General features: G+C 73.9%; 46 protein-coding genes, 4 pseudogenes and 1 riboswitch. Of the genes and pseudogenes, 26 read left to right on the forward strand and 24 right to left on the reverse strand.

The window, feature by feature from the left end; genetic code table 11:
* Nucleotides 1-366: amidohydrolase family protein (locus tag ABT048_RS36950; protein WP_350526002.1), on the forward strand; the 366-nt coding region annotated here is incomplete at its 5' end.
* An 85-nt stretch (nt 367-451) separates the two neighbouring features.
* Here the strand turns inward: ABT048_RS36950 and ABT048_RS36955 are convergent.
* From ABT048_RS36955 to ABT048_RS36975, 5 genes are all read right to left on the reverse strand, one after another.
* Nucleotides 452-2,914 (reverse strand): RICIN domain-containing protein, encoded by a 2,463-nt coding sequence (locus ABT048_RS36955; protein WP_350526003.1) that lies wholly within the window; start codon nt 2,912-2,914, stop codon nt 452-454.
* Nucleotides 2,915-3,034: 120 nt separating this feature from the next.
* Complete coding sequence (locus ABT048_RS36960) at nt 3,035-4,921, reverse strand: DUF5107 domain-containing protein (RefSeq protein WP_350526004.1); 1,887 nt, start codon at nt 4,919-4,921, stop codon at nt 3,035-3,037.
* Nucleotides 4,918-5,763 (reverse strand): carbohydrate ABC transporter permease, encoded by an 846-nt coding sequence (locus tag ABT048_RS36965; RefSeq protein ID WP_350526005.1) that lies wholly within the window; start codon nt 5,761-5,763, stop codon nt 4,918-4,920. Before ABT048_RS36965 ends, ABT048_RS36960 begins: the two co-directional genes overlap by 4 nt.
* Nucleotides 5,764-5,825: 62 nt before the next feature.
* Nucleotides 5,826-6,791 (reverse strand): carbohydrate ABC transporter permease, encoded by a 966-nt coding sequence (locus ABT048_RS36970; RefSeq protein ID WP_350526006.1) that lies wholly within the window; start codon nt 6,789-6,791, stop codon nt 5,826-5,828.
* A 2-nt stretch (nt 6,792-6,793) separates the two neighbouring features.
* Nucleotides 6,794-8,077, reverse strand: coding sequence for an ABC transporter substrate-binding protein (locus ABT048_RS36975; protein WP_350526007.1), 1,284 nt, complete (start codon nt 8,075-8,077; stop codon nt 6,794-6,796).
* Nucleotides 8,078-8,438: 361 nt separating this feature from the next.
* Here ABT048_RS36975 and ABT048_RS36980 point away from each other — a divergent pair, with 361 nt between their 5' ends.
* The 7 genes from ABT048_RS36980 to ABT048_RS37010 all read left to right on the forward strand — a co-directional run bounded on the left by ABT048_RS36980 (nt 8,439) and on the right by ABT048_RS37010 (nt 17,410).
* Nucleotides 8,439-9,563 carry a LacI family DNA-binding transcriptional regulator gene (locus ABT048_RS36980; RefSeq protein WP_350526008.1) on the forward strand — a complete coding sequence of 375 codons (1,125 nt, stop codon included), beginning with the start codon at nt 8,439-8,441 and terminating at the stop codon, nt 9,561-9,563.
* The gene (locus ABT048_RS36985; protein ID WP_350526009.1) at nt 9,550-10,308 is read left to right on the forward strand and encodes a DeoR/GlpR family DNA-binding transcription regulator; all 759 of its coding nucleotides are present in this window, start codon (nt 9,550-9,552) and stop codon (nt 10,306-10,308) included. Before ABT048_RS36980 ends, ABT048_RS36985 begins: the two co-directional genes overlap by 14 nt.
* A 169-nt stretch (nt 10,309-10,477) precedes the next feature.
* The gene (locus tag ABT048_RS36990) at nt 10,478-11,755 is read left to right on the forward strand and encodes an extracellular solute-binding protein (protein ID WP_350526010.1); all 1,278 of its coding nucleotides are present in this window, start codon (nt 10,478-10,480) and stop codon (nt 11,753-11,755) included.
* A 79-nt stretch (nt 11,756-11,834) separates the two neighbouring features.
* Entirely contained in the window at nt 11,835-12,794 is a 960-nt protein-coding gene (locus ABT048_RS36995) for a carbohydrate ABC transporter permease (RefSeq protein ID WP_350526011.1), read from the forward strand.
* Nucleotides 12,791-13,630 carry a carbohydrate ABC transporter permease gene (locus ABT048_RS37000; RefSeq protein WP_350526012.1) on the forward strand — a complete coding sequence of 280 codons (840 nt, stop codon included), beginning with the start codon at nt 12,791-12,793 and terminating at the stop codon, nt 13,628-13,630. Before ABT048_RS36995 ends, ABT048_RS37000 begins: the two co-directional genes overlap by 4 nt.
* Nucleotides 13,631-13,682: 52 nt before the next feature.
* Nucleotides 13,683-14,663, forward strand: coding sequence for an SIS domain-containing protein (locus tag ABT048_RS37005; RefSeq protein ID WP_350526013.1), 981 nt, complete (start codon nt 13,683-13,685; stop codon nt 14,661-14,663).
* An 80-nt stretch (nt 14,664-14,743) separates the two neighbouring features.
* Nucleotides 14,744-17,410 carry a glycoside hydrolase family 31 protein gene (locus ABT048_RS37010; protein ID WP_350526014.1) on the forward strand — a complete coding sequence of 889 codons (2,667 nt, stop codon included), beginning with the start codon at nt 14,744-14,746 and terminating at the stop codon, nt 17,408-17,410.
* Between the two features lie 103 nt (nt 17,411-17,513).
* On the opposite strand, the gene ABT048_RS37015 is transcribed toward ABT048_RS37010, so the two are convergent.
* From ABT048_RS37015 to ABT048_RS37030, 4 genes are all read right to left on the reverse strand, one after another.
* The gene (locus tag ABT048_RS37015) at nt 17,514-18,974 is read right to left on the reverse strand and encodes an APC family permease (protein WP_350526015.1); all 1,461 of its coding nucleotides are present in this window, start codon (nt 18,972-18,974) and stop codon (nt 17,514-17,516) included.
* A 122-nt stretch (nt 18,975-19,096) separates the two neighbouring features.
* Nucleotides 19,097-20,101: a chitinase gene (locus ABT048_RS37020; RefSeq protein ID WP_350526016.1), complete on the reverse strand. Its 1,005-nt coding sequence runs from the start codon at nt 20,099-20,101 to the stop codon at nt 19,097-19,099.
* 195 nt (nt 20,102-20,296) lie between these two features.
* Complete coding sequence (locus tag ABT048_RS37025) at nt 20,297-20,860, reverse strand: TetR/AcrR family transcriptional regulator (RefSeq protein WP_350526017.1); 564 nt, start codon at nt 20,858-20,860, stop codon at nt 20,297-20,299.
* On the reverse strand, nt 20,857-21,219 hold the full coding sequence (locus ABT048_RS37030; RefSeq protein WP_350526018.1) for a DUF1304 domain-containing protein: 363 nt from the start codon (nt 21,217-21,219) through the stop codon (nt 20,857-20,859). Before ABT048_RS37030 ends, ABT048_RS37025 begins: the two co-directional genes overlap by 4 nt.
* Nucleotides 21,220-21,329: 110 nt before the next feature.
* Between ABT048_RS37030 and ABT048_RS37035 the strand changes: the two are divergent.
* From ABT048_RS37035 to ABT048_RS37045, 3 genes and pseudogenes are all read left to right on the forward strand, one after another.
* Nucleotides 21,330-21,461 (forward strand): annotated as a pseudogene (locus tag ABT048_RS37035) (hypothetical protein); the annotation flags it as partial.
* 815 nt (nt 21,462-22,276) lie between these two features.
* Nucleotides 22,277-22,360 (forward strand): annotated as a pseudogene (locus ABT048_RS37040) (hypothetical protein); the annotation flags it as partial.
* A 42-nt stretch (nt 22,361-22,402) separates the two neighbouring features.
* Nucleotides 22,403-22,693, forward strand: coding sequence for a hypothetical protein (locus tag ABT048_RS37045; RefSeq protein ID WP_350526019.1), 291 nt, complete (start codon nt 22,403-22,405; stop codon nt 22,691-22,693).
* A gap of 3 nt (nt 22,694-22,696) precedes the next feature.
* On the opposite strand, the gene ABT048_RS37050 is transcribed toward ABT048_RS37045, so the two are convergent.
* From ABT048_RS37050 to ABT048_RS37065, 4 genes and pseudogenes are all read right to left on the reverse strand, one after another.
* Nucleotides 22,697-23,305, reverse strand: coding sequence for a hypothetical protein (locus ABT048_RS37050; protein WP_350526020.1), 609 nt, complete (start codon nt 23,303-23,305; stop codon nt 22,697-22,699).
* A gap of 455 nt (nt 23,306-23,760) precedes the next feature.
* Nucleotides 23,761-24,219 carry a hypothetical protein gene (locus tag ABT048_RS37055; RefSeq protein ID WP_350526021.1) on the reverse strand — a complete coding sequence of 153 codons (459 nt, stop codon included), beginning with the start codon at nt 24,217-24,219 and terminating at the stop codon, nt 23,761-23,763.
* Nucleotides 24,220-24,430: 211 nt separating this feature from the next.
* On the reverse strand, nt 24,431-25,234 hold the full coding sequence (locus ABT048_RS37060) for a S8 family serine peptidase (RefSeq protein WP_502894116.1): 804 nt from the start codon (nt 25,232-25,234) through the stop codon (nt 24,431-24,433).
* 89 nt (nt 25,235-25,323) lie between these two features.
* A pseudogene (locus tag ABT048_RS37065) lies at nt 25,324-25,470 on the reverse strand (AAA family ATPase); the annotation flags it as partial.
* Here ABT048_RS37065 and ABT048_RS37070 point away from each other — a divergent pair.
* Nucleotides 25,469-25,855 (forward strand): annotated as a pseudogene (locus ABT048_RS37070) (chitosanase); the annotation flags it as partial. The pseudogenes ABT048_RS37065 and ABT048_RS37070 overlap by 2 nt on opposite strands.
* 105 nt (nt 25,856-25,960) lie before the next feature.
* Here the strand turns inward: ABT048_RS37070 and ABT048_RS37075 are convergent.
* The 6 genes from ABT048_RS37075 to ABT048_RS37100 form a co-directional block, all read right to left on the reverse strand.
* Nucleotides 25,961-26,482, reverse strand: coding sequence for a hypothetical protein (locus tag ABT048_RS37075; RefSeq protein WP_350526023.1), 522 nt, complete (start codon nt 26,480-26,482; stop codon nt 25,961-25,963).
* Nucleotides 26,483-26,593: 111 nt separating this feature from the next.
* Entirely contained in the window at nt 26,594-27,370 is a 777-nt protein-coding gene (locus ABT048_RS37080; RefSeq protein ID WP_350526024.1) for an LPXTG cell wall anchor domain-containing protein, read from the reverse strand.
* Nucleotides 27,371-27,700: 330 nt separating this feature from the next.
* Entirely contained in the window at nt 27,701-28,414 is a 714-nt protein-coding gene (locus ABT048_RS37085; protein ID WP_350526025.1) for an IclR family transcriptional regulator, read from the reverse strand.
* A 200-nt stretch (nt 28,415-28,614) separates the two neighbouring features.
* Nucleotides 28,615-28,757, reverse strand: a riboswitch (SAM riboswitch).
* A gap of 157 nt (nt 28,758-28,914) precedes the next feature.
* A complete protein-coding gene (locus ABT048_RS37090) occupies nt 28,915-29,343 on the reverse strand; it encodes a DUF7144 family membrane protein (RefSeq protein WP_350526026.1) in 429 nt (142 codons plus the stop codon).
* A 249-nt stretch (nt 29,344-29,592) separates the two neighbouring features.
* A complete protein-coding gene (locus tag ABT048_RS37095) occupies nt 29,593-31,215 on the reverse strand; it encodes a sulfatase family protein (protein WP_350526027.1) in 1,623 nt (540 codons plus the stop codon).
* Between the two features lie 57 nt (nt 31,216-31,272).
* Entirely contained in the window at nt 31,273-32,508 is a 1,236-nt protein-coding gene (locus ABT048_RS37100; protein WP_350526028.1) for a hypothetical protein, read from the reverse strand.
* Nucleotides 32,509-33,006: 498 nt separating this feature from the next.
* Here ABT048_RS37100 and ABT048_RS37105 point away from each other — a divergent pair, with 498 nt between their 5' ends.
* A complete protein-coding gene (locus ABT048_RS37105) occupies nt 33,007-33,495 on the forward strand; it encodes a DUF6325 family protein (protein WP_350526029.1) in 489 nt (162 codons plus the stop codon).
* Between the two features lie 24 nt (nt 33,496-33,519).
* On the forward strand, nt 33,520-33,819 hold the full coding sequence (locus tag ABT048_RS37110) for an SHOCT domain-containing protein (protein WP_350526030.1): 300 nt from the start codon (nt 33,520-33,522) through the stop codon (nt 33,817-33,819).
* A gap of 103 nt (nt 33,820-33,922) precedes the next feature.
* On the opposite strand, the gene ABT048_RS37115 is transcribed toward ABT048_RS37110, so the two are convergent.
* Nucleotides 33,923-34,444, reverse strand: a complete 522-nt coding sequence (locus ABT048_RS37115) for a hypothetical protein (protein ID WP_350526031.1) — start codon at nt 34,442-34,444, stop codon at nt 33,923-33,925.
* A gap of 288 nt (nt 34,445-34,732) precedes the next feature.
* Here ABT048_RS37115 and ABT048_RS37120 point away from each other — a divergent pair, with 288 nt between their 5' ends.
* The 3 genes from ABT048_RS37120 to ABT048_RS37130 all read left to right on the forward strand — a co-directional run bounded on the left by ABT048_RS37120 (nt 34,733) and on the right by ABT048_RS37130 (nt 38,444).
* Nucleotides 34,733-36,562: a glycoside hydrolase family 15 protein gene (locus ABT048_RS37120; protein ID WP_350526032.1), complete on the forward strand. Its 1,830-nt coding sequence runs from the start codon at nt 34,733-34,735 to the stop codon at nt 36,560-36,562.
* Nucleotides 36,563-36,592: 30 nt separating this feature from the next.
* Nucleotides 36,593-38,014, forward strand: coding sequence for an MFS transporter (locus tag ABT048_RS37125; protein ID WP_350526033.1), 1,422 nt, complete (start codon nt 36,593-36,595; stop codon nt 38,012-38,014).
* Nucleotides 38,015-38,090: 76 nt separating this feature from the next.
* Nucleotides 38,091-38,444, forward strand: a complete 354-nt coding sequence (locus tag ABT048_RS37130) for a hypothetical protein (protein ID WP_350526034.1) — start codon at nt 38,091-38,093, stop codon at nt 38,442-38,444.
* Nucleotides 38,445-38,502: 58 nt separating this feature from the next.
* On the opposite strand, the gene ABT048_RS37135 is transcribed toward ABT048_RS37130, so the two are convergent.
* Nucleotides 38,503-40,107 carry an MFS transporter gene (locus tag ABT048_RS37135; RefSeq protein WP_350526035.1) on the reverse strand — a complete coding sequence of 535 codons (1,605 nt, stop codon included), beginning with the start codon at nt 40,105-40,107 and terminating at the stop codon, nt 38,503-38,505.
* A 195-nt stretch (nt 40,108-40,302) separates the two neighbouring features.
* Between ABT048_RS37135 and ABT048_RS37140 the strand changes: the two genes are divergently transcribed.
* From ABT048_RS37140 to ABT048_RS37150, 3 genes are all read left to right on the forward strand, one after another.
* A complete protein-coding gene (locus ABT048_RS37140) occupies nt 40,303-40,545 on the forward strand; it encodes a DUF8691 family protein (RefSeq protein ID WP_350526036.1) in 243 nt (80 codons plus the stop codon).
* A gap of 170 nt (nt 40,546-40,715) precedes the next feature.
* On the forward strand, nt 40,716-41,627 hold the full coding sequence (locus tag ABT048_RS37145) for a YhjD/YihY/BrkB family envelope integrity protein (protein WP_350526037.1): 912 nt from the start codon (nt 40,716-40,718) through the stop codon (nt 41,625-41,627).
* 194 nt (nt 41,628-41,821) lie between these two features.
* Complete coding sequence (locus ABT048_RS37150) at nt 41,822-44,545, forward strand: winged helix-turn-helix domain-containing protein (protein ID WP_350526038.1); 2,724 nt, start codon at nt 41,822-41,824, stop codon at nt 44,543-44,545.
* A gap of 18 nt (nt 44,546-44,563) precedes the next feature.
* Here ABT048_RS37150 and ABT048_RS37155 read toward each other — a convergent pair whose 3' ends face one another.
* Entirely contained in the window at nt 44,564-45,529 is a 966-nt protein-coding gene (locus ABT048_RS37155) for a hypothetical protein (RefSeq protein ID WP_350526039.1), read from the reverse strand.
* A gap of 222 nt (nt 45,530-45,751) precedes the next feature.
* Here ABT048_RS37155 and ABT048_RS37160 point away from each other — a divergent pair, with 222 nt between their 5' ends.
* Nucleotides 45,752-46,147, forward strand: coding sequence for an SHOCT domain-containing protein (locus ABT048_RS37160; RefSeq protein WP_350526040.1), 396 nt, complete (start codon nt 45,752-45,754; stop codon nt 46,145-46,147).
* Between the two features lie 120 nt (nt 46,148-46,267).
* On the opposite strand, the gene ABT048_RS37165 is transcribed toward ABT048_RS37160, so the two are convergent.
* A complete protein-coding gene (locus tag ABT048_RS37165; protein WP_350526041.1) occupies nt 46,268-47,107 on the reverse strand; it encodes an SDR family oxidoreductase in 840 nt (279 codons plus the stop codon).
* A gap of 163 nt (nt 47,108-47,270) precedes the next feature.
* The gene (locus tag ABT048_RS37170) at nt 47,271-48,254 is read right to left on the reverse strand and encodes an aldo/keto reductase (protein ID WP_350526042.1); all 984 of its coding nucleotides are present in this window, start codon (nt 48,252-48,254) and stop codon (nt 47,271-47,273) included.
* Between the two features lie 128 nt (nt 48,255-48,382).
* Between ABT048_RS37170 and ABT048_RS37175 the strand changes: the two genes are divergently transcribed.
* From ABT048_RS37175 to ABT048_RS37195, 5 genes are all read left to right on the forward strand, one after another.
* Nucleotides 48,383-48,736 carry an ArsR/SmtB family transcription factor gene (locus ABT048_RS37175; RefSeq protein WP_350526043.1) on the forward strand — a complete coding sequence of 118 codons (354 nt, stop codon included), beginning with the start codon at nt 48,383-48,385 and terminating at the stop codon, nt 48,734-48,736.
* Between the two features lie 158 nt (nt 48,737-48,894).
* Nucleotides 48,895-50,286 (forward strand): MFS transporter, encoded by a 1,392-nt coding sequence (locus ABT048_RS37180; RefSeq protein WP_350526044.1) that lies wholly within the window; start codon nt 48,895-48,897, stop codon nt 50,284-50,286.
* A 105-nt stretch (nt 50,287-50,391) separates the two neighbouring features.
* A complete protein-coding gene (locus tag ABT048_RS37185; protein ID WP_350526045.1) occupies nt 50,392-50,970 on the forward strand; it encodes a TetR/AcrR family transcriptional regulator in 579 nt (192 codons plus the stop codon).
* Between the two features lie 262 nt (nt 50,971-51,232).
* Nucleotides 51,233-52,273 (forward strand): agmatine deiminase family protein, encoded by a 1,041-nt coding sequence (locus ABT048_RS37190; RefSeq protein ID WP_350526046.1) that lies wholly within the window; start codon nt 51,233-51,235, stop codon nt 52,271-52,273.
* Between the two features lie 109 nt (nt 52,274-52,382).
* Nucleotides 52,383-53,546: an agmatine deiminase family protein gene (locus ABT048_RS37195; RefSeq protein ID WP_350526047.1), complete on the forward strand. Its 1,164-nt coding sequence runs from the start codon at nt 52,383-52,385 to the stop codon at nt 53,544-53,546.
* Nucleotides 53,547-53,605 lie beyond the last annotated feature (59 nt).

Below are 53,605 nucleotides of genomic sequence, written 5' to 3' on the forward strand. Positions count from 1 at the left end.
GACGCCATGGCCGCCGCCGGCATGGGCGACGGCCTCTACCCCCTCGGCCCCCTCCAGGTCCGCGTCACCAACGGCATCGCCATGCTCCCCGACGGCAGCTCCATCGCCGGCTCCACCCTCACCCTCGACCAGGCCTTCCGAAGAGCCCTCACCATCGGCAAACTGACGCTCAACCAGGCCGTCCAATCGCTGTCCGCCACCCCCGCCCGCCTCCTCGGCCTCGACCACCGCACCGGCTCCCTGGAAACCGGCAAACTCGCCGACCTCGTCATCGTCGACACCGAGAGCTTCGACCTGGTCGCCGTCATGCGCCACGGCCACTGGGCCCGCGGCGCCGACCGCTTCCGAACCGTCCGAACCGCCTGAACGAGCCCCCTGGCAACGCCGACGGCCGCCCTCCCCGCTGTGGGGAGGGCGGCCGTGGTGCGTCCGGACGGCGGACGCGCCCGGGTCAGGCGAGCGACCACCGCTGCAGCGGTGAGCCGGTGTCCGGTTGCTGGGTCACCGAGGCACCGTCGGCCGTAGAGGCGGTGGTGAGCAGCAGTCCGCTGCGGGCCGAGGTGACGGTGTACGAGCCGTCGGCCGTCCGCCGGACCGTCCAGTGCTGGTTGGCGCCGCCGCTGCACGGCCACTGGATGATCCGGGCCCCGGCGGCGGTGGACCCGCCGTCGACGTCGGCGCACATCGACGAGCGCCCGTTGACCAGCTCGTAGCTGCCGTCGGGCTGCCGGCGGAACTGCCAGAGCTGGTTGGCGGCGCCGGACGCGGTCCAGGTGATGAGGGCGTTGCCGGCGGTGGTGCTGTTGTCGGCGTCGTCGAGCGCCTTGCCTCCCGTGGTCAGGGTGTGGTTCCCGCCGAGGTCCGGCTCGACCGTCCAGGTGAAGCCGGCCGAGGCGCTCGCGGTGCCGGAGGCGGCGGTGACGGTGACCGTGGAGGTCCCGGGGCCGGTCGGGGTGCCGGTGATCAGACCGGCGGGGCTGACGGAGAGCCCGGCGGGCAGGCCGGTCGCCGTGAAGGTGAGCGGCTTGCCGAAGCTGTCGGTGGCGTCGAACTGCACCGAGACGGCCTGGCCCACGGTGTCGGAGCGGTCGCCGGGGGCGGTGAGCACGACCGCCTCGACCGCCTTGCCGGTCGGGGTCAGTGTGAGGCTCTGCCGGGCCGCGGTCCGCCCGCCGCCGACCGCCGAGCCGGTGGTGTCGGTCCAGAACCGGGCGGGCGTGGTCTCGGCCGGGGTGCCGGCGGCGGTGAGGCCGAGGACCAGGCCGCTGTACCGGTTGACCAGGCGGTATCCGGTGCCGGCCGGCACGATGAACCACTGCTGTCCGACGCCGGTGCCACTGCCGACGGTCGGCGCGGCGCCCCAGGCCCGGCCGGCGGCGGTCGACGCGTCCACCCCGAGGGCCCCGCCGGTCGCGGCGTTGACGATCCGGTAGGAGCCGTCGCCGGTGCTCGCGAACGACCAGGACTCCAGCGCGGAGCCGGTGGGGCCCGCCAGCGAGGTGGTCGCCGGGCTGCCGCGGCGCTGGGCCAGGACCCGGCCGTCGCCGCTGCCGATCCGGTACCTCCTGGTGAGGTCGAAGGGCGCGGGCGCCGGCCGGGTGGAGCCGACGGTGATCTCGGCGTACTCGCCGTCCGAGGCGGAACAGGCGAAGGCGCAGTACGACCGGAAGGTCTTGCCGATGATCGTGGAGCCGGTCAGGCTGGCGCTGTCGAGGAACCAGCGGTACCAGGAGGCGGTGTGGTAGCCGCCGGTGTCGCCGAGCAGGGTCCACTTCTGGGTGGTGAGGTCCTTGGTGGCGTAGATCTGCTGCGGGGCGTTGCCGCTCTGGTCGACGGCCTGCGGCGTGCCGAGGTAGAGGCCCAGGTAGGCGTCGTAGGCGACGTTCAGGACGAACAGCGGCGTGCTCGGGGCGAGCGTGCCGGCGGCGATCTGCTGACTGACGGTGCCGGGATTGGCCGGGTCGTACTCCTCGGCGGGCGGCAGGTAGCCGGTGGGCTGGGAGCCGTCGGCGGGCACCATGTCGCTCTCCAGGCCGCCCGCGCCGGGCTGGGACCACGCGCCGTCGTACCACTTGCGCCAGCTACCGGGCGCCATCTTGGCGGAGATCGGGGCCCGCGCGACGTGTTCCTGGAAGGCGCCCCAGCTGCCGCCCTTGTCGACGATCCGGGAGCCGTAGAAGACGTAGAAGTAGCCGGAGGCGGTGTCCACGAACAGCCGCTGGTCGCCGTCGCCGTAGGAGAAGGTCTGCTGCGGGAAGGCCGCGGTGTCACCCCGTGCGGTGCTGTGGGGGGAGGTGATCGCGTGGTCCCTGATGGTCCAGGTCCGGCCCTGGTCGGTGGAGACGGCGTAGTCGATCGCGTCGTAGTGCAGACCGTCGCCGAAGGGCTGCGGGGTGAACTCGTTGTGCACCAGCCCGTACCAGTCGCCGGTGTCCGGGTCGACCCAGACTCCCGACAGGTCGCAGTAGTTCCGCTGGGAGTAGCGGGAGCCCTGCGGGGCGTCGGTGGCCTCCAGGCCGGTGGGGCTGTTGTTGCAGCGCGCGGTGGTGTCGTCGTTCCGGTCGGTCGGGTCGGCGGGGTTGACGGCGTCGCTGATCTCGGCCGACCTGGTGGCGCCGTCGAAGTCCGCGCCGGTGTAGAAGTCCCACTGCCGGGAGTCCTTCGCGCCGTACAGCGCGTGGGACTGCTGGAAGTAGAACGTGCCGTCCTTGTCGGTGTAGACACTGGCGGGCGTGTCGTCGGGGGAGGCGTACGAGCCGGTCCGGCCGATCGAGACGGTGTACGTGGCGGGGGCCGGTTTGCCGGGGGCGGGCCTGTCGGCGGCCGCGGGGGCGGCGGTCAGGGTGGCGGCGCCGAGCGCCGCCAGGACGGTGGCGGTGAGGGCCCGGGCCCGTCCGGTACGTCGTGGTGACAACTGCTGCTCCTCTTCCGTGGTGGGGCGCACCGTTGCGCCCCTGCTGTGGGGGGTGCGGAACGGGAGAGTGGTCCGAGGGGACGTCGATCGGCCGTCGGTGAGCCGGTGATCGGCGGGTGATCAGCCGTCGGCCATCCGGAAGTCGTACTGCGGCGGCACCGGCGTGCCGGGGTGGACGGCGAGCCAGAGGGTGTCCAGGGAGAGCTCGCCCTCGCGCATGGTGTCGACCCGGATGCCCTCGGCCAGCAGGCGCCGGACGAGGTCGTCGTCGCCGGAGGCGTGCGCGGCCTCCGCCTCGGCCAGCCGGATCCGCCCGTGCGCCCGGTCGGCCGGGGAGAGGTCCGCGATCAGCGCGAGCGCGTCGGCGGGGCGCCCGGCGCGCCGCAGCGACTCCAGTGTCTCGATCGTCAGCTCCCGCAGTTCGGGCCGGAGCCGGTGGGCCGAGTGCAGGAGGTCGGCGGCCTCCTGCGGGTCCGGGGTGAGGAGGGCGAGCGAGCGCAGCGCCCAGGGCGAGGCCTGCGCGGCGACGGAGCGCTCGAAGGCGTCGCGGGCGGACTCCCGCTCCCCGGCCGCCAGGCGCAGCAGCCCGAGCTGGTACAGCGCGTGCCAGTCGGTGGCGCTGTCCTCCAGCAGCAGCCGCCAGTGCGCCCCGGTGACCGGCTCGGCCGGCGGGTCGCAGACCGGGAGCGTGCCGGTCCCGAGGAGTCGGCGCCAGGGTTCCTGGGCGGCCGTCGGCGCGCCGAAGGGCAGGAGGGGCGAGAGGGGCAGGGCGCCGGCCTCGATCTCCAGCGCGGCCCAGCCGTCGCCCGGGGACAACACCTCCTCGGGCTCGCCGAACCGCTCGGCGAACGCGTCGGCCCGTTCCAGCTCCAGCGGCGGGACCAGCCGGTCCAGCGCCTCGCCGGCGGCCTGCCGGGCGCCTTCCCAACTCCCGTGCACCGCAACGGGATCGACCTGCAGCAGCCCGTACGCCTCGGTCCAGGACCAGGTGGCGCCGGCCGGCATCGGCAGGTGTTCCAGCTGGGTGCGGGCGAGGCCCGCCTGGATCTCCAGGTAGCCGGCGCCCGGGCCGGAGAGCCACTCCTGCCAGTGCCTGCCACCGGTGCCGGTGCCCCAGCAGAACAGCTTGCGGCCGCGCAGCCGGGCGGTGGAGGTCTGGACGAGCCCGGTGCCGGCGCGGTCCAGTGCGGCGATCCAGGGGCGGCGGCCGGCGGGGAGGTCGAGGAAGTAGTCGGCGGCGCGCAGGGCCCGGCCGGGGTAGCTGCGGTCGGCGCCGTCGACCTGCGGGAAGGGCACCCGGCGCAGGTCGCTGACGTAGTCGCAGTGGAAGGCGTGGTCGGCCGGGCCGAGGACGCGGACGTCCCGGTCCTCGGGCACGGCGATGTTGGACCACCAGTACACCGGCGTCTCGGCCGGCGAGGGGTTGTGCACGGCGATGCGGACGTACAGCACCGGGGAGCCGGCGGGCAGCCAGGCGTCCATCCGCAGGACCAGGCGCCGCAGCCGCTCGAAGGCGTACATCCGCAGGCCGGGGGTGCCGTCGGGCGCGGTCACCCGGGCGGCGTGCAGCGGCTCGCAGGTCAGCGGCCAGTGCCCGGTGGTGCCGAGGTTCCACTCCACGCCGCCGGCCAGCCAGGCGTCCCGCAGGGCGAGGTTGGCGGGCTGGAGGATCGGGTTGCGGTGCAGCAGCTCCCGTCCGCCCGGCCGGTGGACCAGCGACCACAGCCGCCCGCCGAGGGAGGGCAGGAAGGTGGCGGTGACGTGCTCGTTCTCCAGGACCACGCACGGGAGTTCGCGCTCGGCGCGGACGCGGTCGTACCCGCCCTGCCGGGTGTAGGGGAGCAGGGTGTCCGGTACGCCGTACGCCAGGTTGCGGCGCATCTCGTCGTCGACCCCGGCGCCCGCGCCGGTCTGGCGGGGCAGGCCGTGCAGGATCGGCAGGGTGCCGCCGACCGGATCGGGGGTGCCGTCGATGCGGAGCAGGTCGGTGCGCAGGGTCGAGGTCACTTGCCGATCCCAACTGTCATGCCCTGGATGATCCGCGAGCCCATCCAGGAGAAGAGCGCGATCATCGGGGCGAGGATGATGCAGACCCCGGCGAACATGGTGCCGAAGTCCAGGCCGTTGAACTGCTGTGCCGCGACGAACGAGGAGAGCGCCACCGGGAGGGTGACCGTCCCCTGGCTGTTCGTCAGGACCAGGGCGAACAGGGTCTCGTTCCAGGCGGTGACGAACTGCAGCAGGAAGGCGGTGACCAGCCCGCCGCGGGCGACCGGGAGCACCACCAGGACGAAGGTGCGCAGCGGGCCGGCGCCGTCCAGGACGGCGGCCTCCTCCAGCACGCCGGGGATGCCGCGGAAGAAGCCGGTCAGCAGGAAGACCGTGAACGGCATCGCCAGGCCGACGTAGACCAGCCCCAGGCCGAGGTCGCTGTCGGTCAGGCCGACCCGGGACAGGCCGACGAACAGCGGCACCACCAGCACCTGGCCGGGCACGCCGAGGCCCATCGCGAAGGCCGTCGTCAGCGCCGAGGCGGTCCGCGAGCGGCGCCGGGCGAGGGCGTACGCGCAGGGGGCGGCGAGGGACACGGCGACCACGGAGGAGAGTCCGGCGGTGAGCACGCTGTTGAGGGCCGCCCGCGCGAAGCCGCCCTCGTCGAGCGCGGTGGTGTAGTTCGAGGTCTGCGGGCTGGTCGGCAGGCCGAAGCCGTGGCGCAGGATGTCGGGGCCGCTGCGCAGCGAGGTCAGGAGGATCCACAGGACCAGCAGCAGGTCGGCGGCGACGACGGTCCAGACGGCGGCCGTGCCGATCCTGCTCGCGAGTCCGGTGGGTCGGTTGGTGCGTCGCACGGGTGGTGACCTTTCCGGTTGCGGGGTGGGGGCCGGGAGGCGACCGGCCGGGACGCGGCGGGTCAGTACTCGATCGGCTCGCGGCGCAGCAGGCGGCGCAGCACCACGGTGATCAGCGTGACCATGGCCAGGCTGACGATCGCGGCGGCGGTGGCCGTGCCCAGCCGGGGGACGGTGCCCTGCGGGAAGGCCTCGGTGTACACGTACACGGCGGTGTTCCAACTGCTCACCGGCGGATAGGCGTTGGTGCTGCCGCCGTAGAGCAGGATCAGTTCGAAGATCTTCACCGAGCTGACGGTCCAGAGCACCGCGCAGACCGCGATGACGTCCCAGGCGCACGGCAGGGTGACGTGCCGGAAGCGCTGGAAGGGGCCGGCGCCGTCGAGTTCGGCCGCCTCGTAGAGGTGGTCGGGGATCTGGTCGACGGCCGCCATGATGATCGAGGTGTAGTAGCCGGTCGCCGTCCAGACCAGGGTGCCCAGGACCATCGGGAGCAGGTTGTCCGTCGCCAGCCACTTGGGCGGCGTGGTCACCCCGAACAGCTCCAGCGCCCGGTTCACCGGGCCGGTGGGCGAGAACAGGAACCCGGCGGCGATGCCGAAGACCATGCCGTTGACCAGCGACGGGAAGAACAGCACCGAGCGGGCGAAGAGCCTGGCCCGCATCTCGCGCAGCACCAGGGTCAGCGCGAAGCTCAGCACGAAGGTGATCGTGCCGCCGACGACCATCAGTTCGAGGGTGTTGAACAGGGAGGTGCGGAACCGCGGGTCGCGGAACAGCAGGGTGTAGTTCTGCAGGCCGCGCCAGTCCATCCCGCCCATGCCGTCCCACCGGTGCAGGCTGGTCCACAGGGCGTAGCCGACCGGGGCGACGAACAGCACCGCGTACACGAGCAGTGCGGGCGCGGCGAACGGCCAGAACACCCGGCGGCGTTGGCGCTCCAGCGGGCCGACGCCGGCCCGGGCGGCGCGCTCCGAGCGGCCGCGGGCGGCGCCCGTCCGGAGCGGGTCCTCGATCGTCGTCGCCACCGTCAGCCCTGGGTCTGCCAGTAGGTGACCTGGTCGGCCCTGCACGTGGCGACGAACCGGGCGGCCGTGCTCTTGCCGTGCCAGAGGTCCAGGTAGTTCTCGTTCAGGACCTTGGGCAGCCAGCTGCCTCCCACCCCGTCGAAGCTCAGGCGCAGGCTCGGGGCCTCCAGGGTCTTCTGGACGTCGGCCAGTTCGGCCGGGGCGGGGATGTCGCTGCGCGGGGTGATGTTCAGCGCGGTGGTGGAGATCCCGGACAGGTGCTTCTTCTGCAGGAAGAACGCGATGAACCTCTGCGCGGCGGCCGCGTTCCTGGCCCGCTTGGGGATCGCGAAGCCGAACAGGCCGGCGTCCGGGGTCTTCGCGGTGGGCGGCAGGATCGAGGCCATCTTCCAGCCGGCCGGGACCTGCCGGGCGACCTCGGAGGTGACGTAGTTGCCGTCCATGTAGAAGGCGGCCTTGCCGGCCGTCCAATTGGTCTCCTGCGCGGGGAACTTGGTGGCGTCGTAGCCCTCGATCAGGTGACCGCCCCTGACCAGCTGCTCCACCTGCTGGGCGGCGGCGAGGACCGCCGGGTTGTCCCAGGCCGCGCCGGACCTGTCGGCGGAGAGCTCGGCGACGTTCACCCCGGCGCCGTTGAGCAGGTAGTCGAGGAACAGCCCGTTGGTCCACGGGTCCTCGCCCTCGGAGGCGATGCAGGCCTTGCCGGCCGCCTTCAGGGCGTCGCAGACCCCGAGCAGGCCAGCCCAGTCGGTGGGCGGGGTCGGCATGGCCGCGGCGACCGCCGGGTCGGCCGCGTTGTAGAACATCGCGTTGGTGACCACCTCGTACGGGATCACGTAGTGGTTCGAGCCGGACGGGTCCTTCGGCAGCATGTCGAAGTACTTGGCCGGGATGACGTGGGAGACCGGGACGTCCTCCCCCGGCACCGGCAGCTGCAGGACCGGCGAGAGGTCCAGGGCCTGGCCCGCCGCGGCGGTGGTGCCGTAGACCTTGTCGTCGGACTCGTCCCACAGGTCCGGCGCCTGGTTGGCGGCGATCGCCGGGCCGATCTTCTTGGCGATGTCCCGGCCCGCCCAGGTGACGCTCACCTTGGCGCCGGTGGTGGCGGTGAAGTCGTCGATCGCGGCCTTGATCACCTTGGCCTGCGGCTCGTCCGCGCGCCACATCGACCAGTAGGTGAAGCCGCCGGAGGCCTTGGCGTCGCTCCCCGATCCGCTGCCGCAGGCGCTCACGCCGAGCACGAGCGCGGCGGCGGTGGCCGCGCCGACGATGCGGGCAGCGGACATCGTTGTTCTCCCCATGGGTGGTTCCTCTCGGAGGCGCGAGATGCCGCGCGGACGTTTTCGTTGCTGCGCGGACGTTTTGTTGCTGCGCGGACGTTTTGTTGCTGCGCGGACGTTTCGTCAGCCGGGGCCCGACGGACGGCGGGGAGCGGCTGGTTGGCTGGGACGATACGGTCGGGTTGACCGGTAAATCAAGAGTGCTTGCAGAATCGGCTTCCGGCCCGCTGCACTCCCGGCCGGGCCCTGCCGACAGAACCTCACGTCACGGTCGGGACAAGGGTTCGGGTCGGTATTGACGGTCCTTCAGTCGTGCCCTACGTTTCACCGAAAGCAAAGTTGACCGGTCAATGCGAGGTATCCATCCATGGTGACGATGCAGGACGTGGCCGAGCGTGCCGGGGTCACGAAGCAGACCGTCTCCAACGTCATCCGGGGGCGGGGGGCCGTGGGCCCGGCGACCGCGGCCCGGGTGCGCGCCGCGATCGAGGAGCTGGGGTACACCCCCAACCTGGTCGCGCGCTCCCTCGCCACCGGCGCCACCCGGACGGTCGGCCTGTTCGTCCCCACCGTGACGGGCTCCTTCTACCCCGCCATCGTCGAGGAGGTCGAGGACGTCCTCGACGCGAACGGCTACCACCTGCTGCTCTGCACCACCCGGCTCGACGGCGAGCGCGCCAAGCGGCACCTGGCCGGGCTGACCAGCCGCTCGGTCGACGCGCTGCTGATCGCCGGCGACCGGGACCTGATCGACCACCTGCCGCTCCTCGCCGAGGCGTCCTTCCCGGTCGCCCTGTGCGCCTGGGAGACCGACGCCCCCGACCGCTTCCCGGTGGTCACCATCGACTACGAGCGGGCCGGCTTCCTCGCCGGGCGCCACCTGCGCGAGCTCGGACACGAACGCGTCGCCGTGCTCGCCAGCCCCGACCACGGCCCACGGGTGGCCGGCTTCCGGCGCGCCTTCGCCGCCGACGGCCTGACCGTCCCCGACGAGGCCGTCCACACGGCGCCCGAGCCCACCCCCGCGGGCGGCTTCGCGGCGGCGACGACGGCGCTGACCGCCGACCCCGGCACCACCGCGCTGTTCGCCACCCACGACGTCCTCGCCCTCGGCGCCCTGGAGGCCGCCCGGGCGGCCGGGCGCTCCGTCCCGCACGACCTGTCGATCGTCGGGCACGACGACAACCCGGAGGTCGGGGTGGCCCGGCCGGCCCTCACCAGCGTGGCCATCCCCAAGCGGGAGATGGCCCGGGAGGCGGTCGAGCTGCTGCTGCGCGCCCTCACCCGCTCGGGCAGCCCGGCCAACTCGATCCAGCTGCTGCGCCCCGAGCTGGTCGTCCGGGCCAGCACCGGCCCCGTCGGCGGGCGCCGACCCGGCCCGCCCGCGCCGCCTGCGGCTCCCGCAGGCGGCGCGGCTCCCGCAGCGAGCAGTTCCGCGCAAAGATCGTCCCGCGCGCCGGCGGCACTAGACTTCCGTCATGCTCAAAGCTGACCGCACCTCCCGGATCCTCGCGCACCTCACCGAGACGGGCAGCGCCGACGTGCACGAGCTGGCCGAGCTCCTGCAGGTGTCGGCGGCGACCGTCCGCCGTGACCTGCAGGAGCTGCACGACCAGGGACTGCTGCACCGCACCCGTGGCGGGGCGGTCACCGGCGCCGTCAACCTCGAACTGCCGCTGCGCCACAAGCACGGCACGCGGCAGGCGGAGAAGCGGCGGATCGCGCTGACGGCGGACCGGCTGGTGCCGGACGGCGCGGTGGTGGGCCTCACCGGCGGCACCACGACGAGCGAGCTGGCCCGGGTGCTCGCCGAGCGCGGCGGGATCACCATCGTCACCAACGCCGTGAACATCGCGGCCGACCTGATCGTCCGGCCGGACGTCCGCCTGGTGGTGGTCGGCGGCATCGCCCGCACCACCAGCTACGAACTGGTGGGGCCGGCCGCCGACCGGATGCTCGCCCAGTACCACCTCGACCTCGCCTTCATCGGCGTGGACGGCCTGACCGCCCAGGAGGGCTGCACCACGCACGACGAGATGGAGGCCCAGACCGACCGCGCCTTCCTGCACAGCAGCGCGCGGGCGGTGGTGCTGGCCGACAGCACCAAGATCGGCCGGGTCACCTTCGCCAAGATCTGCCCGCTCGCCGAGGTCCACGACCTGGTCACCGACGACGAGGTGACGGCCGATCAGGAGGAGGCGATCACCGGCTGCGGAGTGCGGGTGCTGCGCGCCTGACTCCCGTGCACCCGAAGCCCGGCCGGAGCCGCCCCGGCCGGGCTTTCTGCTGTCCGGCCGGTTGACATGGACTCCTCGACGCAGCAAGCTCGTTCGGAACTGCTCGAAAAAAGCTTCCTTCAAGCATCTCGGATCAACAGATCAAGCGCGTACGAAGGCGGTAACTGCGGTGAAGACACGTGTGCTGGCCCTCTCCACGGCGTGCGCCCTCGGCGCCCTCGCCCTCACCGCCTGCGGAAGCGGCGGAGGCGGAGGCGGCGGGGCCGACGCCGGCGGCAAGGTGACGCTCAAACTGGTCGCCGCCGACTACGGCGACAAGGAGTCCAACAGCTCGAAGACCTACTGGAACGACGTCGCCACCGCGTTCACCGCGGCCAATCCGGACATCAAGGTCGACGTCCAGGTGGTGAACTGGAACGACATCGACAAGCAGGTCAAGACGATGATCCAGAGCGGCAACGTGCCGGACGTCCTGCAGACCGGCGGCTACGCCGACAAGGTCGCCGACGACCTCCTCTACAAGGCCGAGGACGTGCTGTCGCCCGCCACCCGGGCCGACCTCATCGACAGCTTCGCCAAGGCCGGCGAGGTCAAGGGCGTGCAGTACGGCATCCCGTTCGTCTCCTCCTCCCGCGCCCTGTTCTACAACAAGACCGTCCTCCAGCAGGCGGGCATCGACCAACCGCCCACCACCTGGGAGGAGTTGCGCAAGGACGCCGAACAGATCAAGGCCAGGGTGCCCGGCGTCACCCCGTACGCGCTGCCGCTCGGCCCGGAGGAGGCACAGGGCGAGAGCATGCTCTGGGAGCTCGGCAACGGCGGCGGCCCCACCGGCAAGGACGGCGCCTACACCCTGAACAGCCAGGCCGACATCGACACCTTCGGCTGGCTCAAGGCCAACCTGGTCGGCCCCGGGCTCACCTACCCCAACCCGGCCACCACCGACCGCAAGACCGCCTTCGCCGACTTCGCGGCGGGCAAGGCCGCCATGCTCAACGGCCACCCGTCGCTGATCCAGATGGCCACGGCGGGCAAGGTCGACTACGGCATCGTCCCCGTCCCCGGCAAGGCGGGCCCGCTCGCCTCCACGCTCGGCGTGGCGGACTGGATGATGGCCTTCAAGAAGAACGGGCACCGCGACCAGATCAGGAAGTTCCTCGACTTCGCGTACACCAAGGACAACCTGCTGAAGTTCGACGAGACCTACAACCTGATGCCGGTCACCCAGAGCGCCCTGAGCGAGATGACCGCGAGCGGCAGGCACAAGGACCTCGAACCCTTCTTCGCCCTGCTGCCGCACGCCGTCTTCTACCCGCTCGGCGACACCAGCTGGGACGCGGTCTCCGCCGAGCTCAAGAAGGGCATCGGCGCCGCCGTCTCCGGCGACCCGGCGAAGGTCCTCGGCGACCTGCAGAAGAAGGCCCAGGACGCGGTGGCGAACAACTAGCGCCCCGCGCAAGGACCGTGAGCCCGCGCCCGCGAGCCAGCGCCCCTACGAACCCGCGCAGCCCTCGAAAGGCACCCCCGTGACCACCGACTTCCGGCCGGCGCACGCCACCCCCGCGCGCCGCCCCGCACCCCCGGGCCCCCGCCCGCCCCGCCCCGCGGCGCGGGGCACCCGCCCGGGCAGGCTCGGCCCGCTGCCCTGGATCGCCCCGGCCGTCCTGCTGATCCTCGCCGTCGTGCTGTGGCCCGTCTACGAGATGGTCCGCACCTCCTTCCTGCGCATCAGCACCAGCGGCTTCGTCCGGGGCTCCGCCGGTTCGGACAAGTACCGCAAGCTGTTCGGCGAGGCCGACCTCGGCCACGTCCTGCTCGCCACGGTGGTCTGGACGGCCGCCGTGGTCGGCCTGACCATGCTGCTCTCGCTCGGCCTCGCCCAGCTGTTCGACCAGCGCTTCCCGGGCCGCCGGTACGCCCGCTGGGCCCTGATCGCCCCCTGGGCAGCGTCCGTGCTGATGACCTCCATCGGCTTCAAGTGGATGCTCGACCGGACCGCCGGCGTGCTCAACACCGCCATGACCGACCTCGGACTGGTCGACGGCCCCCGGGACTGGCTCGGCGACCCCTCGACGGCCTGGCCCTGGATGGTGTTCGTCGCCGTCTTCGTGTCGCTGCCGTTCACCACCTACACCCTGCTCGCCGGCCTGCAGACCGTCCCCGCCGAGCTGTACGAGGCGGCCCGGGTGGACGGCGCCTCGCCCTGGCAGACCTACCGGCGGATCACCCTGCCGCTGCTGCGCCCGGCGTTCCTGGTCGGCGTCGTCATCAACCTGATCAACGTGTTCAACTCCTTCCCCGTCATCTGGGGCATGACCCAGGGCGGCCCGGGCAGCGACACCGCCACCAGCACGGTGTTCACGTACCAGCTGAAGAGCACCGACATCGGCGAGTCCGCGGCCATGTCGGTGGTCAACTTCGCGCTGGTGGTGCTGATGGTCCTGGTCTTCCTGAAGGTCAGCCGCTGGAACGGGGAGGAGAGTTGAGAGCCCGGCGCGGCGGCCGCCGGATCCGGCCGCGCACCGTCGTGCTCGCCGCCGTCGCCTGGCTGCTGGCGGCCGTCTTCCTGCTCCCGTACCTGGAGATGGCCGTCACCGCGCTGCGCCCGGCCGACGAACTGCGCGACGCGGGCTACCTGCCGCGCCACTTCGCCTGGTCGAACTTCGTCGGCGTGTGGCGCGACTCGACCCTCGGCGGGAACCTGCGGGTCACCCTGCTGGTCGCCGGCGGCGCGACCCTGCTGGCCCTGCTGGTCGCCCTGCCCGCCGCGTACTACACCGCCCGGGTCCGGTACCGGGGCCGGCGGCTCTTCCTGCTGCTCGTCCTGGTCACCCAGATGTTCCAGCCGACCTCGCTGCTGGTGGGCCTCTACCGCGAGTTCTACCGGCTCGGCATGCTCAACTCGGTCTGGACCCTGATCCTCTGCAACGCCGCGTTCAACCTGGCCTTCGCGGTCTGGATCCTCACCGCCTACATCTCCTCCATCCCGGTGGAGTTGGAGGAGGCCGCGCTGCTCGACGGCCTCGGCCGGCTCGGCGCGCTGCGCCGGGTGGTCCTGCCGCTGGCCATGCCCGGCGTGGTCACCGCGGTGATCTTCACCTTCATCTCGGCCTGGAACGAGTTCGTGATGGGCCTGACGCTGTCCACCGAGCCGCGGAGCCAGCCGCTCACCGTCGGGATCAACAGCTTCATCGGCAACTACACCGTCGAGTGGAACTACCTGTTCGCCGGATCGGTCGTCGCGATCGTGCCGGTCGTGGTGCTGTTCGCCCTGATCGAGCGGCACGTGGTCTCCGGACTGACCGCCGGCTCGGTCAAGTAGCCGGCCACGCCCACGGGTCGAACGCCCCCGTCCCTCCGAAGGAGCCCGCCGCATGACCTCCGCCACGCCCGCCGGCACCGCGCCCGCCACGCCCTCCCACACCGCCGCCGAGATCGCCTCCCAGCCGGACTGCTGGCGCCGCGCCGCCGACGCCCTGCCCCGGTACGCCGACGCGCTGCCCCGGCGCGGCGAGCGGGTCGCCGTCGTCGGCTGCGGCACCTCCTGGTTCATGGCCCAGGCCTACGCCGCCCTGCGCGAGTGCGGCGGCCACGGGACCACGGACGCCTTCGCCGCCTCGGAGTTCCCGCCCGGCCGTGCGTACGACCGGATCCTGGCCCTCTCCCGCTCCGGCACCACGACCGAGGTGCTCGACCTGCTCGGCCACGCCCGGACGGCCGGGGTGCCCACCACCGCCGTCACCGCCGACCCGGCCACCCCGGTCATGGCGCTCGCCGGCGCCGTCGCCGTGCTCGACTTCGCGGACGAGCGCTCGGTGGTGCAGACCCGCTTCGCCACCAGCGCGCTCGCCCTGCTGCGGGCCCACCTGGAGGCCGAGGGCGCCCGGCCGGACGGCGTCCGACCGCTGGCCCGGGCCGTCCTGGACGCCGAACGCGCCGTCACGGCGCCGCTGCCCGAAGGGCTGTGCGGCGCCGAGCAGTTCACCTTCCTCGGGCGCGGCTGGACGTACGGGCTGGCGCTGGAGGCCGGGCTGAAGATGCGCGAGGCGGCGGGCGCCTGGACGGAGGCGTACCCGGCGATGGAGTACCGGCACGGCCCGATCAGCATCGCCGCGCCGGGCCGGGTGACCTGGGTGTTCGGCCCGGCGCCCGCCGGACTCGCCGAGGACATCACCCGGGCCGGCGCCCTGCTGGTCGCCGAGTCCGGCGACGCCGCGACGGAGTCGGACCCGCTGGCCGACCTGGTCCGGGCGCAGCGGCTGGCCGTCGCGGTGGCCGGGTCGCGCGGCGTCGACCCGGACCGGCCGCGCCACCTCACCCGGTCGGTCGTCCTCGGCGACCGGCAGCGGACCTGACCGGCACCGGACCTGACCGCCGCCCGGGCCGGCCACGCTCCCGCACCGCTCCCCCGCCCCAGCCGACGAAGGAGAACCCCGTGCGCCTACTCCGCCCCCACCTCCGAAGGGCCGCCCTCGCCGCGGCCCTGACCAGCCTCGCCGCCGTCGCCGGGCCCGCCCTCCCGGCCCGGGCGGCCGCCCCCGCCTCCGCCGTCCTCGACCAGGGCCACCAGAGCACCACCTGGCAGAGCCCGGCGTACGCCAAGGGGACGCTCGGCGGCGCCGGCAGCTGCCCGTCGGCCGCCCAGGACCCGGGCGGCACCGTCTGCGGCCGCTTCGACCTGACCGTCGACGTGCCGGCCGGCTACTGGGACGACAATCCGGAGGGCGGCGTCCCGATCTCGATCCAGTGGCAGGACCCCACCGAAGACTTCGACCTCTACGTCTACGACGCCGCGGGCCAGGAGGTCGCCGAGAGCGCCGGCACCGCCGACCCCGAGGCGACGGTGATCCCGAAGCCCTCCGGCACCTACCACGTCCTGGTCGTGCCCTACGACACCCACGGCGGCTCCTTCACCGGCCGCGCCTACCTGCCGCAGACCACCGACGCGGGCGACCTGACCTCCTTCGGCGGCGGCCAGGGCAGCTACGACATCGCCGCCGGCACCCTCAAGGCGAAGGTCGACTTCCTCGCCGACGACCAGCTGCGCCTGCGCGCCGCCCCGGACGGCGTGCTCACCGACCCGGCCGGCGCCACCATCGTCCGCAAGCAGCCCGAACTCCAGCGCACCACCAGCACCTTCGACGCCGGCGACTACTACGGCATCCGCTCGAAGGACCTGGTGCTGCGGGTCTACAAGCACCCCCTGCGGTTCGGCCTCTACCGGGCCGACGACCGCACCGCCGTCTGGCAGGAGGACGCCCCGCTGCGCTGGTCCACCGGCGGCCTGCGGCAGAGCCTGGTGCGCGGCGCCGACGAGCAGTTCTTCGGCGGCGGCGAGCAGAACGGCAGCTTCTCTCATCGCGACCGGACCGTCCACGTCGCCAACAGCACCGACTGGAACGAGGGCGGCTACAACAACTCCCAGCCCTTCTACGTCTCCAGTGCCGGCTACGGCGTCTTCCGCAACACCTTCGCCCCGGGGATCTACGACTTCGGCGCGCCGGTGCGCACCGGGCAGCAGGAACGCCGCCTGGACGCCTACTACTTCACCGGGGACGTCAAGTCGGTGATCGGGCAGTACACCGCGCTGGTCGGCAAGCCCTTCATGCCGCCGGTCTACGGCCTGGAGCCCGGCGACTCCGACTGCTACCTGCACAACGCCAACCGCGGCGAGCGCCACACCACGGACGCGGTGAAGGTCGCCGACGGCTACGTGCAGAACGGGATGCCGCTCGGCTGGATGCTGGTCAACGACGGCTACGGCTGCGGCTACGAGAACCTGCCGCAGACCGGCGAGGGCCTGCGCAAGGACCACGCCCAGCTGGGCCTGTGGACCCAGAACGGCCTGCCCAACCAGTCCGAGGAGGTCAAGGCCGGGGTCCGGGTGCGCAAGCTCGACGTGGCCTGGGTCGGCAACGGCTACGACTTCGCGCTGAACGCCTGCGACCGGGCGAAGGCCGGCATCGAGGACAACAGCGACGCCCGCGGCTTCGTCTGGCTGCCCGTCTCCTGGGCCGGCGCCCAGCGCTGCGGCGTGCTGTGGAGCGGCGACCAGAGCCTGTCCTGGGACTACATCCGCTGGCAGATCCCCACGTACGCGGGCGCCACGATGTCCGGGATCGCCTACGACACCGGCGACGTCGGCTCCATCTTCCGGCGCGACCCCAAGATGTACACCCGCGACCTGCAGTGGAAGGCCTTCCTGCCGGCGATCATGACCATGGACGGCTGGGCCCGGGACATGACGGGCAAGGAGCAGCGCGACCAGCAGCCCTGGCTGGACGGCGAGCCCTACACCTCGATCAACCGCAAGTACCTGCAGCTCAAGGAGCGGCTGCTGCCGTACATGTACACCCTGTCCGCCGAGGCCACCCGGACCGGCATCGGCGCCGTGCGCCCGCTCGCCCTGGAGTACCCGCACGACCCGAACGCCCTCGGGCCGAACGCGACGTACGAGTTCCTGGCCGGGCCGGACTTCCTGGTCGCGCCGGTCTACTCGGACACCTCGGTGCGCAACGGCATCTACCTGCCGGAGGGCACCTGGACCGACTACTGGACCGGGCGCACCTACCAGGGCCCGACCACGATCGACGGCTACTCGGCGCCGCTCGACACCCTGCCGCTGTTCGTCAAGGGCGGTTCGATCGTGCCCATGTGGCCGCAGGGCACGCTGTCCTGGCAGACCCGGGACCGCTCCGAACTCGACTACGACCTCTACCCGGAGGCCCGGGGCGACTCCTCCTACACCCTGTACGAGGACGACGGCGTCACCCGGCAGTTCAGCGCCGGCGCCTCGGCCACCCAGCAGGTCGACATGCACGTGGCCGGCCCGGTGACCGTCGTCAAGGTCGGTGCCAGCGACGGGAGTTACTCCGACAAGCCGGCCTCCCGGGCGTACCGCTTCACGGTGCACGGCCAGTCGGCCCCGCGCCAGGTGGTCACCCGGGGCGGCCCGCTCCCCCGGCTGGCCTCGGCCGCGGCGCTCGACGCGGCCTCCGCGGGCTGGTACCACGACGCGGCGACCGGGGTGACCACGGTCAGGACGCCGAAGCTGTCCACCGACCACGGCTTCTCCGTCGAACTCATCCACGGCGGCAGCTGAACTCGTCCACGGCGGCAGCTGACCGGAGGCCGCCGACCGGAGGCCCGGCCCGGCTCCCCCGCGCACGGTGCGCCGCGGGGGAGCCGGGCCGCGGCGCCGGCGGCTACCCGGCCGGTGCGGTGAGGGGGTCGGCGCGCTGGGCCTCCAGATACTCCTCCCGGATCTCCTTGGGCCCGAACGGCCAGGCGCCCTCGACCTTCGACCAGACCAGGAAGGCGACGCCGCCGAGGGCGACCCAGGCCAGCGACCACTCGACGGGGTGCACACCCGGGTTGGCCCGGTCCGCGTAGCCGTAGATGACCAGCCAGCCGACGGCGGCCACGATGCTCGGCAGCGGGTAGAGCAGCATCCGGTAGGGGCGGGCGAGGTCCGGCTGCCGTCGGCGGAGCACCGTCACGGCGGCGATCTGGGCGAGCGCCTGGACGATCACCATGACGCTGGTCAGCAGGGCGATCAGGATGCCCAGCGGCGGGTGCGCGGCGGTGTCGCCGACGTGCCGTGCGAACAGGAAGCCGGCGGCGGTGACCGTGACCATGGCGACCAGGCCGACCACCGGGAAGCCGTGCCGGGGGTGCAGCCTGGCGAAGGAGCGGAAGAACATCCCGTCCCGGGCCGCGTCGTGGGGCACCCGGGAGCCGCCGAGCAGGCCCGCGAGGACGGAGGCGAAGGCGGTGACGAGGATCAGCACCGTCACGGTGTCGGCCGCGCCCCTGCCCCAGGTCCGCTCCAGGACGGCGGAGGCGACCGACTTGGCGGCGACGTTGTCCGGGTCCAGCATGTCCCGCCAGTCGACGACGCCGAGGACGCCGATCTGCATCAGCAGGTAGACCGCCATGATGGCGGTGATCGAGTAGATGATCGCGCGGGGCATCACCCGGCCCGGGTTGCGGATCTCGGCGCCCAGGTAGGAGGCGGTGTTGTAGCCGAGGTAGTCGTAGATCCCGATGGTCAGGCCGGCGGCGAAGCCGGTCCAGAAGCCGCCGTGGGTGAGCTCGACGGCGTGGGCGGGCCAGGTGAAGGCCAGCGAGGGGTGGAAGTCGGTGAAGGAGGCCAGGATCACCGCTCCGACCGAGAGGATCATCACGATCCACATCCCGATCGTGATCACGCTGATGTCCTCGACGGTGCGCCACAGCGCCACCAGGACCAGGGCGAGCACGGCGACCCCGACGACGTCCCCCTGGAGCGTCGTCATGTCCGGCCACAGGTAGGCGAGGTACTGCACCAGGCCCTGCACGCCGGTGGACATGATCAGCGGGATGAAGAGCATGGCCGTCCAGACGAACAGGAACGGCATCAGCCGCCCGGTGCGGTACTGGAAGGCCTCACGCAGGTAGACGTAGGTGCCGCCGGCGCCGGGCAGCGAGGCGCCGAGCTCGGCCCAGACCAGGCCGTCGACCAGGGCGAGCAGCGCGCCGGCGACCCAGCCGATCACGGCCTGCGGGCCGCCGAAGGCGGCGACCATCAGCGGGATCGTCACGAACGGCCCGATGCCGCACATCTGGCTCATGTTGATCGCGGTGGCCTGGAAGAGGCCGATTCTTCGGGTGAAGCCTGAGGACACGGATGGCTCCGGGGGGTGGGACCGGCCGGGGGTGAGGACCGGCCGGGACGGGGACGGGCCGGGGCGGGACGGGCGGGGAACGGGAGGGAGCCCGGCGGACGGATCGGGGCGGGGCGGCGGCCTCAGCCCTGGTACTGGACGACGATCCTGGTGAACTCGTACGGGGACTGCGGGACGCCGCTGCAGGCGTCGGCGTCCGTGCCGGAGCCGCACGCACGGTCCCGGTTGACGGACCAGAAGGCGAAGCGGGCGAGGTGGTGCTGCTTCGCGTAGCCGAGGATGGTGCGGAAGTCGGCGGTGGTGACGGTCTCCCCCGCCTCGTCGGTCTTCCCGTTCATCGAGGAGACGCCGATGTGCCGGTACGCCGCGTCGTCGCCGTAGCCGTACGCGCTCTTGACCGCCGCCTTCAGCCCGTCGAGCGCACCGACCGTCGCCTGCCCCATGGTGCCGCTGTGGCCGCCGAAGTCGAAGGGCATCACCACCCAGCCGTCGTTCGCCAGGCCCGCGGCCGCGCCCCGCTTGATGAGGTCCTTGCCGTTGGCGTCGGGTCCGCTCGGCGTGGTGCCCATGGTGACGTAGGTGACGATCCCGGGGTTCCTGGTCTTGACGATCTTCAGGGCGTCGACCACCCGCTGCCGGACCGTCGCGTTGCCGAACTCGGTGTTCTCGATGTCGATGTCGAGCGCCTTCAGCCGGTAGGCGTCGATCACCTTCTGGTACGCGCCGGCCAGGGCGCTCGCGCTGGAGCACTTCTCGCCGAGCTTGTTCCCGCTCCACCCGCCGACGGAGACCACGACGTCGCCCCCGGCCGCCCGGATCGAGTCGATCGCGGCCTGGTCGGTGCCCCCGGTGAGCGCCCGGCTGCCGTCCCACTTCGGGTTGCACCCGCCGTCGGAGAGGACGAACGCCAGCGTGAACCACTTCACCCCGGCGGCCTTCATCACGTCGGTCGGCTTCTGCGGGTTGCCCCAGCCGAGGTACTCGTACGGTGCGGCGGCCATCCCGGGGACGGCCGTCGCGGCGGGGGCGGCCGCGGCGGAGGTCACGGGGGCCAGCAGGAGCGCGGCCGGGCCGAGCGCGACGGCCAGCAGCGGGGCGGTGAGACGGACTCCGATGGTCTTGCGCATGCCAACTCACTTTCGTCGATTCCGGGGGAACGGTGACGGCAGGTCAGGGAGGCGGGAGCGGCCCACCGGTGCGGACGGCGACGGTCCGCCGGTGGGTGTCTCACAGAATCGGGGCACCGGGCTCCGGGGTCAATGACTTTCGTTAGGAAAGTTTCCCAACTGTGCGTCGGGCCACAACTGCGGGCCGACGGCCGTTCAGAGCTGCGGCGTGCGGTGCAGGGAGATCAGCAGCCGCCAGACCTGGTGGGCGACCCGCTCCGGGCCGGCCTCGATCCGGCCGTGCAGCCAGTCCCCGAGCACGCCGGTGAAGGTGCCGGCCACGGCGGCGGCCACCAGGTCGGGCTCCGGGGCGCCCGCCAGGGCCCGCTCGGCCCGGCTGCGCTCCCGCAGGTCACGGGTGAGCACCACCCCGAGCGGTCCGCCGCCGCCCGGGGTCAGCAGCGCCCGGTAGAGCGCGGCGTGCGGCACCAGATCGACGAAGAACCCGGTCAGCGCGGGCGGCGGGGCGGACGGGTCCGGCACACCGCGCCAGGCGTGCAGGGCGTCCACGGCCGCCCGGACCACGTCGGCGCAGGCGTCCACCGCGAGCGCGTCGAGGTCGGCGTAGTGGACGTAGAAGGTGGCCCGGCCGATCCCGGCCCGGCGCACCAGCGCGGCCACGTTGACCTCCGCCAGCGGACGTTCGGCGCACTCCTCCAGCAGCGCCCGGCGCAGCCTGGCCCGGGTGCGCTCCGCCCGGGGGTCCTGGGCGGCGCTCATCCGGCGAGCAGCACGGCGCCGAGTGCGACCGCCCCGGGCAGCGCCTGCGCCACCAGGATGCGGCGGTTCGCGGTGGCACCGCCGTACAGGCCGGCCACGACCACGCAGACCAGGAAGAAGAGCTGCGCCTGACGGCCGACCTCGCCGCCGGCGACCAGGCCCCACACCAGCCCGGCGGCGAGGAAGCCGTTGTAGAGCCCCTGGTTGGCGGCGAGCGGTGCGGTGGTGCGGGCGAGCGCGGCGTCGAAGCCGGACAGCCTGCGCCCCGGCCCCCGCTCCCACAGGAACATCTCCAGCACCAGGATGTACCCGTGCAGGAGGGCCACCAGGGCGACCAGGACATCGGCGGTCACGCGCATCTTCGGCTCCGGAGCTCGATCCGAACTTCATGGACAGGTGTCCACCATACCTGGACAGGTGTCCATGAAGTCCGGTCTCCGTCCACATCGGAGGCGCCCGGCGCCGGGCCGTGCTGGCCGCGCTCGCCCTGGACGCCAACCGCATCGTGCCGGTCGAGCGGCTGCTCGACCTCGCCTGGGACCACACCCCGCCGCCCACCGCGCGGGCCGCACTGCAGGGTCACGTCGCCAGGCTGCGCGCCCTGCTCGGCGACGGCCTGCGCCTGGAGACCCGCACCCCCGGGCCAGCAGGTCGACACCGCCGCGGCGGCCAGCCTGGCCGCCGCCGACCGGCGCACGGCCGCCGCGCTGGAACTGCTGCACCTGGCGCACCTGGTCGAGGAGAGCGCGCCGGGCCGCTTCGAGCGGCACGACCTTGTACGGCTGCACGCCCGGCACGCGGCCGAGGAGATGCCGGTCGCCACCCGGCACGCGGCCCTGGAGCGGCTGTTCGACCACTACCTGGCCGCGACCGCCGCCGGGCTCGTCCTCGCCCGGCCGGAGGCCCGCCACCACCGCCCGGCCCACCCGCCGACCGGCGGCACCCCGGAGTTCGCCACGTCCGCCGACGCCCTGGCCTGGTTCCGGGCCGAGGAACCGGCCGTCCGCGCCCTGATCGCCCTGGCCTGCCAGTGGGGCGCCCGCCGGCACGCCTGCCGGATGGTCGAGAACGCCGGCTACCTCTACCTCGACGCGGGCCTGTTCCGTGCCCGGGAGGAGGCGGCCCGGCAGGCCCTGACGGCCGCCGAGGCCACCGGCACCGCCGCCGACTGGCCGCACCTGTACTCCGACCACAGCCTCTCGCTGGGCAGGCTGGGCAGGCTGGGCAGGCGGCGGGAGGCCCTGGAGCAGTCCGAGCGCGCCGTCGCCGTCGCCGACCCGGAGAGCCGACCCGTCCTGCGACACCGCTACCTCAGCATGCGGACCAGCTTCGCGGACGACTACGGCGAGCCCGGCAGGGCCCTGGCGGGCTTCGCCGAGACGGTCGCCCACGCGCGGGAGCAGGGCGACCCCCCGGCTGCTCTCCCAGGCGCTCAACAACCTGGCGCACACGCTGTTCCGGGCGGAGCGCTCCGAGGAGGCGCTCGCACCGATCGAGGAGTCGCTGGAGCTGCTGGCCGGGCACGAGTCGGACCCGTACCTGGTGATCTCCACCAAGACCCACGCCCAGATCCTGCGCGCCCTGGGCCGCACCGACGAGGCCGTGGCGCAGATCCACCGGGTGCTGGAACTCGGCCGGGCCCAGGGCAACCAGGCCCACGCGGAGTTCGACTTCGCCGACTTCATCGGCCAGGTGATGTACGACCAGGGGCTGGTGGCCGAGGCGCGCCGGCACTGGGAGCGGGCCCTGGAACTCGCCGCCGAGCAGGGGCGGATGACCCGTCAGGTGGAGCTGGTGCAGGCCCGGCTGGCCCGCTGCTCCCCCGCGGAGTAGTCGTCAGCCGCTCCACGAAGTGGTTGTGCTGGTCGTGGTGGTCGTGCTGGTCGTCCGGGTGGCGCCTCCCGCCCCGGCGGTCCGGCCTGCCGGGGCGGCCGGCCGCAGGAAGTCGGGCTCGGAGCCCGCGGTGGTCGTCCGCACGCCCGGGGCGGTGGTGCCGCTCGCCGGACCGGTCGAGGTTCGCAGCGCGGCCGGGCCGGCCGGGGCCGCCGGGGCACGGTGTGCGCTGGTGGTGCGGCGGGCGGCGGGGGCCGCGGTCACCGCCGGGGACTCGTCACCGCCCGGGGTGACCCGCTCGATCCGCAGCACCAGGTTGCGGTCCTGGCGGTCGCCCGCCGCATCGCGGTTGCGGCTGTGCACGGCCTGCGTCAGCACACCCCGGATCTCCTGCCAACGACCCTGCACCGCACGGATGTTGGGACACCACTCGCCCGCGTGGCAGTGCTCCAGGTCGAGCTGCCAGCGCTCCGCCTCGACGAGGTGGACGGCGCCGACCTCGCCGGGGACCTCCACCGGCACGGCACCCGGGACGGTCACCACCACCCGCTGCGGGAACCGCCCCTCCACCGCCGTCACCGTGATCCGGCTCGCCCCCTGGTACCAAGCCATCGCTGTCCTCTCCTCGTCCGTCCTCGCGTCGACCGCCGCCGCCGATCACCGGCTCCCGGCTCCCGGCCGCTCCCGGCCGGCCTCAACCGGTTGCACGGACGGCACCCCCTCCAGGGTTCGATCCGCCCCGATCCGATCTGAACCCCTCGGCGCACGGCTTCCGTTCAACGGGGCGAATCGAAGGGCCGACCCGGCCCGCGCGGTACAGCTCGACCAGGGTGTCCTGGTCCACGGTTGCACGGCCCCGGGTGGGGTGATCGGCGCGCTGCTGGGCGCCCACGGGTGAGTCGACGGCTTCCTCGGCCACGGCTCCGTCCTTCGCTCCGGTACAACGGCATCGGCGGGCAGCCGCGGGGACGGTGTGTGATGAGCCCCGGTGCGAAGGTGTCCGGGTGGCGGTTGCCCGACGGCCCGGGAGCCCGGGTGCCCGGGACCGGGCGCTCAGGACCGGACGCTCAGGACCGGGCCGCGAGTGCGGCGGTCAGCTGCTGGACGCCGTCCTCGCCGAAGCGCCGCACCAGGACCGCGATCCAGCCGGCCAGTTCGACCCGCTCCCGCTCGGACCACGCCGCGGCCGAGGGATGCTCGTCGACCACCAGGGCGCGGGCCAGCATCAGGTGCTCGGCTCCGGGGGCCGGCCAGGCCCGGCCCTGCCGTCCGTGCAGGGCCATCCGCCGGGCCACGGCGATGACCTCCCGGGCGGCGGCCGGGGGGACGCACCACCCGGTCGGGACGGCCCCGGTCGGGACGGCCCCGGCGGGCCGCTCGGCGGCGGCGGCCGGGGCGGGCGCCGGTTCGGCGGCCTCACCGGCCAGCCAGGCGGCGATCAGCCGACGCGCCGTCGCCTCGTCGTCCGGCCCGCTCCCGCCGCGCCCGGTGCCGCCCTGCCCGTTACCGTCCCCACCGCCCGTCATGACCGTCAGTCTGTCACCATCACGGTCCACCGCCCTGGTCCTCATCGGAGCCCACCTCACCCATCTGCCCGGCCCTGGACGCGAGCCGCTCGCCCGCCTGTCGTGTTGTTGAACGGAAAACGTGCTCGCGATTGTTCACCTGGGCGGCACTTTGCCGGAGGAAACCTCGCCGGCGCGCGGGACGGGCCCCGCCGCGCCCCGGACCGGGCCGTCAGCCGGCGGCGCGCCCGGTCCCTCGGCGGCCGAGCCGCGCGGTCAGACCGCCGAAAGCCACCAGCAGGACCACCCCGGCGCTGCCACCCGCCACCGCGAGGGCCCGCCAGGCCTTCGAGCGGTCCGGCCCCGGGTCCACCCGCACCGGGTCACCCGGGTCGGCCGCCCGGGCCGCGCCGGGCCAGGAGCCGGTGCCGGCGGCGACCGGGTCGACCACCCCGAAGCCCACCGCGGCGTCCGGCAGCCGGGTGCCGGGGTGGTAGGCGGTCGTCTCCAGCCGCCGGGTCAGCTGTTCCGCGGTCAGCTCGGGCCGCAGCGCGAGCACCAGGGCGGCCGCGGCCGCCACGTAGGCGGTGGCGCAGCCCGGTCCGGAGGCGGTGAACAGGCCGCCACCGGGCCCGGTACCCGTCACGAGCTCGCCGGGCGCGGCCAGGTCGACCCGGCCGCCCAGGCCGCCGCCGGACGGGCCGTTCGGCCCGGTCGAGGCCACCGCGAGCACGCCCGGGTAAGAGGCCGGGAACACCGGCGAACTGCTGCTGCGACCGTCCGGGGCCGCCGGGGCGACGACCAGCGCGCCGTGCGCCGCCGCGTACGCGACGGCGTCGCCGAGCGCGTCGCTCGGCCCGGGGACGGGCACCTCGACCGCGATCACCCGGGCGCCCTTGTCGACGGCGGCGCGGATCCCGCCGCCCAGCAGGTCCGGGGTGGTGGCCCCGGCGTCGTCGGTGACCACGATCGCCGGGACGCGGGCCTCGGGGGCGAGGCCGGAGGGGCCGGCCTCGCCGGTGCGGCGGCGGGCCACCAGGGCGGCCGTGAAGGTGCCGTACCCGGCGCAGTCGCGGCCGACGTCGCCCGTGCCGTACAGCCGGGGGCCCGAGCTGCAGCCGCCCGCTGCGCGGTGTGCCCCACGTACCGGCCGACCAGGTCGGCGCGGGCGGTCTCGACCAGCTGGCCCGCGGGCAGCACGCCCAGTTCGGCCAGCAGCCACCCGTACAGCCGGGCGACGGTGGTCTTGCCTGTGCCGGGCGGCCCGGCGAAGCAGGCCCGGACGGACGAGCGGGACCGGGTCTACTTCAACCCCTCGGTGATGCAGGCCCAGACCGACGGCCTGCACGCCCTCGGCCAGTTCGTCTACTACGACGCCATCGTCGTGCACGGCCCCGGCAACGAGCCGGTCAGCTTCGGCGGCATCCGGGCCGCCGCCATGAAGAAGGCGAAGACCCCGGCCCAGGGCGGCGACGAGAAGGCCTACCTGGCCGCCTTTCTCGACGCCCGCCGGGCCGCGATGAAGACGGAGGCCGCCCACGAGGAGACCGACCGGGTGGACACCGAGCAGCTGGTGTTCCTGAAGGCGGGCAACCTCGACCTCAAGCCCCCGCTGGCCTGGAAGGTCTACGGGGAGTCGTTCAAGATCGACAGCTGACGGGCCCCGGCACGACGGAGCCGGCACGACCCGGCCGGCACGACCCGGCCGGTACGACCGAGGGGCGGCTGCCCGCACAGCCGCCCCTCTTCGCCGACTCCCGCTTCACCAGCCGGTGGTGGCCCGCCGTACGGCCGGGGCCGGGGCCTGGCCCGGGGCGGTCCGGTCGGCCGGCGTCCCCCGCCGCTCCGCCGGCCGCAGGGCGCCGAGCGCCGGGTCCGAACTGGTCCGCACCAGCGGTGCCGAGGCCGGCCCGATCGCCCCGGCCGTCTCCCGCCGCGCGGCCGGGGCCGCGGCGCCGAGCGCGTCGAGGCGCAGCACGAGGTTGCGCGGCAGGTCGGTGCCGGGCACGCCCGGCCAGTGGCAGTCCCGGGCGCGGACCTCCCGGCTGCGCACGCCGCCGGTCTCGGCCACCGGGCCGGGCACCACCTGGACGTCCGGGCGCCAACCTCCGCCCGGCCGGAGGTGTTCGAGCCTCAGCTCCCAGGTGTCCGCGTCGACCACGAGCGACTCCCCCACCCGGCCGGCCAGCACCAGGGTGCCGTACGGGGTGATCACCACCGCCCGCTGGTCGAAGTCGGCGTCCTTGCCGGTCACCGTGATCCGCCAGGATCCATCGACGAACATCTCACTCCCCTTCCGTGGACGGCCCGGCGGCACAGGCCGTCAAATGCCGTGGGGCCCCGAGGTCCGGTGTTCCCGGACCCCGGCGCCGCGATCGCCCCGATCGGTGCTCGGTCAGGCGCGGCGCTTGGCCGCGACCTTGCGGGCGGCGAACACCAGGCCCGCACCGGCGGCCAGCACGGCGCCGCCGGCCAGGGCGAGCGGGGTGTTGTCCCCGCCACCGGTCTGGGCCAGCGCCGGGGCGGTGCCGGTCGCGCTGGGCATGGCGGACGGCGTGGCCGACGGGGTGGTGGTCGGGGTGCCGGTCGGGGCCGGGGTGGTGGCCGACGGCGTGGCGCTCGGCGAGGCCGGGACCGACTTGATCGGGGTCGGGACCGGGGTCGCCGGGACGGAGGGGGTGGTGGTCGGGGTGCCGGTCGGGGCCGGGGTGGTGGCCGACGGCGTGGCGCTCGGCGAGGCCGGGACCGACTTGGTCGGGGTCGGGACCGGGGTCGCCGGAACGGAGGGGGTGGTGGTCGGGGTGCCGGTCGGCGTCGGGGTGGCGGACGGGCACAGCGGAACGTCCGCGACCTTCTTGTCCACGTGGGTGTCCGCCAGGGTGTAGCGCCAGGTGTCGCCCTTGCCCGAGTAGCTGACGGTCAGCTTGACGGTGGCGTTGGCGTCGATGCGGCCGTGGTACTCCTCGGAGCCGCCGACCAGGCTCAGGGTGTAGTCGCCGGCGGCCTTGTAGCGGTTGCCGAGGACGAGCTCGACGTGGCCGGCGTCCGCCCGGCAGCCGACCTCCAGCGAGGCGTCGCTCGGCTTCCAGGCGAAGGCGGTCCCGGTGCCCGCCAGTGCGAGGGCGGCGACCGCGCCCCCGGTGACCACGGCCGCCCGGCGTACGTGCTTCATCTGTGCTTCTCTCCTGTGGAGTTCGTGGAGCAGGGAACGCCTCGCGCGCGCCCCGGGGGGGAGATCGGGGGAGCGCGCGAGGCGGCGAGCCCGGACCGCCGCCGGCCGCCGTGGCGGCGGCGGGTGACGGCGGTGCAACGCGGCCCCCGACCCCTGCACGGATGGCGTGCCGTGTTCGGTTCACCCCGTTCCCGGTGTCGCCGGCCGCCGCCTCCTCCCGGCCCGCGCCAGAGGACCGCGCGTCCGGGCAGCGCGAGGCCGGACGGGGCGAAGCCGGGCAGCGCGAAGCCGAACGGCGCGAAGCCGGGCAGGCGCGGCCCGGTGAACCGGTCAGGTGTGGCGCAGGGCCTCGGTGAGCCGGTGGGCCGCCTCGACGACCGCCTGGGAGAGCTGGGCTCCAGGGTGCCGGGTGAGCCGCTCGATCGGGCCGGAGACCGACACCGCGGCCACCACCCGGTTGGACGGGCCGCGGACGGGCGCGGACACGGAGGCGACCCCGAGTTCACGCTCGCCGATGGACTGGGCCCAGCCGCGCCGCCGGACCCCGCTCAGCGCGGTGGCGGTGAAGCGGGCGCCCTGCAGCCCGCGGTGCAGCCGCTCGGGCTCCTCCCAGGCGAGCAGGACCTGGGCGGCCGCACCGACCTTCATCGGGAGGGTGCCCCCCACCGGTACGGTGTCGCGCAGGCCGGAGAGGCGCTCGGCGGCGGCCACGCAGATCCGGATCTCGCCCTGGCGGCGGTAGAGCTGGGCGCTCTCGCCGGTCACGTCGCGCAGGTGGGCGAGGACGGAGCCGGCTGCGGCCAGCAGTCGGTCCTCCCCGGCGGCCGCCGAGAGCTCGGTGAGCCGGGGGCCGAGGATGAACCGGCCCTGCATGTCCCTGGTGACCAGCCGGTGGTGTTCGAGTGCCACGGCGAGCCGGTGGGCGGTGGGCCGGGCCAGGCCGGTGGCGGTGACGAGTCCGGCCAGGGTGGCGGGACCTGCCTCCAGGGTGCCGAGGATCGAGGTGACCTTGTCGAGCACGCCGACGCCGCTCGTGTTGTCCATGGATGGGTACTCCGTCTCGAATCCCGTGAGCGGCGGGTGGGCTTCGCTCACGGGGGCTCCCGGACGGGGAGCCGGGGGGGTGGTCAGCGAGGACGGGCCGGAGAAGTCGGCCGATTGCCTGCGCCGGGCACGAGACGGGTACGCGGAAGGGCCGGGGCGGGAAGCGCCCGGGCGAAGGACAGCACAGAGAGCACCGTGTCTCCTCATCTTTCCCGCGCCACAGTGGCGACAGGCCGGAGTTGGCACTGCCCCCGCACGGCACGGCGCGTACTTCGGACGCCGGGTCGAACGGGGAGTTGCCGGGGCTTCGTAGGGCCGGTCCCTCCACCCCTCTGGATGATTCGCGAGGAACGATACAAGATGCCCCGGGCCGCCCGCCAAGCCTCCCCCTCCACTCGCCCTCCGCTCGCCCTCCACTCCCCTCCCCCGGACGCGATCGGGCCGGCCACGCGGTGGTGGCCGGCCCGGGGGTTCCTACGGGCCGTCGGCCCGTCGGGTGGTCAGCTCGCCTTCTTCGTGGTGCCGACGCACAGCGCCCAGATGACGAAGGCGTCGAGCGCGATCAGGACGATGGCCCAGAGCGGGTAGTAGGGCAGCCACAGGAAGTTGGCGATCATGCTCAGGCCGGCGACGGCGACACCGACGACCCGGGCCCAGGGAGCACCGCTGAACAGCGCCACGCCCGCCAGCACCAGGACGACCCCGACGATGACGTGGATCCAGCCCCAGCCTTCGGTGTTCATCGAGTAGACGTAGTGCCGGGTGACGACGATCAGGCTGTCCTTGGTGATGGCGGCGATCCCCTGGAACACCGCCATGATGCCGCCGGCGATCATCATGACCCCGGCGAAGATGGTCCACCCGGTCGCGAAGGGACGGGGTTCGGGGGCGTGGGTGCTGGGGCCGGCCCCGGCAACACTGCTGGTCATGACATTGACTCCTTCGGTGGCAACCGCCTCTCGGGGAGCGGGAGACGGGAGGGGCGGGCAGCCGGGCGGTGGGGCCCGGCTGCTCGCATGACGACCGCCTGGAAGGGAACAGAAGTCCTACGTTCACGGTAGGGCCGGACTCCCGTCCTGTCGTGCGCGGACCGCGACGAGGTCACGGACCGTGACGCCGCGTCCGTGGGGTCGGCCACGACGTCGGCCACCGGTCCGGCCACGAGGTCGGCCACGGGTTCACCCGCGGGCCGCGGCGCCGGCGGGCACGGGACGGTCGGTGTCGCCGTGCCAGGTGGGCCAGCCGAGCAGCCGGGGGCGTTCGGTGACCCACGCGCGGGTGTCGGCGCCGACCTCCGCGGTGATGAGGTCCTCCAGCCGGGCGCTGTACCGGGCGACGAGGTCGCGGTGGGCCGGATCGGCCGCGAGGTTGCGCACCTCGCCGGGGTCCTCCTCCCGGTCGTAGAGCACCACGTCGTTCTGCGCGTACAGCGCCTCGGGGCTGGTCGGGCGATTGGGCCGGAGCGGGGAGAAGTAGCGCCCGAAGCTGTACCGCCGGTCGAGGTAGCCGCGCAGGAAGCCGCGCTTGTCCCAGTCCGGGCGCAGTTCCCCCGACTGGATGCGCTGCTGGGCCTGCGGGTCGGCGAACTCGAACCAGAACCCGGCGTCCAGGGCGGTGATCGACTCGACGGCGGTGAGCACGCCCTCGCGGACCTCCCCGCCCTCCAGCACCGGTGACAAGGAGTGACCGTGCAGGTCGGGGAAGCGGGAGGCGGCGGCCGCCCGGTCCAGGCCCGCGAACTCCAGCAGGGTGGGCGCGATGTCGACCGCGGAGGCGAGCGCGTCGGTGCGGCCGCCGCCGGGCGCGTCCGGGTGGCACAGCACGAACGGGACGTGAAAGTTCTCGTCGTAGAGCAGGTTGCCCTTCTGGCGCAGGCCGTGGGAGCCGGCCATCTCGCCGTGGTCGGAGGTGAACACGACCACCGTTCGGTCGGCCTGGCCGGAGGCCTGCAGCGCGTCGAGCACGAGGTCGATGCTGCGGTCGACGTCCCGGATGGCGTTGAGGTAGAAGTTCAGGCCGTCGTACCAGTGCCGGTCGTCGGCCACCGGACCGAACACCGTGTCGAGCATGCGCGCGAACTCCGCCACCGCCGGCGCGGCGCCGGAGAGGTCGTCGTGCAGGCTGGCGGGCAGGTCGAAGTCCCAGCGGCGGCGGTAGAGCGGGACGTCGGCGGGGCCGCGCGCCAGCACGGCGTGCGCGAGGCCGAAGGGCAGCCGCACCCGGGGCTTCCCGCCGTAGTCGAAGCTCATGATGTCGTGCGGGTTGACGAAGTTGACGGCCATGAACCAGGGCTGGTCGTCCGCCACCGCCGGGGCGCGGTTGCGCAGCCACTTGACGGCCTGGCCGGCGATCACGGGGTCGATCTTGAGCCCGGCCCAGACGCCGCCGTCGATGTCGCCCCAGTCGTTGAACTCGCTGAACCCGTAGGGCTCCAGGGCGTCGGTGGTCGGTCCCGGGTTCTGCGGGGTGACGTAGGCGTTCGACAGGTGCCACTTGCCCTGGTACGTGCAGTGGTAGCCGGCCTGGCGCAGCATCGTGCCGAGGGTGCCCAGCGCCGGGTCCAGCGGGCGGATGTAGGGCATGTTGTCGTTGTCGTAGATCTCGGTCAGCGGCAGGTGCCGGCCGGTGTAGATCACGGACCGCGCGGAGCTGCACATGGCCGAGGCGGTGTAGTACCGGTCGAAGGTGGTGCCCCGCTCGGCGAGTCGTTCCCGGGCGGGGAGCGTGAAGCCCTGCGGGCGGGGGATCGCGGCCCGCTCCTCGTCGGTGACGATCAACAGGATGTTCGGACGACTGGTCATGGCCACCTGCGCTGTGTGCGGGGAACGGTCGGGGAGGTCCGCGTCGCGCGGACGGGGTCACTCGCCGGTCCGGCTCCCGGCACCGGCCTCGTCGGTACGGCTGTCGGCGCCGGCCCGTCCGGAGGCGGCGAGCAGCGCCAGGACGGCGAGCACCGCGAGCAGTACCAGCACGAGCAGCAGCACCGTCAGGACGGTCGGGTGGTTCCAGAGGGCGAACACCAGGGCGACGATCAGCACCGCCGCGAGGACGAGCCACCGGCGGTGGGCGTCGGTCCAGGTCCCGACCCGGCCGGTGTGCACGCCGTGCGCGTCGCTCCAGCCGGCGACGGAGTCGGCGACGTGGTCGGCACCGCCGCGGACGGCGCGCGGCATGCGGCCCGCACCGGAGAGGTAGGCGCCGAGCGCCACCACCACGCCCAGGACGATCGCGGTGCGCAGACTGATCCGCAGGAAGTGCAGCAGCGTGTCGAAGACCGCGGCCGCCGCGGCCGGGGACTGCACGGCGGGCGGCAGGTGGTCCAGGTAGTAGTGGCGGGCGATCACCAGGGCGATCGCCACCAGCAGGCAGGCGAAGGCCGCGCAGAGGGCCGTGGTCACCAGGGCCCGGCGGCGGCGCCGGGCCAGCACCACGCCGATCACGCCGATCAGCACGGTGATGATCGGCAGCCAGTTGCCGATCACGTCGAGGGCGTGCGCGTAACCGCGGATCTTGGCCAGCTTGTCGGACTGGAACAGCACCAGCTGCTTGTTGACGTCCGGGATCTTCTCGGCCGGGGTCAGCCCGGCGGACACCAGGTCGTCCTTCAGCTTGTCGACGGCCGTCCCGACGTTGAGGGTGACGGTGCCGTTGTCCACCTCGACCGCGCCGCGGCCGTGGCCGGTCAGGGCCTGGACCACGGCCTGGTGGGCGGCGCGGTTGGCCTGCGTCCAGACGGTCGCGAAGGCGTCGCTCTGCACGACCTTGGTGGCGGCCTTGGTGACCACCTGGTCCACCGCGTCGTCGATCTTGGGGCCGAGCGACTTGACCGCCGCGGCGGCCCGGGGCGGCAGGCCCTGCGACTGCAGCCAGTCGCCCACGTCGGAGGCGACAGCCGGGCCGTCCACCTTCACGTCCACGGCCTTCGTGATCCGGGCGACCGCGGCGTCCTGGATCGCGGGGTTGGTGGCCAGCGGGGAGACCGTCGAGACGTACCGGTCGGTGTCCAGCGCGATGTCGTGCACCCAGACGGTGAGCAGCGAGACGGGCACCAGGATGCAGGTCAGCGTGATCAGCACGGCGGACACGGTGCTCATCGCGATCCTCGCCGCCCTGGAGGGGTGCCGGGCCCCCGAGGGGGTGCCCCCGCTCCCGTTCGTCGGCCCGCCGGGCGGCGGCCCGGACGGAGGCGGCCCGGACGCGGGCGGCTCACCCGACGCAGGACCGCCCGCCACAGGACCACCCGCCGCAGCGGGCCCGGACGGAGCAGGCCCGGACGGAGCAGGCCCGGACGGAGCAGGCCCGGACGCCGAGGGCTCACCCGAAGGGGGCTCGGAAGGATGCGGCTCCAGTGGCCCGTTCAACGGCACTCCCGATGTTCGGCACGCGGCCGTACCGCCGCTGTTCACCATTCACGCCGCAAGGTCCCCCGTCCGGCACGCCGGACTGGGCCGCCCGGACGAGGGCTCCGCCGGATCCGCGTTCCCTCACCCGGAACAGGTGATCCGCGGAGGGGGTGGCGGCCCCTAGCGTCGAAGCAGTGACCGGCCCGGCGGGCCGGGCGCCGGATCCCACACGAAGGAAGGAGCACCGCCATGGCCGAGGACGTCCTGGCCGAGAGCGGGCCCATCGACTACCTGGTGGTCGAGTTCCCCGGCAACCGCATGACCGGGGAGGGGCTTCCGCTGTTGATCGACCTGGTGGACCGGGGTGTGATCCGCATCCTGGACTTCGCGTTCGTACGCAAGGACAGCGACGGCACCGTCACCGGGATGGAGATCGCCGACTTCGACGGTGACGGTCTGCTGGACCTGGCCGTCTTCGAGGGCTCCGGGTCGGGGCTGCTCGACGACGACGACCTGGGCGAGGCCGCCGGGGCCATCGAGCCCGGGAACTCGGCCGGGGTGCTCATCTACGAGAACACCTGGGCCGCTCCGTTCGCCACGGCGCTGCGCCGGGGCGGCGCCCGGGTGGTCGCCAGCGGCCGGGTGCCCATGGCGGACCTGCTGCGCTCCCTGGACGAGCTGGACGACGTCGAGGACGCGTCCGACGACCCCGCGACCCGGCCGTCCGCCACCGAGTGACGCCACCGAGAGGAGAGACGAGTCATGCCTGGACTGCTGCGCGGTATGGCGCGCACCGCCGTCGTCGCCGGAACGGCGACCGCCGTGTCCAACCGGGTCTCCCGCCGTCAGGCGGGTCGTTGGGCCCAGCAGGACATGGCGGCCGAGCCCGCTCCGCCCCCACCGGCCGCGGCACCCGCCGCTCCCGCGGCGCCTCCGGCGCCCCCTGCGGCGAGCATGGACGACAAGATCTCGCAGCTGCAGCAGCTGGCGCAGCTGAGGGACCAGGGAGTCCTCACCAACGAGGAGTTCGCGGCGCAGAAGCAGCGGCTCCTGGCCGGCTGAACGCCCCCCGCGTGCCGGTGCCCCGTCCCGGTCCGGGACGGGGCACCGGCACGTCGGAGCCCGGACGAAGCGTGCGGGCGGCGGCACCACCCGCACCGGTGGTTCAGTGCCCGACGGCGACCTTGGCCGCCACGATGACCAGCCCGAGGACCAGGTTGACCGCGCCCTCCACGACGACCTGACGGGCCGGGGCGCCCGCCCGGTGGGCGCCCAGCGTCGCCCAGGCCACCTGCTGGGCCACCGCGACGCCGAGGGCGAGCCAGGCGCTGTTGCCCGTCCCGAGCCAGGGACTGACCAGCACCGCCAGGGCCGGCAGCCCCGACGCCTCGACCAGCGGCCACTCGTGCCGGCCGACCTGGCGCACCTGGGGCCAGCTGACCTGGCGTCCGATCTCCCGCTGCCCGGCCACGTGCGCGTAGACGTGGGCGATCCAGAAGACGAGCCCGGTGATCACCAGCAGCAGGATGAGCGACAGCCGCGGGTGCGGTTCGTGGACACCGGCGGCCGCGATCACGGAGGCCGCCAGCATCGAGCCGTAGACCGCGCCGGCGTAGTCCGTCCGGTTCCCGTTCCCCTCCGGGGCCGGCCCGGACGGGGCGGGGGTACGGCTGCGGGACGTTGTCACGGCGTCTCCTCCCGTCACCGTGCCGGGGACGGCCGGTGAACCGTCGCCGCCATTGTCACCGGATCTCCGGGGCCCGGCCTCACCCCGGGCAGGTGAGGGGTCGGCAGGCGGGGGGCCGGAGGTGAGGGGCCCGCGCGCGGCCCCGCCCGGGCGGCCCGCGGCGCCCCGGCCGCCGGACGTTCACCCACGCCGGGTGATCCGCGGCCGGGCCACCCTCCGTAGCGTGTCGGCGAAGGGCCGATTCCTTTCCCCCATCCGGGTTCTTTCCTCACATCCGGGGAGCGCAGCATGGACGCCTACCCTCCGATCGCCGAGCACGGGGTCATCGGCGATCTGCAGACCGCCGCGCTCGTGTCGACCGGAGGCGACATCGACTGGTGGTGCACGCCCCGCTTCGACTCCCCCAGTCTCTTCGCCTCCCTGCTGGACCACGCGAAGGGCGGCAACTGCCGGCTCGCCGTCGACCGGGACGCGGTGCCCGACGCCGAGGTGAAACAGCTCTACCTCGCGGGCACGGCCATCGTGGTCACCCGCTTCCTCGCCCCGCAGGGCGTGGCGGAGGTCGTCGACTTCATGCTGCCCGACACCTCGCCGACCCCGAGCGACCGGCACCGGATCATCCGTACCGCCCGGGTGGTGCGCGGACGGGTGCCCTTCCTGCTGGAGTGCCGGCCCCGCTTCGACTACGGCCGCGCCCCCCAGCGGCTCACCCTGCCGGACGCACGCTGCGCGGTGCTGCAGGGCCCGGACCAGGAACTGTGCGTCCAGGCCACCGATCCGATCGTGCTGCACCCCGACGGCTCCGACGTGACCGCGCGCTTCACCCTGGACGCCGGGCAGATGGCCACCGTGCTGCTCACCGCCCGGCCGCCGGGCGACGCCCCGCCCGCCCCGCCCGGTGACACGGACGCCCTCGCCGCCTTCGACGCCTGCCGGAAGTTCTGGTACGAGTGGCTCAAGTCCTCGAACTACCAAGGACGTTGGCGGCAGATCGTGGACCGCTCGGCGATCACGCTCAAGCTGCTCAGCTACCACCCGACCGGCGCGCTGATCGCCGCCGCGACCATGGGACTGCCGGAGCAGATCGGCGGGGAGCGCAACTGGGACTACCGCTACACCTGGATCCGGGACGCCTCGCTCTCCGTCCACACCCTCATCGGCCTCGGCTTCCAGGACGAGGCGGTGGCCTTCCGCCGGTGGGTGCGGGAGCGGATCGAGGCCGCCCGCGGCGAGGGCGAACGCCTCCAGATCATGTACCGGATCGACGGCGACCCCCACCTGACCGAGGAGACGCTGACCCAGTGGGAGGGCTACCGCGGCTCCTCCCCGGTGCGCGCCGGGAACGCCGCCGCCGACCAGCTGCAGCTGGACATCTACGGCGAGGCCGCCTACGCGTTCGCCGCCCAGGAGACCGACATGGGGGCGCTGCGCGGCTGGGACGCGTTCCGCCGGCTCGTGGACTGGCTGACCGAGCAGTGGGACCGCCCGGACGAGGGCATCTGGGAGACCCGCGGCGGACGCCAGGACTTCACCTACAGCCGCCTGATGTGCTGGGTGGCCTTCGACCGCGCCATCCGCATCGCCCGGAGGTTCGGCCGCCCCGCAGACCTCGACCGCTGGAGCTCGGAGCGCGACGACATCCTGCGCCAGATCGTGCAACGCGGCTGGAACCCCGGGCGCCGCGCCTTCACCCAGCACTACGGCACCGACGTCCTGGACGCCTCGCTGCTGCTCATGCCCAAGGTCGGCTTCCTCTCCCCCACCGACCCGGACTGGCTGTCCACCCTGGACGCCATGGACCGGGAACTGGTCGAGGACAGCCTGGTGTACCGCTACGACCCGACCGCCTCACCCGACGGACTGCGCGGCTCCGAGGGCACCTTCAACCTCTGCACCTTCCTCTACGTCGAGGCCCTGGCCCGGGCCGGCCGGGTCGACCAGGCCCGCTACGCGTTCGACAAGATGCTCACCTACGCCAACCACGTCGGCCTGTTCGCCGAGGAGATCGGCCCCTCCGGCGAGCAACTGGGCAACTTCCCGCAGGCGTTCACCCACCTCGCCCTCATCGACGCGGCGCTCGCCCTCGACGAGGAACTCGACCGCCGGGGCGCCGCCTGACGCACCGCCCCTCGGAGAGAGGATCCGGGAATGACCGGCACCGCCACCGCCTCCACCTCCGCCTCGGCCGCGGCCGGGCGCCGGGTGCTCATCCCGCTGGCACTGGCCCAGTTCATCTGCAGCTTCGCCGGCTCCAGCATGAACGTGATGATCAACGACATCAGCACGGACCTGGACACCACCGTCCAGGGCGTCCAAGTCGCCATCACCGTCTTCCTGTTGGTGATGGCCGCGCTGATGATCCCGGGCGGCAAGCTCACCGACCGCTGGGGCCGCAAGCGCTGCCTGATGGCCGGCCTCACCACCTACGGCGTCGGCGCCCTGCTCAGCGCGGCCGCCCCCGGACTCGGCGTCCTGATCCTCGGCAACTCGATCCTGGAGGGCGTCGGCACCGCCCTGCTGATCCCCCCGGTCTACATCCTGACCACCCTGCTGTTCACCGGTACCGCCACCCGGGCCCGCGCCTTCGGCACCATCATGGCCTTCGGCGGCATCGGCGCGGCCGCCGGCCCGCTCCTCGGCGGCCTGCTCACCACCGCCATCGACTGGCGCGCCAACTTCGGCTTCCAGGCCGTCGTCGTGGCCCTGATCGTGTTCTTCACCCGCAAGCTGGAGGACCCGCTCCCCGCCGACCCGACCCGGTCGTTCGACACCGTCGGCGCCGTCCTGTCGGCGGCCGGGTTGGTCCTGATGGTCACCGGCATCCTCGCCGCGGACAACAACACCTGGCTGATGATCGCCCTCCTGGTCGCCGGGGCCGCGGTGCTGGCCGGCTTCTTCCGCTGGATCCGCCACCTGGAACGCGACGGCCGCGAACCGCTGCTGGCCACCAGCCTGTTCCGCAACCGCACCTCGAACCTGGGCCTGGTCACCCAGAACGCCCAGTGGCTCGTCCTGATGGGCGTCTCGTTCACCGTCGGCGCCTACCTCCAGGTCGTCCGCGGCTACAGCGCCATCGCCACCGGAGGGGTGTTCACCGCCGCGACCCTCGGCCTGCTCGCCACCTCGCTCGCCGCCGAACGCCTCGCCGAGCGCCACGCCCAGCGCACCCTGATCGTCACGGGCTTCGCCGTCACCACCGTCGGGATCGTGGTGCTCCTCCTGCTGGTCCGCGCCGTCGACAGCGTCTGGGCCTTCACCCCCGGTCTGCTGCTGATCGGGCTGGGCATCGGCCTGATGCTCACCCCCTCGGTCAACATCGTGCAGTCCGCCTTCCCCGACAGCCGCCAGGGCGAGATCTCCGGCCTCTCCCGCAGCATCTCCAACCTGGGCTCCTCGCTGGGCACCGCGATCGCCGGCACCATCCTGGTCGCCGGACTCAGCCGGAACGCCTACGCGGCGGCCATGGGCGTCCTCGCGCTCTGCGGCCTCATCGGCCTGTGTGCGGCCCTGTTCCTGCCCGGTGGCCGGGCGGGTGCCGCGGACGGCCCGGGAAGGGAGGCCGACCGATGAGCCCGGCTGCCCGGCGCTCCCGAGCGTCCGCCAACAGGGGGGTCTCCCGTCAGAACCATCGAAGGAGACGAGACCCATGCCAGGCATCCACCACCAGGTCGCACGCCGCGCCATCGCGCCCGGGTCCGACGAGCTCGGTCGCGTCGGCTGGCTCGTGATCGGTCTGGGGGCTCTCGTCGTCGGCGCGACCCTGCACGCCCTGTCAGGCCTCGTCGCGATCGCCAGGAACATGCTGCGCCCCGCTCCCCGGAGCGCCTCCACGGCCGGCGGCCCCGCCCCCACCACCCCGATCAGCCTCAACGAGAAGGAGGCCTGGATCCTCATCGGCTCCCTGATGATCCTGAGCGGTGCCGTGGGCCACGCCCTCGCGGAGTTCATCGCGGGGATCAGGAAGGCCGCCCACGCGACGCACCGACGGGCGCGGACCTGACCTCCCGCACCGGCCGGCCGTTCAACCGACGGGCCCCGGCACACGGCCGGATCGCCCGTCAGGCAGACGGGCCCTCGGCCTCCGCCGTCTGCCCGGCCCCGCCCGGCTCCCGCCGAGCGGGCAGGTGGCCGGTGAAGGCGAAGCCGACGAGCGTGATCCCGGCGGCGGCCAGGAACGACACCTTGAGGCCGTCGAGCTGGGCCGCGCTGTAGGACTCCACGATGGCGTCCGCCTCCTGCGGCGGAACGGCGGTCTGTGCGAGCGCGGCGGAGAGCTGGTCCGCGGGCACGAAGCTGACGCCGGCCTCGATCCTGATGCCGGCCTGCTGCCGCACCGGCTCCGAGATCTGCGGGTGCTCGGCGACGGTGCTGCCGAACGCGGCCGTCAGGGCGCCGATGAGGATGGCGCCGATCAGCGCGGTGCCCAGCGACGACCCCAGGTTCTGCGCGGTGTACTGCAGCCCGCCGACCTCGCTGCGGTCCTCCTCCCCGACGCTCGACTGCACGACGTTGCCCAGCTGGGAGGCAAGCAGCCCCATGCCGATCCCCAGCAGGGCCATCGCCAGCGCGAAGGACAGGTCGTCGAGCTCCGGCTTGACGGTGCCGACCAGCCACAGCGACGAGACGAACAGCACCAGCAGCCCGATCCGCACCACCGTCCTCGGCGAGGCGAACCGGCCGAGGAACGGGCCGGTCATGGAGGTCACGAGCATCGTGACGGACACCGGCAGCAGCCGGAGGCCCGTCTCGAAGGCGTCGTGGCCCTGCACGACCTGGAGGTAGAGCGGGATGACGAAGAACAACCCGAGGAGGATCAGGTTCTGGCTGAAGAGCATGAGCAGGCCGGACCGCAGCGGCGGGATGCCGAACAGCCCGAACCGGACCAGCGGATCCTCCCGGCGCAGCTCCCACGACCGGAACAGCACCAGGAACACACCGCCGAGCGCGACGGCGAAGAGGGTCGGCGAGAACCCGAGCACCGTGAACGGCGGGTTGCGGGGCTGCAGCCAGCCCCAGGAACTGCTCTGCAGGACGGCCAGCACCACCAGTCCCAGCCCGGCCACCGACAGCAGCACGCCGACCACGTCCAGCCGCGTGCGCCGCTCCGGTGCCGGTTCCGGCGCGATCCAGCCCATCAGCAGGAGGATGACGACCACCAGGACGACCTCGCCGGCGAAGACCAGACGCCAGGTCAGGTAGGTGGTCAGCCAGCCGCCGAGCAGCGGGCCCACGGCGATGCCCGCCCCGGCCAGGCCGCCGATGACGCCGTAGGCGGTGGCGCGGTCCCGTCCCCGGTAGGCTCCGGCCACCAGCGCGGCCAGCGCCGGGAGGACCAGCGCGGCTCCCAGGCCCTCGATCACCGACCAGCCGAGTGCCAGCACCCACAGGGTGGGGGCGACCGCGGTCAGCCCCGATCCCACGGCGTAGACGACCAGGCCGAGCCGGAACATCCGCCGGCGTCCGAACATGTCGCCGAGCTTGCCGCCGGTGATCATGAAGGCCGCCATCACGAGCGTGTAGAGGGTGATGACCGCCTGGATCGCCGTGACGTCGGTGTGGAAGTCCTCGACCAGCTGGCTGATGGACACGTTCATCACGGACGCGTCGAGCACCATCAGGAACTGCGCCGTGCCCAGGACGATCAGCGCTCTCCACCGGTTCACCGTGTCTCCTCGCGCTCACCGATCCGTACGCCCGGGCCGGACGCCCGCACGGTTCGTGATCCCGTAACGATGCTGGACCGGACGCCCGCGGCCGTGGCTCACCCCGTCTGGGTGATCCCCCGGGGCGACGCGGCGCGCAGCCTGGTCACACGGGGATCGGCGAGGACCGGCGGAGCATTCCAGGGAAGGACGCTTATGCGTTACGAGTTCCGTATCGCCGGGGCGATGCCAGAAGTGACTGTCCGCGAGGCGTTCCCGGAGTTGGAGAGCGTCTTCGTGCCGAACCAGACCCTCCTGTTCGGCCCCGTCACGGACGAGGCCCACCTCTACGGCCTGCTCGGCCGGTTCCAGGCGCTCGGCTTGCACGTCATGGAGCTCCGCCAACTGCCCGACCAGGACGCCCTCGGACGCCCCCGGAGCCGGACACCGGGCGGTTGAGCCCCGCCCCCGGGGCCGTCGGGACCGCCCCGGGCGTTGCGCCGAACGGCGGCCCGGCCGAGATGCCGCCCACCGTCCGGTCGCCCAGTCTTGGACGAATCCGGCGTGCCCGCGCCAGAGCGAGCCGCGGCGGTGGCCCGACCGCCGACATCGACCCGAGGGAGAGCGGCGTGGCGGAACGGCGGCACCGGCCCGGCCGGGCTGACTGGTTCCGCGCCAGGTCCGCCTGGCTGCAGGACCAGACGGCCACGCTGCGCGACGCCCCGTTCCCGCGCCGGCTCGCGGCGCAGCTGATCCACATCCACGTCCTGGACACCGCCACCCGTCTCGCCGCGCAGACGTTCCTGACCGCCCTCCCGGTGCTGTTCGTGCTGGCGGCCTTCATGCCGCAGGAGGTGCGCAGCAGCGCGGCCGACTCCATCAAGGCCGTCCTGGGGCTCAAGGGCGCCTCGCTGGACGAGGTCACCGGGGTCTTCCACCCCAAGGGGGAGGAGGCCACCACCGACACCTTCGGCGGGATCGGGATCCTGGTGACCCTGCTCTCGGCGACGAGTTGCAGCCGCATCCTGCAGCGGCTGTGCGAGCGGAGCTGGCACCTGCCCCACCTGTCGGGGCGTCTGGCGGCCTGGCGGTGGATCGCCTGGCTGCTGGTGTGGCTGGCCGCCCTGGTCGTCCAGGGGAAGGTGCGGTCCGGATTCGGGGCGGGTGACGCGCTCGGGGTCGTCCTGTACCTGATCACGGCCACGCTGCTCTGGTGGTGGACCCAGCACCTGCTGCTCGGCGGCCGCGTCCCCTGGCTCCCGCTGCTGCCGGGGGCCGTGCTGACCAGTGCCGCGCTGACGACGCTCGCCTGGGCCTCGCGGATCTACGTCCCGCACTCGCTGAACCGCAGCGTGACCCAGTTCGGCCCGCTCGGCCTGGTCTTCACCCTGCTCAGCTGGCTCATCGTGGTGTTCACCGCCATCACGCTCGGGATCGGCGTCGGGTACGTGCTGGCGGGCCAGGGCCGGCTGGCCGGGCTGCTGGGCACGCCGGAGTCGCCCCCGGAGGAGGAGGACGCGGACGGACCGGCCGCTCCGTAGACCGCGTTCACCCGTGCGGCCCAGTCGGCGCGCGTGCCGTGACGGGGAACCGGGACCGTTCGGCGGACGGCGGTGGGGCCCGCGGCCCCGGCGGGCGGGGCCCTGCGCCCCTTTGCCCGGCCGGGCCCGGTCGGAAAGGATGGAGGGGTCAGCGATCCGCGCTTCCCGTGCGCCGCCCACCTGAGGTGAGCACCATGGCCCTCAGCCCAGACGTCGGCACCCCGGCCCGTCCGGTCGGGGTGCCCGGACGCGCCCCCGACGTACCGGCCCGGATACCCGGCGGCGATCCGGTGCTCGCGGCCCGTTTCGCCGTACCCCTGATCCCGGAGACGTTCGTCCACCGGCCGCGCCTAAGCGGGCGGCTGGACGACGGCCTCCGGACGTCCCTCCTGCTGGTGAGCGGCCCGGCCGGGGCCGGGAAGACCCTGCTCGTCGCCGACTGGCTGGCCACCGCCCGACTGCCCGGCCCCGCGGTCTGGCTCACCGTGGAGCGCGAGGACAACGCCCCCGGGGTCTTCTGGGCCTACCTGCTGGAGGCCGTCCGCCACCACGGCGTCGCCCTGCCCGACGACATCGGCAGTCCTGCCCGGGCCCAGGAGGTCGACCACTCGCTGCTGGCCCGGCTGGCCGCCCACCTGAGCCGGCGGGAGGAGCCCGTGGTCCTCGTCCTCGACGAGTTCGAGCACGTGTCCTCCGCCGAGGTGGCCTCGGGGCTCCACTTCCTCCTCGGCCACGCGGGCCCCGGCCTGCGGCTGGCCGTGCTCAGCCGGACGGAGCCGCTGCTCCCGCTGCACCGCTACCGCGCCGCCGGCAGTGTCACCGAGGTCCGGGCCGCCGACCTGGCCTTCCGGCCGCCGGAGACCGCCGCACTGCTGCACCGGCACGGCCTGGACCTCTCCGCCGAGGGCAGCCGGGCGCTGACCGAGCGGACCGGCGGCTGGGCCGCGGGCCTCAGGCTGTCCGCACTGGCCGCCCAGGGCGCCGGCGACCCGGAGGCCTACCTGGCGGAGTTCGAGGCCGGCGGGAGCACCGTCGCGGACTTCCTGCTCGCCGAGGTCCTCGACACCCAGTCCGCCGAGGCCCAGGACCTCCTGCTGCGCACGAGCGTCCTGGGCCGGGTCCACCCCGACCTGGCCGACGCGCTGACCGGCCGGCGGAACGCCGCCCGGATCCTCGCGGACCTCTCCCGGGCCAACGCCTTCGTCGAGCCCGTCGGGCACGCCTGGTACCGCTGCCACCCGCTGTTCGCCGAGATCCTGCGCGTCCACCTGGCGGCCCGCAGCCCGGGGCTGGAGCGGGAGCTGCACCGCAGGGCGGCCCGCTGGCTGACCGACGCGGGCCACCCGACCGACGCGCTGTCACACGCCGCCGCGGCCGGCGACTGGGAGTTCGCCGCGGCCCGGGTCGTCGACGGCCTGGCCCTCGGCACGCTCTTCACCGGCCGCGACGCGGAACGGCTCGACACCCTGTTCGCCGGGATGACCCCGGACGCCCGGGGTGCGGCCCCGGAGCTGGTCCGGGCGGCCCGCGACCTCGCCCGGTACGAGGCGGACAGCGGCCTCGACCACCTCGGCCGCGCCGAGGCGCTGCTGCGGGAGCACGACGGCGGGGACGCGTCGGCGGCCCTGCTGGGCGCGGCCCAACTGCGGGTGCTGGCGGCCCGGCTGCTCGGCTCGGCCGACCTGGCGCGGGCCGCCGCCGAAGAGGCCGAACGGCTCGAAGGGCTCGTCCCGCCGGGGCTGTTGGCGGAGCACCCCGAACTGCCCGCGCTCCGGCTGAACGACCTCGGCGCCGTCCTGCTCTGGGAGGGCGGCCTCGACGCCGCCAAGGAGGCGCTGACGGCCGCGGCGAAGACGGCCGACGGACCCACCACGGCCGGTCCGCGCCAGGAGGCACTCGCCCGGCTCGCCCTGATCGACCTGCTCGACGGGCGGCCGGGCCGCGCCGAGGCCCGGCTGCGCAAGGCGGCCGCCGAGGCCGAACGCGCCGGCCTGCCGCCGGCCTCCCGCAGCGGGGTGGGCCACCTGGTGCTGGCCGCCCTCGCCGTCGAGCACGACGACCTGACCGCGGCGCGCGCGGCCGCCGACCGGGCGGCCGGATCGGCGGCGGCCCGTCACGACCCGGCCGTCGCCGCCGGACTCGCGATCGTCCGGGCCCGGATCCTGCTGGCCGGCGGCCGTACCCGGGCGGCCCTGGACGCACTCGGGCGGGCGGCGGACGACGGCCCCGGCCCGGCCGGACCGCCGCCCTGGGTGCGGGAGGGCGTGGCCGTGCTCGCCTCGGCCGCGCACCTCGCCGAGGCCGATCCGGCCGCGGCCCTCGCGGCACTGGACGGCAGCGGCGCCGACGGCCCGGAGTGCGCCGTCGCCGCGGCGCAGGCACGGCTCGCCGCCGGGGAGAGCCGCAGCGCCCTGCGGATCCTGGACGCCGTCCCCGACCACGACGGCCACGGTCCCGGCGTCACCGTCCGGGTCCTGCTGGCCCGCGCGCAGGTCGCCGCCGCGCTCGGCGACGAGGCCGACGCCCGACGGCTGCTCGCCCGCGCCCTCGCGCTCGCCCGGCCCGAGAAGTTGCGCCGGCCGTTCCGGGACGCCGGGCCGTGGCTGCGGCGGCTGCTGCGGGCCCGGCCGTCGCCGGCGGACTCCCACGGCTGGCTGCCCGCCGACCTCCTGCCCGGCACCGCGGCCGCGGGAGGCGGGGAGGCCGCCGTGCCGGACGCCCCGGTCGAACCGCTGAGCGAGCGCGAACTCGACGTGCTGGAACGGGCCGCGCAGATGCTGTCCACCGAGGAGATCGCCGCCGAGCTCTTCCTGTCGGTGAACACGGTCAAGACGCACCTCAAGAGCATCAACCGGAAGCTCGCCGTCTCCGGACGCAGCCGGGCCGTCCGGCGGGCGCGCGAACTGCACCTGATCTGACCGCCCGCCGGGCGGCCCCTAATCTCGGCGGGCCCGACGGGAGCGCCAGTAGTGCCATCCGACCACCGCCGCGCTCAGCCCCAGCAGCACCAGGAACATCGCGAGCAGGGCGTTGTCGGCGACGCGCACCCCGGTGAGCAGCACGATCAGCACCGCCCCCACCGTCGCCAGGCACGCCACCACCGTCCGCAGCACCACCAGGAGCGCGCCGGGGCGCAGCCCCGACCGGTTCCGGGTGCGGGCCGGTGCGTCCCCGGCGCCCGGCGACCCGTACCGCTGGAGGGCGCGGTCCGCGAGCTGGTTGGTGGCGCGGCGGTACATCTCGGCGCAGGCGGGCACCCAGACGAACGGCACCACCATCCCGACGAGCAGCAGCACCCCGATGCCGGCCCAGCCGAGCCACTTGCGGAGCCGGCCCCGGCTCGGGTCATCGGGGGTCACCAGGCCGATCAGGTACGCCTGTCGGCGGACGACGGACCACCAGGAGCCCTTGGGCGCGGTCTCGCCCCCGAACGCCGCCTCGGCATCCTCCTCCGCCTCGGCCCGGACCGCCTTCCGCAGGGCCGCCCTGGCCTCCGCGGGCGTCGAGTAGACCCCCTGCACCAGCAGCACCTCGACCGCCGCGTCGTCACCCCGGGGGTCGCGGCCGGCCAGGGCGCCCAGCTCCAGCACCATCTGCAGCTGGGCGAGCAGCGCGGCGACGAACGCGACCGGCAGCAGGAGGATGAAGGGGCCGCCGAGGAAGGAACCCTCCACCACCGACCGGTGCACGCCCCGGCCGATGACCTGCTCGGTGACCTCCGCCCGGCTCGTCCCCGCCCGTTCGGACGCGTGTGCCCGCGCCGCCGTGTCGGCCGCCTGGGGGCCCAGGAACTCCACCGCGAAGACGGCCAGGCGCTCGGGCATGCGGGCGGGGTCCGCCCGGACCGTCCGCAGCAGTGCCACCAGGCCGGGTCGTTGCCGTGCGCTCTCCGTTCCGCCCATCAGCCGCAGAATAACCCCGCCGGTCGGGGGCCGCCCCGGGGCGGACTCACCCGGTCCGGGTGATGCCCGGACGGGCTGCGGGCGCGTACATGGACGGTAAGGAGCGTCACCGGGTTCCCACCCGGGCTCGGGCGTCCGGGTGACCGCCCGGACGCCTCCGCTCAGCCCAGTACGCGCCCGCCCCGGCTCCCGGGGCGGACCGTCGACGTCAGGAGGCCTGTGGTGGACTACCCGTTGCTCGACATCTTCTTCACGACCATGTGGCTCTTCCTGTGGATCCTCTGGTTCTTCCTGCTGTTCCGCGTCTTCGGGGACCTCTTCCGCGACGACACGGTGGGCGGCTGGGGCAAGGCGGGCTGGAGCGTGTTCCTCATCTTCCTCCCGTTCCTGGGCGTGTTCGTGTACCTGATCGCCCGGGGCCAGGGCATGGGGCAGCGCGAGGTCCAGCGGGCGACCGAGGCGGAGCAGGACTTCCGCACCTACATCCGGGAGACGGCCTCCGACACCTCGGGGCCGGGCGCCCACGTCGACGAGCTGGCGCGGCTGGCCGAGCTCAAGGAGAAGGGCCACATCACCGAGGAGGAGTTCCTGCGCGCCAAGGCGAAGGTGCTCGCCTGACGGCCGGGAACGCGTGCTGACGGTCGGTCGCCGGCCCCCGGGTCGGCGACCGGCCGCCGCGCGCCAGGCCGTCCGCAGCCGGGCCGTTCGCAGCCGGGCTGGCCGGGCCGTCCGGAGCCGTCAGCCGGCCGCCGACGCCGACTCGTCCACCAGGGCGCGGACGGCGGCGAGCTCCTCCGCCGCGGCCCGCACGGCCGCCGCGACGTAGTCCAGGCTCCCCGGACCCACCGGGATGCGCACCGGCAGCGGGCCGTCGGCGGCGACGATCCGCAGGACGTCCCGGGCGAACTCCTCGGGGCGCCCCACCGTCGGCAACTGCGCCATCCCGCGCAGCTGTTCGCGCATCGGGTCGGTGGCGTCGCGGTAGAGCGGGGAGCGGTCCGCGGCGTCGGTGAGCGAGGTGCCGTAGCGGGTGGCGTAGCCGGCGGGCTCCAGGGCGGCGACCCGGACGCCGAACGGCGCGGCCTCGGCCGCCAGGGCCTGCGTCATGCCCTCCAGCGCGTGCTTGCCGGTGACGTACGCGGCCAGGCCGGGGAAGGACATCCGGCCGGCCAGTGAGGAGACGTTGAGGATGTGCCCGCCGCCCTGGGCGCGCATCACCGGCAGCGCGAGCCGGGCCAGCCGCCAGGGGCCGGCCACCAGCGTCTCCAGCTGGTCCCGCAGTTCCTCGTCGCCGACCTCCTCGACCGTGCCGAACACGCCGTTGCCGGCGTTGTTCACCAGGACGTCCAGGCCGCCGAGCCGGTCCACCGCGTCGGCGACGGTGCTCCGGCACTGCTCGGCGTCCCGGACGTCCAGGGCCAGCGGCAGGATCCGGCCGCCGTGGCACCGGTGCAGCTCCGCCAGGTCGGCGGGCTTGCGGGCGGTGGCCGCCACGGTGTCCCCGGCCTCGGCCGCGGCGGCGGCCAGCGCCCGCCCCAGCCCGGACGAACAGCCCGTCACCAGCCAGCGCCGTGCCATGCGGTGCCCCCTCCGTGCCACCGAACCGTCGGCGTCACGGTCCCAGAGCGGGGGCCGGGTGCCCAGGCCTGCGGACAGCGCCCGCCGGGCGTACGGACGTGCGGGCGGGGCGCGGCACGCTGCCTCGCGCCCCCGCAGCACGCCCGTACGGGCGGCGGCGGTGTCACCAGCGGTCGTGCACCTGCGGGCGGATCCGGCGGTCGTACAGCTCCCGGACGGCCGCCAGGGTGGCCGACGGCAGCGGCGCCTGCTCGGCGGCGGCCGCGTTGGCCCGGGCCTGCGCCACGTTGCGGGCACCGGGGATCACCGTCGTCACCCCCGGCTGCTGGACGATCCAGCGCAGCGCCGTCTGCGCGGCGGTGGCGCTCGCCGGCGCGAGCGCGGCGAACTCCGCCGCAGCCTCGACACCGGTCGCGAAGTCCACGCCGGAGAAGGTCTCGCCCTGGTCGAAGGCCTCGCCGTGGCGGTTGTAGGTGCGGTGGTCGTCGGGCGGGAACACGGTGCGCTCGCTGTAGCGGCCCGAGAGCAGCCCCGAGGCGAGCGGCACCCGGGCCAGGATCCCCACCCCGGCCGCCTCGGCGGCGGGCAGCACCTGCTCCAACGGCTTGAGCCGGAAGGCGTTGAGGATGATCTGCACGCTCGCCACACCGGGGCGCGCGATCGCGGTCAGCGCCTCCGCGCAGGTCTCCACGCTCACGCCGTACGCGGCGATCCGTTCCTCCGCGACCAGGGTGTCCAGGGCGTCGAAGACCTCGTCCGAGGAGTACACGGGCGTCGGCGGGCAGTGCAGCTGGACCAGATCGAGCCGGTCCACGCCCAGGTTTGCCCGTGAACGGTCGGCCCAGGCACGGAAGTTGGCGAGGTGGTAGTGCTCGGGCCGCTGCTCGACCCGGCGGCCGAACTTGGTGGCGACGAACACGTCCGCGTCCGGGCGGTCCTTCAGGAAGCGGCCGATCAGGCGCTCGCTGCGGCCGTCGCCGTAGACGTCGGCGGTGTCGAAGAGCGTGACGCCGGCCTCCACGGAGGCCTCCAGCACGGCGAGGGCGTCCTCCTCCCGGACGTCACCCCAGTCCGCGCCGAGCTGCCAGGTGCCGAGTCCGACGATCGAGACGGGCCGACCGGTGCGGCCGAGTACGCGCTGTTCCATGCGACGACCCTCTCACGGCGGTCCGGCCCTGTCGCCCGCCGCCACCGCGGGCCCGCCCCTCGGGACTCCGTCGACGAACCATCTGCCAAAGGTACGCATGTGCGCACGAAACGCCCTACGATGAGCGGATGAGCACCGGCACCCACCTGGCAGATGCGCACCGCTCGCAGCAGCGGGCCGAGCAGCGCCTGGACGTCGCCGCGTCCGTCCTGACGCTGCTGGCCGACCGGACCAGGCTGGCGCTGCTGGAGCGGCTCGGCCGGGGCGAGGCGGACGTGACCACGCTGACCGAGGCGACCGGCGCCGCCCGGCCGTCCGTCAGCCAGCACCTGGCCAAGCTCCGGCTCGCCGGCCTCGTCGGCACCCGCAAGGAGGGGCGACGGGTCGTCTACTCGCTGCGCCACGGCCATCTGCGCCGGCTCGTGGACGAGGCGCTGAACGTCGCCGACCACCAGATCGGCCACCTGCCGCCGCACGACTGAGCCGCGCGAGCCGGGCGCGAGCCGGGCGCAGGCGCGCGGACCGCGGAGTCCGGGCGGACGTCCGATGAATAGGTGCACAGGTACGCACGTGTTCCTATGATGGGAGCACGCACCCACCGACCACCCCCACCGGCGACCGGGACGGGGCAGGAGCGCCCATGCTGTCCGTCCTGCGCAACCGCGCCTACCGCCACCTCTTCACCGCCCAGGTCGTGGCCCTGGTCGGCACCGGACTGGCCACGGTGGCACTGTCCCTGCTGGCGTACCGGATCGCCGGCGACGACGCCTCGGCCGTCCTCGGCACCGCGCTGGCGATCAAGATGGTCGCCTACGTCGCCGTCGCACCACTGGCCGGCGCGCTCGCCGGCCGGATACCCAGGCGGGCCCTGATGGTCGCGATGGACCTCACCCGGGCGTGCGTCGCACTGACCCTGCCGTTCGTCGACCGCGTCTGGCAGGTCTACCTCCTGATCCTCCTGCTCCAGGCCGCCTCGGCCGCCTTCACCCCGACCTTCCAGGCCACCGTTCCGGACGTCCTGCCCGCCGAGCGCGACTACACCGACGCCCTGTCGATGTCCCGGCTCGCGTACGACCTGGAGTCGCTGTTCAGCCCCGCCCTCGCCGCGCTCCTGCTGACGGCGGTCCCGTACGACTGGCTGTTCGCCGGGACGGCGGTCGGCTTCCTCGCCTCCGCCGCCCTGGTGGTCTCCACGGTCCTGCCCAAACCCGCTCCGATCGAGCCGGCGCCGACCGGGCGGGCCGACGGCGTGTACGCCAAGGCCGCCTTCGGCACCCGGCTGTTCCGGGCCACCCCCCGGCTGCGCGCCCTGCTCGCCCTCGACCTCGCGGTCGCGGCCGCCGGCGCGATCGTGTTCGTCGACACGGTCAACGTCGTCCGCGACCACTTCCACCGCCCGGCCGGGGCCGTCTCGCTCGCGCTGGGCGCCTACGGGGCCGGCTCGATGCTCGCCGCGGTCCTGCTGCCCCGCGTCCTGGGCCGGCTCGGCGACCGGGCCGTCATGCTGCCCGCCGCCTTCGCCCTGCCGGCCGTCCTCGCCGCCGTCACCGCGATCTCCGCCGCCCCGGCCGGGACCGGGACGTGGTTGGGCCTGCTCGCCGCCTGGGCCCTCGTCGGCGCCGGGAGCTCGGCCGTGCTCACCCCCGGTGGGCGCCTCATCCGCCGCTCGGCCGCCGACGCCGACCTGCCCGCGGCCTTCGCCGCCCAGTTCTCGCTCTCGCACGCCTGCTGGCTGCTCACCTACCCGCTCGCCGGGTGGCTGGCCGCCGGCGCGGGGCTTCCGGTCACCGCCGTCGTCCTGGGCCTGCTCGCCCTGGCCGCCGCGACGGCGGCCACCGCCCTGTGGCCGTCCCGCGACCCCGGGGCCCTGGAACACCTGCACACCGACCTGCCCGCCGGGCACCCCCATCTCGCCGACGCGCACGCGACCGCCGGCGGCGCCTGGCAGCACGACCACCACTACGTCATCGACCGGAACCACCACAGCTGGCCCCGCCCGACCGGCGCCCGCACCCGCGCCACCGCCGGCTGACCCCGCCGCCCCGCCACCCGGCTGACCCCGAGCCGAAGTCCTACTGACCGGTACCTCAGACCGCGGAGCCGATCACGTCGGCGCGCCCCGGTAAGGTGGTGCACCGTGGCCAGTCGTAAAACGTCGATCCTGGAAGCCGCGGCACGGGTGATCGCCCGCCGCGGGGTGCGCGGACTGAGGGTGGAGGAGCTCGCCGCGGAGGCGGGCGTCTCGACCGCGCTCATCTACTACCACTTCAAGGACCGCACCGGGATCCTCCGTCAGACGCTGGAGTTCATCAACGACCGGGCGGAGCGCTACACGACCGACCGCGCCCCGGACGCCCCGCCGCTGACGGCGCGCGAGGAGCTGGAGCAGACGCTGCTGCTGGAACTCCAGGACACCGTCGAGGTACGGGAGAACAGCACGGCCTGGGGCGAGCTGCGGGCGAGCGCGGTCTTCGACGAGACCCTGCGCGAGGACCTGGCACGGGCCACCCGGGTGTGGGTGCAGGAGATCGCCGAACTGCTCGGGGTCGTCCGGCCGATGGCCTCGGCGGTCGCGCTGGCCGGCGCGGCGGAGCGGCTGACGGCGCTGCTGGAGGGGCTGAGCACCCGCTGGCTGAGCGGCAGCCTCCCGCTGGCGCACGCCCGGACGCTGATGGCCGACGCGATCGAGGCCGAAGTGGCCCGGCTCGGCTCCTGACCGGCTCCTGATCCGTGGGGGTTCCGTGCGGATTCCGCACGGAACCGACGGCGGACGTCACGCTCCGCACCGCTCCCGTCAAGGATCCGTCATGGCACGCTCGCGGGTTTGACTGATTTTTCAGTCAATGTAAGCCTGAGTCCGCAGGCAGGGTGCTGCCGCCGGTCCGCGCCGTCCGTGGTGCGCCGGTACGTCGCGGCGCGAAGAGTGGACCACGCGGCCCGCACCCTCCCCGGCACCGTCGCACGATCTGGAGACCCTCATGACCCACTACCGCGATGACCGTTCCGCCGAGCAGCCCTACCCCTGGGTGCCGGCGGACGACGTCCCGCACGCGCGGACCTGGATGTCCTGGCCCTCCCGCCGGGGGGTGTGGGGACTGCGCCTGGGCGGCGTCCAGGAGGACATCGCCCTGATCGCCCGTACGATCGCCGAGTTCGAGCCGGTGGTCATGTGCGCCCCCGACGACTGGACGGCCGGCAAGGCCCAGTCCTGGTGCGGCAACGGGGTGGAGGTGATCACCGCCGTCCCCACCGACGACCTGTGGATGCGCGACATCGCGCCGGTGTTCCGCCGGGACGGGTACGGCGGCCTGGACGCCGTGGTCCTCAACTTCAACGGCTGGGGCAACAAGCAGGTGCACCACGACGACGCCCGGGCCGCCGAGCTGATCGCCACCCGCCGCGGCCTGCGCCACACCTACGCGGACTTCGTCGGCGAGGGCGGCGCCATCGAGACCGACGGCGACGGCACCGTGATGGCCACCGAGAGCAGCCTGGTCAACAAGAACCGCAACCGCGGCATGAGCCGGGACGAGATCGAGGAGGCCGTCCTGGAGGCCTACGGCGCGGACACCATGATCTGGCTGCCGGGCATCAAGGGCCAGGACATCACCGACGACCACGTGGACGTCACCTCCCGGTTCGTCCGCCCCGGCGTGGTGATGGTGCAGCTGCCGCCGGCGGACCGCAACGACGCCTGGGCCCGGGACGCCCGCGAGCAGTTCGCGATCCTCTCCGCCGCCACCGACGCCCGGGGGCGCCGCCTGCAGGTCATCCCCGTGCACGGCCCGGACACCGTCCGCTCCCGCAGCTCCAAGTTCGTCGACTCCTACCTCAACTTCCACCTCGTCAACGGCGGCGTGATCACGACCCAGTTCGGCGACGCGTACAAGGACGCCGCCGCCCGGGACGCCCTCGCCTCGGCCTTCCCCGGCCGCGAGGTGGTCCAGATCGACGTCGACCGCCTGATGGCCGGGGGCGGCGGCATCCACTGCTCGACCATGCACGAGCCGGTGCCGTAGCCACCGCCGTAGCCACTCCCCTGCCCTGCCCTGCCCTGCCCCGACCTGCCGCACGAACCCGCACGAGCCCGCACGAGTCCACCCACCCCGACCCCGCTGGAGTTCCCGCATGACCAACGCCGTGTCCCGCCGTACCCTGATCCGCAACCTCGCCGGCGTCGGCGCCGGTGTCGGCGCCCTCGCGCTGGGCCTCACCGCCTGCGACCCCAACGACATCGAGGACCCGACCGGTGCCGTGCCGCCCACCCGGCCCGGCGGCACCCCCGGCGTGCGCCGCTTCGGCGCCGAGTGGGACAAGCACCTGCGCACCGTGATGTCCTGGCCCGCCTCCGAGAACGTCTGGGGCGACCAGCTCGCCGACGTCCGCCGGGACGTGGCCGGCCTGGCCCAGGCCATCGCCGCCCGCGAGCCGGTCGTGCTGATGGCCCGGCCCGAGCAGAAGGACGCCGCTCAGAAGGCCTGCGGCTCGGCGGTCGAGGTGGTGCCGATCGCCGTCGACGACCTGTGGGCCCGGGACACCCTGCCGGTGTTCGTCGAGGAGGGCGGCACGGTCAAGGGCGTCGACTTCAACTTCAACGGCTGGGGCGGCAAGCAGCAGCGCGGCAACGACTCCAAGGTCGCCCGCACGGTGCTGGAGAAGTACGGCGTCGAGCGGATCGAGACCCGGCTGGTCGCCGAGGGCGGCTCCTTCGAGACCGACGGCCAGGGCACCCTGATGGTGACCGAGAGCTCCGTCGTCAACGACAACCGCAACCCGGGCATGAGCCGGGACCAGATCGAGGCGGAGTTGAAGCGGCTCCTCGGCGTGACCAAGGTGATCTGGCTGGCCGGCGTCAAGGGCAAGGACATCACCGACGCCCACGTCGACTGCCTGACCCGCTTCGCCGCGCCCGGGGTGGTGCTGCTCGACCAGGCCTTCCCCGGCACCCCGGCGGACGTCTGGTCCCGCTCCGCCGACCAGGCCCGCGCCGTCTTCAAGGACGCCACCGACGCGACCGGCAAGAAGCTGCAGGTGGTCGAGCTCCAGCAGCCCGACCCGGACAAGATCACCGGCCGCGGTGACGCCTTCGTCTCCTCGTACATGAACTTCTACATCGGCACCAAGGGCGTCTACCTGCCGAAGTTCGGCGACGCCCGGGCCGACGACCGGGCGCAGCAGATCCTGAAGCAGTACTTCCCGACCCGGGAGATCGTCCCGGTGAAGATCGACGCGATCGCGGCCGGCGGCGGCGGGATCCACTGCGCCACGCACGACATCCCCGCCCTCGGCTGACCGGACGGGCCGGCCCGGGGCCCGGGGACGGGCTCCGGGCCGGCCGATCGGGAGGGCGT

Origin of the sequence: Kitasatospora sp. NPDC096140 (assembly GCF_040303045.1) — a bacterium.
GTDB lineage: Bacteria > Actinomycetota > Actinomycetes > Streptomycetales > Streptomycetaceae > Kitasatospora.

Coding starts and splice junctions, on each gene's coding strand:
- ABT048_RS36975 (WP_350526007.1), bottom strand. CDS start 8,077: ATGTCCGCTGCCCGCATCGTCGGCGCGGCCACCGCCGCCGCGCTCGTG.
- ABT048_RS36980 (WP_350526008.1), top strand. CDS start 8,439: ATGGTGACGATGCAGGACGTGGCCGAGCGTGCCGGGGTCACGAAGCAG.
- ABT048_RS36985 (WP_350526009.1), top strand. CDS start 9,550: ATGCTCAAAGCTGACCGCACCTCCCGGATCCTCGCGCACCTCACCGAG.
- ABT048_RS37005 (WP_350526013.1), top strand. CDS start 13,683: ATGACCTCCGCCACGCCCGCCGGCACCGCGCCCGCCACGCCCTCCCAC.
- ABT048_RS37020 (WP_350526016.1), bottom strand. CDS start 20,101: ATGCGCAAGACCATCGGAGTCCGTCTCACCGCCCCGCTGCTGGCCGTC.
- ABT048_RS37025 (WP_350526017.1), bottom strand. CDS start 20,860: ATGAGCGCCGCCCAGGACCCCCGGGCGGAGCGCACCCGGGCCAGGCTG.
- ABT048_RS37030 (WP_350526018.1), bottom strand. CDS start 21,219: ATGCGCGTGACCGCCGATGTCCTGGTCGCCCTGGTGGCCCTCCTGCAC.
- ABT048_RS37050 (WP_350526020.1), bottom strand. CDS start 23,305: ATGGCTTGGTACCAGGGGGCGAGCCGGATCACGGTGACGGCGGTGGAG.
- ABT048_RS37055 (WP_350526021.1), bottom strand. CDS start 24,219: ATGACGGGCGGTGGGGACGGTAACGGGCAGGGCGGCACCGGGCGCGGC.
- ABT048_RS37075 (WP_350526023.1), bottom strand. CDS start 26,482: ATGTTCGTCGATGGATCCTGGCGGATCACGGTGACCGGCAAGGACGCC.
- ABT048_RS37080 (WP_350526024.1), bottom strand. CDS start 27,370: ATGAAGCACGTACGCCGGGCGGCCGTGGTCACCGGGGGCGCGGTCGCC.
- ABT048_RS37085 (WP_350526025.1), bottom strand. CDS start 28,414: ATGGACAACACGAGCGGCGTCGGCGTGCTCGACAAGGTCACCTCGATC.
- ABT048_RS37090 (WP_350526026.1), bottom strand. CDS start 29,343: ATGACCAGCAGTGTTGCCGGGGCCGGCCCCAGCACCCACGCCCCCGAA.
- ABT048_RS37095 (WP_350526027.1), bottom strand. CDS start 31,215: ATGACCAGTCGTCCGAACATCCTGTTGATCGTCACCGACGAGGAGCGG.
- ABT048_RS37100 (WP_350526028.1), bottom strand. CDS start 32,508: ATGAGCACCGTGTCCGCCGTGCTGATCACGCTGACCTGCATCCTGGTG.
- ABT048_RS37105 (WP_350526029.1), top strand. CDS start 33,007: ATGGCCGAGGACGTCCTGGCCGAGAGCGGGCCCATCGACTACCTGGTG.
- ABT048_RS37110 (WP_350526030.1), top strand. CDS start 33,520: ATGCCTGGACTGCTGCGCGGTATGGCGCGCACCGCCGTCGTCGCCGGA.
- ABT048_RS37120 (WP_350526032.1), top strand. CDS start 34,733: ATGGACGCCTACCCTCCGATCGCCGAGCACGGGGTCATCGGCGATCTG.
- ABT048_RS37125 (WP_350526033.1), top strand. CDS start 36,593: ATGACCGGCACCGCCACCGCCTCCACCTCCGCCTCGGCCGCGGCCGGG.
- ABT048_RS37130 (WP_350526034.1), top strand. CDS start 38,091: ATGCCAGGCATCCACCACCAGGTCGCACGCCGCGCCATCGCGCCCGGG.
- ABT048_RS37140 (WP_350526036.1), top strand. CDS start 40,303: ATGCGTTACGAGTTCCGTATCGCCGGGGCGATGCCAGAAGTGACTGTC.
- ABT048_RS37150 (WP_350526038.1), top strand. CDS start 41,822: ATGGCCCTCAGCCCAGACGTCGGCACCCCGGCCCGTCCGGTCGGGGTG.
- ABT048_RS37155 (WP_350526039.1), bottom strand. CDS start 45,529: ATGGGCGGAACGGAGAGCGCACGGCAACGACCCGGCCTGGTGGCACTG.
- ABT048_RS37165 (WP_350526041.1), bottom strand. CDS start 47,107: ATGGCACGGCGCTGGCTGGTGACGGGCTGTTCGTCCGGGCTGGGGCGG.
- ABT048_RS37170 (WP_350526042.1), bottom strand. CDS start 48,254: ATGGAACAGCGCGTACTCGGCCGCACCGGTCGGCCCGTCTCGATCGTC.
- ABT048_RS37175 (WP_350526043.1), top strand. CDS start 48,383: ATGAGCACCGGCACCCACCTGGCAGATGCGCACCGCTCGCAGCAGCGG.
- ABT048_RS37180 (WP_350526044.1), top strand. CDS start 48,895: ATGCTGTCCGTCCTGCGCAACCGCGCCTACCGCCACCTCTTCACCGCC.
- ABT048_RS37190 (WP_350526046.1), top strand. CDS start 51,233: ATGACCCACTACCGCGATGACCGTTCCGCCGAGCAGCCCTACCCCTGG.
- ABT048_RS37195 (WP_350526047.1), top strand. CDS start 52,383: ATGACCAACGCCGTGTCCCGCCGTACCCTGATCCGCAACCTCGCCGGC.